Genomic DNA, 57671 nt, shown 5'->3' with positions numbered 1-57671 from the left:
TTTTCGATGTAATCTATCGCTGTTATTAATGATTTTACCGCTCCTACATCTTGTGTTCCAGCTTCAAACCTTCCTGGAGCATCCAAGTACGATGATTTATCTTCAAACACATATTCAATCATATCTCCACCATACAAGAACGGCTTTAAGTTGTTCAATAATTCTTTCTTTCCATAAAGTATTCCAACTCCCATTATGCTAAGCATTTTGTGACCTGAAAATACTAAGAAATCACAACCTAATTGTTGTACGTCAACTTTATTGTGTGGAATATATTGTGCAGAATCCACGATGCATATACAATCTTTGTTAACTGATTTGACGTATTTTATCATTTTTTCAACTTCAGGCATAGTTCCCACTACGTTTGATGCTTGTGTTATTGAGAAAATCTTCGTTTTTTCAGTGATTGTTTTCTTGAATTCTTCAAAATCCAATTGCATATTTTCTTTGTTAACATACAAATATTTTAGTTTAGCCTTAGTTTTCTTGCACACTTCCTGCCAAGTTACTAAATTACTGTGGTGTTCCATTATTGATATGACTATTTCATCGTCTTCTTTTAAATTATTAAAGCCGTACGAATAAGCTAATAAGTTCAAAGATTCAGTAGTGTTTCTAGTGAACACTACTTCTGAAGAATCTGCTGCATTTATGAATTTTGCGATTTTTTCTCTTCCAGATTCGTAAACATCTGTAGATAAAACGCTCAATGTGTGTGCTCCTCTGTGAGGATTTGCATTTTCATACTTGTAAAATTCACTTACGCTATCTATGACTTGAATCGGTTTTTGGCTGGTAGCTGCATTGTCCAAATAAACTATCGGATTTTTGTATTCTTTATCCAAATACAAAAAGTCCTTTCTTATATCTTCTACTTGTTTTTTATCTAACATCCAATTCCCTCTTTGCCATTTTTTCTCTGATGAATGAAAGAAGTTTATTTTCCAAGTTTTCGTCATCTAATCTGCTTAATGATTCGCTAAATTTGGATTCAACTATCATACTTTCAGCTACATCTCTGGATATAGCACGGTTCATTATATAAAATAGCATATCAGCATCTATCTTACCTGCACTTGCTGCGTGATTTCCTATTACATCGTCTTCTCCTGCTAAAAGTATAGGAACTGACAAGCTTTTTGCATCATCTGATAACAATACCGCGTATTCTTCTTCAGTTCCTGTGGATCCCATGGATCCTTTTTTGAAATCAAGAGTTGACTTGAAGTTTTTATAAGATGATTCTTTTAATGCACCATTTACGATACATGAAGATTTGGATTCTTTGCCGAAATGATTGATTTCATAAAGCATATTCAATGAATTATCTCCATGTGTGAAGTAAATACTGTTGATATCCAAGTTAGAATGTTTGCCATTCAAATTAGCTTTAGTATTGACATAATTGTCCTTGCTTCCTAATTCGTATTGGCTTAGGATGACGTTACTTTCTTCATCTAAGTTTAATATAACTGACTCCAATGCTGTAGTGTTCTTTTCTGTTTGAATAACAAAAACTTCCACATTGCTGTTTTCTTTAGCATTGATTTCAATTACTGAACTTCTGAATTTCTTATTGTCGTCATTGTCTCTGTAATCAAGTACAACTCGGAGGCTTGAGTTCTTTTCGGCTACAATTTTGTGAGTATCCAACAAAATATCATATTCTCTGTCAGTTACCAAATCGATAACTCCGAAATCTTTTACTTGATTTTCTTCTGTTCTATATTTTTTGAATAGATTTCCCGATTTTTCGTTCATATCCAAAGCTTCTTGGCACACACCAAAATCTTTGTTGTCTAATGATTCTACTGGATCTGAGTCTATTCTGTATTCTTTTATATCTATATCTGGAAGATTAATTTCTGTATCGTTAACTTTCAAATATTTGAAAGTTTTAAATCCCAGTTTATTGCCTTTAATTTGTTCCATATACAACTCCTATCCTATGCTTCCTTCTAATTCAAGATTAATTAAATTATTCATCTCAACCGCATATTCCATAGGTAATTCCTTAGCTATTGGTTCCGCAAATCCACGAACTACCATTGATTTTGCTTCTTCTTCTGGAATACCTCTTGTCATCAAATAGAAAATAACTTGATCATCTATTCTACCGATAGATGCTTCATGTCCCAAATCGACATGTTTGTTTCCTATTTTAACAACTGGAATTGTATCTGATCTACTTTCATTATCTAACATTAACGATTCACAACTTACTGATGATTTTGAATCGTAAGCATTTTCTTTTATGTCTACTAAACCTCTGTAAACACTGATTCCACCTGATTTAGAGATAGACTTGCTGTTTACATAGCTTGTAGTGTGAGGGGCTGCGTGAATCATAACAGCACCTGTGTCTAAGTTTTGGTCACGTCCTGCAAATGAAATACCAGTGTATTCACTGCTTGCACCTTCTCCCTTCAAGACACTTGAAGGATAAAGCATGGATACTGCTGATCCAAATGAACCAGAAACCCATTCAACCTTACCATTTTTTTCAATGATTGCTCTTTTTGAGTTCAAATTGTACATGTTACGTGACCAGTTTTCGATTGTAGAAAATCTAAGAGTAGCATTTTCTCCAACGAAGATTTCCACTGCACCAGCATGTACATTTAGTGCGTTATATTTTGGAGCTGAGCAACCTTCGATGAAGTGACAATAACTGTCATCTTCTACGATAATCATTGTATGTTCGAATTGACCTGCTCCTGGAGCGTTCAATCTGAAATAACTTTGAAGTGGGATTTTAACATCTACTCCTTTTGGAACATAAACAAATGATCCACCTGACCACACTGCATAGTGAAGTGCTGCGTATTTGTTTAATCTTGGTGTGATTGATTTTGCAAAGTATTGTTTTACAATATCTTCGTGTTCTTTAAGAGCTGTATCAAAATCTGTATAAATAACCCCTTGATCTACCAAAGATTGTTGAATGTTGTGATACACAACCTCACTATCGTATTGTGCACCAACACCGCTAAGCATCATTTCTTTTTCAGCTTCTTGAATACCTAACTTATCGAAAGTATCTCTGATTTCATCAGGAACTGTATTCCAGTCGCTTGATCTGTCAGCATCAGGTCTAATGTATGTTGTGACCTTATTCATATCAACGACACTCAAATCCGGTCCCCATTCAGGATCTTCTGAATTGTAAAATATTTCAAGAGCTTCCAATCTTTTTTCGAGCATCCATTGAGGCTCATTTTTTTCTTCTGAAATCTGTCTTACAATTTCAGGAGTCAAGCCCTCTTCAGTTTTTCTTCTAAAAGTAAATTTATTCTTGATGTCATAGATACCTCTATCCATTTCATCGACTTGAGTCTTCTTTTTAGGTGCCATTATTTCACCTCTTCTCTAATCCAATTGAATCCTTTTTCTTCAATTTGATCTAAAAGTTCGCTAGAACCTTCTTTTACAATAGTGCCATCCATGATTACATGAACGAAATCTGGCTTAATTTCTTTTAAGATTTCCTTGTGATGTGTGATTACAATAACTGAATTATTGTCATGTAAGAATTCCTTTACACCTTTTGATACAGTTCTAACAGCATCAACATCAAGACCAGAATCTGTTTCATCAAGGATTGCTAGTTTTGGTTGTAGCATTAACATTTGTAGAATTTCGTTCTTCTTTTTTTCACCACCGGAAAAACCGACATTCAAATATCTGGAAGAATATCCATGATCATACTCAAGTATATCCATATTATCTTCCAGTTCTTCTCTGAATTCTAAGAATCCTATATTTTCATCAGTTGTTGCTATTTTTGCAGATCTGATGAAGTTTTCTACACTAATGCCTGAAACTTCCATTGGATTTTGGAAAGACATAAAAATACCTTTTTTGGCTCTTTTATCTGTTGATAAATCCATAATACTTTCACCATCAAGTAAAATATCACCTGAAGTAGTTTCGTATTGTGGATTGTTCAAAATAACATTGGCTAAAGTTGATTTACCAGAACCATTTGGTCCCATAATAACGTGAACTTCACCATAGTTTATATTTAAATTTATGTTTTTTAATATTTCTTTATCTCCTACCCTTGCGGATAAGTCTTTAATAGTTAATAAATTTTTTGACATAATAACCTCCTTACAGTTATGTAATAAATATATATATAAGAGATCCTTATGTCCTACTATATTATACACGAAAAAAGCAAAATAGTTAAGCCTTTAAACAAAAACCTACTATTTTACTATGCAATTTCGTCTTCGTCTATAAATTCCGAATAAACTTCCTTGAAATTCATCGAACTGTCGAATTTTTCGCTAGACAAATTCCAATTCACAATCTCATGTAATTCTACGAATTCATGATCGTTCAAATCCTCTTGAATTAAATCTACATATTCCAAACATTTGTCTTTTAATTCATCAATGCTTTCCATTTCTATAAGAACAATATCTTCTTCATATATAGACACATCTGTCTTGTATTTCAAAATCATTTTTACAGAATAAATTTGCTTCAAATCTTTCTCCTCCTCAACACTCCCATATTTTATACTAATTAATTCATTGTGTAAATAGCAAAATCGAAAAATTTAGATTTTTTAGGCGTTTTTTAAGAATTTATTTGTTCTTGCTAATTTAAAAGCGATAGTTCTCACTACCGCTTTCAAATTTATATATTTCAAATCTCACGCAAATTAAGGAAGGAAAAAACGTGATAACTTATTTTTGTTGTAAAGTACTAAATTCAATATCTAAATCTTTCGTACTACCATCTCTATAAACTGTAATCTTGCCTTTTTGTTTTGGTCTAACTTCAAGCAATGCCTTCTTCAATGAACTCATCGTGTTTATCGCTTTGCCGTTTACTTTTGTAATGATATCCCCTCTAGTTACACCAGCTTTTTGTGCAGAAGATCCCTTGACAACTTCCACAACATAAATTCCTTTGTCTATGGATAATTTTTGACCAGTAGCTTGTTGAAACGTCTTTACATCAACTCCACTAATTCCCAACTTAACTCCTTCAAAAGAGCCCCCAGAAACTATATTATCGACAATGGTTTTTGCTACATTAATAGGAATTGTAAATCCGATTCCTTCTGCAGAAGCTTTTGCAGTATTTATACCAATTAGTTTTCCTTCTTGGTCGAAAAGTCCACCACCACTATTTCCTGAGTTTATAGCCGCATCTGTTTGCATCAAACCATCCATTTGTAGTCCATTTTGCAATGTGATTGTTCTGTCTTTTCCTGAAATATAACCACTGGTCAATGTTGATTGCAAATCCAATCCCAATGGATTACCAATAGCAATCGCCTTGTCTCCAATTTGAACCTTGTCGCTATCTCCCATTTCAACTGGTTTTAATCCAGTCATATCAGTTTTAATTACTGCAAGGTCTAGCGTTGTGTCATACCACAATAATTTTGCAGATGATTTCTTGCCATTTGTAAGTAAGACTTCGATTTTTTCTGCTTTACCATCTTGTACAACGTGTGCGTTAGTTAAAATATATCCATCTTTGCTAACAACAACACCACTTCCAACACCTTCTACAACTCTGCCTTGGAAAAACATATTTTCTTGAACACCTACAGTTGTAATACCAACTACAGAATCCAAAGATTTCTTGGCTACGGCATTTTCGGTAGACACACTATTGTTTTTTATAGAAATAGTACTACTTTCAACTTGACCATTTTTGTTAATAGTCTCAGTAATACCAGTCATATTTTTTGCTACGAAATAGCTCATAACCAAAGAATATATTAGTAAAAATATTGTGAGAGCTTTTAACCAACCAATTTTTGGTTTATTCTTAGCTATTTCTTCTTTTATCATATTTTCGACTTTTCTTTCGCTCAAGCCGTCCCTTCTTTTTTTAATGTAATCGTTGTATTCAGAGTATGGGTCTCTGTCCATATCTACACCTCCATATTTGATACTTATACTTTATCAAGCAAATGTGTTTTAACTGTGAGTAAAACAGCGTAAAAGTTTACGAAAAATCAAACTTTATATTTGACTTTCTGTAACCATTAAAAAATCCCCGTATTAATTTCTCTCGGAAATTAAATACGAGGATTCAATTTATTTGTTAGGGTTTGGCGTATTGATAGATAAACCTTCTAATTGTTCGACAGAATCCATAAACACTTCACTAATAGTTGGGTGAGCGTAAATCATTGCTGATAAACCTTCAACTCCAACGTTATTGTTCATCGCAATTGCTGCGAAGTGAATTAATGTGGATGCATCGTGGCCAATTATATGGCAACCTAAAATCTTAGATAAATCTTTTGTAGCAACTATCTTTACAAAACCTTCTGTAGCATTCAAACTCAATGCTTTACCATTTGCTTGATACATAAATTTGCTTGTTACATAATCTATGTTTTGTTCTTTTGCTTTTTCTTCTGTTAAACCAACAGAAGCTATTTCAGGAACAGTAAATACAACTGCTGGAACTACATCCATGTTGATGTTTTTTTCCTTACCTGCAAATTCTCTCACAAGATTTTTACCTTGATTACTTGCAACGTGAGCTAATTGAGTGTTCTTGTACACACAATCGCCAATGGAATAAATACCTTCGACATTTGTTTGAAGATTTTCATCGACAACAATAGCATTCTTTTCAGTTTTAATATCTGTGTTTTCAATTCCTAGATTATCTATATTGCTGCTTCTTCCACTTGCTACAAGAACGTAATCTGCATAAGTTTCTTGGAATTTATCTTTGCCAACTTTTTGACTAATGATTTTAAGTTTTCCGTCTTCTTCAACTATTTTCTTAGCATATACTCCTGTTACAAACTTCAAAGTATCGCTTTTTAGAATAGATTTTAGACGTTTTTGGATCTCGCCATCTTCAGTTTTCAACAGTTTGTTACCAACTACAGTAACTTCTGTTCCGAATTGTGAATAGATTGATGCAAATTCCATTCCTATTACGCCAGTTCCAATAACAACCATTGATTTTGGAATTTCTTCTAATTCCAAAAGTCCAGTTGATGTCAAAACTTTAGGATGGTCAATACCTTCAATATTTGTTGGCTTATAGTCTTTGGATCCAGTAGCTATGATAATTTTATCAGCTGTAAGTTCTTTGGTTTCTCCTTCCAAAGTCTTCACAATAACTGTTTTATTATCCTTAAAGCTAGCTTCTCCTCTAATAAAAGTTAAATTATCGTAAGTTTTGAAAAGGTATTCAACACCACTTCTAAGTCTTTCGATAATTTCCGTTTTCCTTTGTTTAATTTTATCGGCTAATAATTTATGGTCATTAACTTCAATTCCAAAAGTTTCTGATTCTTTAATTTCTTTGTACAAATCAGCAATTTTCCATAAAGTTTTAGTAGGTATACATCCTCTGTTCAAGCATGTACCACCTACTTCAGCTTTTTCGATTAAAGTTACATTTAAACCGAGCTGGCATGCCCTGATGGCTGTTTCATAGCCACCAGGTCCAGCGCCGATAATAATGATATCTTTAGTCATTATTCTCCTTTTTTGTAAGTCAATATTAACTTCTTAGCAGCTTCTGTTTCATCAGGTCTTCTAACAACAGTTGAAATAGGTGCTTCTAATAATATATCTTTGTTTTCTCTTGCTTCTTGTGCAATTTGTTTCATTGCAGCTACGAATTCGTCAAGAGTTTGTTTTGGTTCAGTTTCAGTAGGTTCTACCATTAATGCTTCATGAACGATTAATGGGAAGTATACTGTTGGTGGATGGAATCCCATATCTAACAGTCTCTTAGCTACATCCAATGTCTTAACTTGACCATCGCAATCATCCTTTAATCCGCCTAATACGAATTCGTGTTTACAGATGAAGTCGTGTGGTAAGTTGTAATCGTCTTTTAATTGAGCTTGTAGATAGTTTGCATTCAATACTGCTGTAGTAGATGCACATTTCAATCCGTCACTACCCATAGTTAGGATATAAGTCAACGCTCTCATTAAAATTCCGAAGTGACCTTGGAAGTCTTTCATTCTACCAATAGAATGTTCCATGCTATAATCTAAGAAATATTTATCTCCATCTTTTTCAACAATTGGTTTTGGTAAATAATCTCTTAAGAATTTCTTAACACCTACAGGACCTGCACCTGGACCTCCACCACCGTGTGGTGTAGAGAATGTTTTGTGAACATTGAAGTGGATTGCATCGAATCCCATGTCCCCTGGTCTTGCGTGTCCTAAAATGGCATTAGCATTAGCTCCATCATAGTATAGTAATCCGCCAGCTTCGTGAACTATTTCAGCGATTTCTTTGATTTTAGTTTCAAATAAACCTAAAGTGTTAGGGTTAGTTAACATCAAACCAGCAGTTTTTTCGTTTACAACTTTTCTTAAGTCTTCAACGTCAACTACACCTTTTTCGTTTGATTTAACTTCTACTACTTTGTATCCTGCCATTGCAGCTGTTGCTGGGTTAGTACCGTGAGCTGAGTCCGGAACTATGATTTCATTCTTTTCAGAATTACCATTAACTTCGTGGTATTTCTTGAAAATTGTAATAGCAGTGATTTCACCATGAGCACCTGCTGCTGGTTGTAATGTCATATAATCCATTGCAGAGATTTCGCATAGTGATTTTTGTAAAGTATACATCGCTTCCAATGCACCTTGAACTTGGTAGTCATCTTGTTTTGGGTGAAGACGTGCAAGTTTTGGGTTCGCTATGATTTCTTCATTTATTTTAGGGTTGTACTTCATTGTACAAGATCCTAATGGATACATACCTGTATCTACGCCGAAGTTTAGAGTTGAAAGATTAGTATAGTGACGAACTACGTCAACTTCACTAACTTCTGGTAAATCTAATTCTTCATTTGATAAAAATTCTTCAGGAATTAAGTTATCTTTTTCTTCTACGTCTAATTCAGGAAGTTTATATCCAGTTCTACCTGGTTGTGATAATTCAAATATTAACTTGTTATAAGCCATATTATAATACCTCCTTAACTGCTGCTACAAAATTGTCCATTTCTTCTTTTGTTCTCTTTTCTGTTACAGCAATAATTAAACCATTGCCACATCCATCTGTAGCTTCTTTAATGCTAATTCCAGCTAAGAATCCTTTATCAAATAATGCTTTCTTAACTTCTTCAGTGTCTTTGTCAAAACCGATAGTGAATTCATCAAAGAATGGTTTTTCACTAAGAACTTTAACTTTGTCTATTTTCTTTAATTCTTCAAATAGATAGTGAGCTTTTTGTAATGATTGAGTTGCTACTTCTTTAATACCAGTTTTACCTAAAAGTGATAAATAAATACTTGCTGCAAGTAAGTTAACACCTTGGTTTGAACAGATATTTGAAGTTGCTCTATCACGTTTAATGTGTTGTTCTCTTGCTGAAAGTGTTAAAACAAATGATCTCTTACCGTCTTCGTCAGTAGTTTGTCCTACAACACGGCCAGGGAATTTTCTAACAAATTCATCAGTAAAACACATATATCCTAAATAAGGTCCACCATATTGTAAGTTTACTCCGAATTGTTGAGCTTCACCTACAACAACGTCAACATTATATTCAGCTGGTTTTTTTAACAAACCTAAACTCATAGGATCTGCTGACATTATCAAGTAGTTTTTCTTGATAGAGTGAGTTAACTCTTCATATTTTTTAACATCTTCGATATATCCGTAATAGTTTGGAGATTGAACGATAACTGTACCTACTTCGTCAGTCATCATTTTTTCCAATTCGTCCATATCTGTTAGTAAATCTTTCATTGGGATAAATTCTACTTCAACTTTCCTATCGTGACAATAAGTCAACAATATTTCTTTTGCTGAAGGACTAACTGTATTAGCGCATAGAATTTTTGATTTTTTGGACTTTTGGATAGTCATCAAAGCTGCTTCTGTGATAGCTGTTCCACCATCGTATAAAGAAGCGTTTGATATTGGCATACCAGTAAGGTTAGCCATCATTGTTTGATATTCAAAAATATAGGAAAGAGTACCTTGGCTTATTTCTGGTTGGTATGGTGTATATGAAGTGTAGAATTCACTTCTGCTTGCCATTGCTGGAATAACAGAAGGAACGTATCTATCATAAGCTCCACCACCTAAGAAACAAACCTTATCATCAGTAGATGTGTTCTTAGCAAAAATTTCGTCGAAATATCTTCTAACTTCAACTTCACTTTTTGCTTTTGGTATGTTAAGTTCTCCTTTGAATTGAACATTTTCAGGAATATCTGAATATAGTTCATCAGTAGAGGAAATGCCAATTGTTTTTAGCATTTCCTCAATTTCTTGATCAGTAATTGAGATGTATGGATACATTATAATTCTCCTAAGAATTTTTCGTATTCATCAGCAGTCATTAATTTTGATTCATCGAAGTCTTCGAATTTAACCTTAGCAATCCAGCTTTCATATGGAGCTTTGTTGATGTTGCCTGGTTCATCATCTAATTCTTCATTAGCTTCTACGATTGTACAAGCAAATGGAGTGTAAACTTCTGATGCTGCTTTTACAGATTCAACACTTGCTACAGATTCTTCTGCATCAATTTCATCATCAACATCTGGTAATTCAACGTATACGATGTCTCCTAAACTGTCTTGTGCGTAATCTGCAAGACCAATTTCATAAACGTCTCCGTCTACTTTAATCCATTCATGATCTTTTGTGTAAAATAAATCTTTTGCTACTTCTGCCATTTTCTTTTCCCCCTATTTTCTATCCAAAAATTTTCTTTTAACAACTGTTGCTTTAGCTGGTTTATTTCTGATAATAACATCAACTTCATCACCTAATGCTACAGCTGATTTATCTACAAATGCGTTTGCTAAACATACGCCCAATGTTGGTGAAAGGTATCCTGTAGTTACTTTACCGATAGTTTTACCATCCTTTTGAACTTCAGCACCTTGTCTTGCAATACGTTTGCTTTGCATTTCGATACCAATAAGTTTCTTGTCGATTCCAGCATCAACTTTTTCTTGAGTTTTAGCTTTACCAACGAAGTCGTCTTTGTCCATTTTAACTGCAAATTTCAATCCAACTTCTAATGGAGATACTTCATCTGCAAGTTCATTTCCATATAAAGGCATTGCTGCTTCAAATCTCAATGTATCTCTACATCCAAGACCACATGGTTTAACACCTAAGTCTTTTCCTTTTTCTAATAATTCATTCCATAAGTCTACAATTGCTTCTGCAGTTGCATAAACTTCGAATCCATCTTCACCAGTATAACCAGTTCTAGAAATTAATACATCATATTCTTTGTATTTAATGTCTTTTACAAAATGATAGTATTCAATTTTTGAAAGATCAAATTCAACTAATCTTTGTAATAATTCTTCAGCCTTAGGACCTTGAATAGCGATTTCTGCAACAGAGTCACTGATGTTTTTTAGTTCAACATCGAACTTATCTACATATTTAGAGATATGTTTAAAGTCTTTTTCAGTGTTGGCTGCGTTAGGAACCATTAAAAAGTCTTCATCGTTGTTTTTGTAAACTAATAAGTCATCAACCATTCCACCATCTTCATGTAATAATAAAGAATATTGGATTTGACCATCAGCACATTTAGTGTAATCATTAGTGCAGACATAGTTGATGAATTTTAAAGCGTCTTTGCCTTTAACAGTAAATTCACCCATGTGGCTTACATCAAATAAACCAACGTTGTTTCTTACTGCTTCGTGTTCTTGTTGCAATCCTTCATAATCAACTGGTAAATAAAAACCAGCGAAGTCAACAACTTTTCCACCTAATTTTTTGTGTTCCTCATATAGAGGAGTTTTTTTTGTACTCATAAGCATCTCCTTTTACTTATAATCCTTTTCATAACTATTGTACCATAAAAGTTATTAGTATTTGTAACAAAATTTATTAATTCTGATAATAAATAAGCCTGAATTTATAGAAAATTTTTATAAATCATAATAAATTTACACAAATTCAGGCTTTGATTTTTTCTAGAATAATCCTACTACTGTACCGTCATCTAAAACATCGCATTTTTCTGCTGAAGGTACCTTTGGTAAACCTGGCATTGTCATTACAGAACCTAATAGTGCAACAACAAATCCAGCACCTCTTGAGATTTTGAAATCACTTACTGTAATTGTAAATCCAGTTGGAGCTCCGATTAATTTTTTATTATCAGAGAATGAGTATTGAGTCTTAGCCATACATACTGGATAATTGTCTAATCCTAATTCTTTGATTTGTTTTAATTTCTTCTTAGCTTTTGCACTAAATTCTACGCCGTCAGCTCTGTAGATTTCTTTTGCAATTTTTTCGATTTTTTCTTTGATTGGTAATTCAAGGTCATATAAGAATTCAAATTCGTTTTCTTCTTTTGTATTTTCAACAACGTATTCTGCTAATTCTTTTGCGCCTTCGCCACCTTCTGCCCATACATCACAGAAAATAGCTCTTGTTCCGTCTGCTTCAACCAATTCAGTTAATTTCTTAATTTCAGCATCAGTATCATTTGCGAATCTGTTGATTGCCACTACTACTGGAACTTTGTATTTCTTCATGTTTTCAATGTGACGTTTAAGGTTAGCATATCCTTTTTCCAAAGCTTCTACATTTTCAACTTTGTAATCTTCTGCTTCCCCGTGATGTTTTAAAGCTTTGATAGTAGCTACGATACATACCATGTTTGGATGTAAGTCGTTTCTACATTTGATATCGAAGAATTTTTCTGCTCCTAAGTCAGCACCGAAACCTGCTTCTGTAACAACATAATCTCCAAGCTTTAATCCTAATTTTGTAGCTATTACAGAGTTACATCCGTGTGCAATGTTGGCGAATGGTCCACCATGAATAATTGCTGGAGTGTGTTCTAATGTTTGAACTAAGTTTGGCTTGATAGCTTCTTTCATGATTAATGCTACAGCACCATCAGCTTTAACGTCTTTTGCGTAAACTGGTTTACCTTCTTTATCAAAAGCTATAAGAATGTTTCCAACTCTTTCTTTTAAGTCTTTCAAATCTTTTGCAAGACATAAAATAGCCATGATTTCACTTGCGACAGTTATTTCGAAACCATCTTGACGCATAACTCCATTACCCTTAGTTCCAACACCAATGATTATATCTCTTAATTCACGTTCGTTCATATCCATACATCTCTTAATTAAGATTTGCTTTGGATCGATGTTTAACGCATTACCTTGGTGAATGTGGTTATCCATCATTGCGCAAATTAAGTTGTTTGCAGTAGTGATTGCGTGGAAGTCACCTGTGAAGTGCATGTTGATTTCATCCATTGGTACTACTTGTGCATATCCACCACCAGCTGCTCCACCTTTCATACCAAAGTTTGGTCCTAAAGATGGTTCTCTTAAAACTGAAATAGCATTTTTGCCTATTTTGTTAAGTCCCATTGCCAAACCAACATTCATAGTTGTTTTACCTTCTCCTGTTGGAGTTGGGTTAATACTTGTCATCAAAATTAATTTACCATCTTTTTTGTCTTTGTTTTTTTCAAAAAGATTTAAATCTAATTTTGCCTTATATCTACCATATTGTTCGTAATCTTCTTCTGTTAATCCCATTTTTTCAGCGATAACACTGATTTTTTCTAATTTCGCTTTTTGAGCAATTTCTACATCTGTAGCCATAATCATTACCTCCAAATTTATTTATTAGCTATTATCCTAATAACCACTAAGCTATTTATACCCAACTTTATTCAATAATAACACTAAAAAACGCTTTTTTTTATTTTTTGATAATTATTATTAATTTAACACATTTTCAAATAAAAAAATAGAACCAATCAAATTAATGATTGGCTCTGAAGTTTATTATTTAATTTTCGCTGCGATTTCTTTTGCCATTTGTCTTAGACCTTGATCGTCTTCATCTTTCATGCGACCTTTTGCTTCTACAACAGTTTCTGTTGTTTCGAATTTTCCTTCTTCAACAAATTCTTTTAGATTTTTTACAGCGCCACCGCTCCATCCATAAGATCCAAATACAGAAACTACATGATTTTTCAATTTTTGCATTTTCAATACGTTCAATAAATTGCTCATCACAGGATATACAGTGTTGTTGTATGTGCAAGAACCTAATACTAATGATTTCTTTTCCCAGCAATTAGAAATTATATATGATTCATGAGTTTTACTTACATCAAATACTTCAATGTTTCTAACACCTTCAGCTGCTAAGTATCTAGCCAATTGGTCTGCCATCAATTCAGTGTTGCCATACATTGATGCATAAGCTATTACAACTCCTTCATTTACTTCATAAGTTGCCCATTTTGTATAATCTTCAACGATTTTTGAAGGTTGTTTTCTCCAAATACAACCATGAACAGGACATATTGTTTCGATTTCCAAAGAAGATAGTTTGTTAATAGCACGTACAGCCATTTGTGAGTATTTTCCAACGATATTTGTGTAATATCTTCTAAATTCTGTTCTTCTAACTTCGTAATCTAATTCATCATCAAATATTGCCCCATCATTAGTTCCGAATCCCCCAAAAATATCTTGTGAGAATAAAATTTTATTTTCAGCATCGTAACTAACCATTGATTCTGGCCAGTGAACCATAGCTGTTAAATAGAATGTTAATTTTCTATCTCCTAAATCTAATTCATCACCTTCTCCAACTTCGATAAAATGGTCAGAATCAATTTCAAAATAATCATTTAACATTGATCTTGTTTTCTTATTTCCAACGATTTTTAAATCTGGATAAAGGTCTAAAATTTGCGGAATTGAACCTGAATGATCTGGTTCTATGTGATGAATTACCAAATAATCTAATTTTCTATCTTTTAAAATAGCTTTAACATTATCGACAAATTCATCACTTTTGCTGACTTTTACAGTGTCCATCAAGCAAGTTTTTTCGCCTGTAAGTAAGTAAGAATTGTAAGCTACTCCATAAGGCAATGGCCACATGTTTTCAAAATATTCTGTTTGTCTGTCATTTACACCCAAGTAATATAAATTTTCTTGGATTTTAATTGGTTCTGTTCCCATATTTCCTCCTATAAATTAACAATTATAAATCATTTTCACCGTAAGTATCTAAAAAGTTATACTTTTCTCCATTATACTCATACCCAAGAATTCTGGATACATCAACATTTTCACTGGATTTAAATATTGAATTTTCTACATTAGTAAATCCTCTATCCGACAATTCTTCAATCAATAGTTTGATTTGTTTTCTCATAGATCCTTCTGTTTTCTTAGTTACAGAACAAGCACAATCTAAGGCTTTTAACCCTGAGTAATTCAACCAACTTTTTACAGATTCTTCTCTAATTAAATACATTGGTCTGATAAGTTCAATCCCTTCAAAGTTATTAGAGTGAAGCTTTGGCATCATAGTTTTATAATTTCCAGAACACAAAACATTCAATAAAATTGTTTCAATCACATCATCAAAATGATGTCCCAACGCCATTTTATTGCACCCAAGCTCTTTTGCTTTGGAATAAAGCGCACCTCTTCTCATTCTCGCACACATGTAGCACGGATTGTTCGATGAAATCTTCTCGCTAACACTAAATACATCAGTATCATACATGTGATAAGGAATGTTAAGTTTCTCAAAATTTTCTTTTTCAAGTCTAGTGTTTTCTTCGCTATAACCTGGATTCATCGCTATAAATTCAAGGTCAAAATTATTCATTCCGTGTTTTTGAAGTTCTTGAAATAATTTCGCAAGAAGCAAACTATCCTTGCCACCACTCATACACACGGCTATTTTGTCTCCATCTTGAATCAAATCATATTCTTTTATGGCCTTTATAAACTTCGACCAAATGTGTTTTCTATATTTTTTTATAATTGCTCTTTCAACTTCTTGTACAGTTCTTTGCATATATCTCCATTTTTTCTAAATCTACTATGTTACTAGGGCTATATCTTTCAGCTACTTCTAAACTCACAGCTTCTCCAACATCAAGTCCCAAACTCCTCAAATAATCTTCAACAGTACTTAGTGCTTTTCTTGGAGTATTATTCTCCTTACTCAAATGCGCTAATTGAATAACTTCGTGATTTCCTCTTAGAATATCTCCCAATAAGTACGCACACGAATCATTGGACAAATGTCCGTGATCTGACAATATTCTTTGTTTTAATGCTGGAGGATAACTCCCGTACTTTAGCATATCAACATCATGATTTGCTTCAATAAAAAAAAGATTCGAATCTTTAATTTCTTCATACACGCTATCTTCGATAATTCCAGTATCAGTAACTAAAGAAATTTTCTTGTCGTCCTTGCTAATCACATAACCACAACTATTTGCGCTATCGTGACTAGTTTTAATCGGTAAAACATCCAAATCTTTGAAATTAATATGTCTATTATTTTCGAAGATATAAATATTCTTATCATTTATCTTTCCAATCTTGCTATCCATTGCATACCAAGTTTCAGTATTTGCGATAATTGGCAAATCGTATCTTCTGCTCAACACGCCAATTCCTTTAATGTGGTCTGCGTGTTCATGAGTCACAAAGATTGCATCTAATTTACTTGGGTCTACATTTATATATTTAAGTAGGTTTTCAATAGTTTTACCACTAAAACCTGCATCGATTAATATTTTGGAGTGTTCTGTCTCTATATATTCGCTATTTCCACTTGAACCGCTAGATAACGAACAAAATTTAAAACTCATTCAAAATCCTCCTTATTTACTATTATAATTGATATTGAGTTTTTTTTAAAGTAAAAAAGATAGTTGGCAAATTTTACCAACTATCTTGAAGTTTTTATTTTATTTTTCGTAAATATTTTTTGTATTAAAAGATTTCTTATTCTTAAACAAACTTAATTCTGTAACTGGAACAGTTGATAATTCACCAACTCCTACCACAAATGTTAAAAATATGAACGAAGTTTGTGTCCAAAATATTGTAACATCCACCATACTGTGAATCATAACCATGATTATCATTGCTATAATCATTTTGGTGTATTTTTTTGAATACAGGCTTTTGATTTCTTTGAACAATTGACAGATAATTGGAACCAACAATCCTGCTCCTATCAATCCAAAATTAACCAAAATATCCAAATACAAATTGTGTGAGTGGACAATTGCACGATTTCTTATTGTAGCGTAAATATTGTGTATTCCTAGTGGCCCAACTCCTATTACAAAATTCTTCTTGAAAGCTTCAATAGCACTAATCCAAATAGATTTTCTAAGTCCCATATCAAAACCAATTTTGTCTATTCTTGGAATCAAATCCATTCTTCCAGCGGCAACAATTCCAACAAAACCCAATGCAAATAAAGAAATAATCGCAATAGTATACTTTCTTTTTTTCATCATAATTGTAAGAGCAAACACCGCTATGAAACTAGCAAACATCGCTCCTCTTGAATCTGTGATTAATAAAGTTAAAACGCTTAAAATCCCAACCACAAAAGAAAATAATCTTTCAAATGATTCTGTCGAAAAATATTTGTACGCACTGATTATCCCAACCAAAGAACAAACCATAGCATAATAATTTGCATTGAAAAAGAATGTTCCAACAGTAGTTCTATTCTCACTGATGTATTTCATAAATTGTGCGTAGTTGAATGAATTGTTCTTCAAAATTATCGAATACTGAGTCAATGTTATCAAAAAACAAAACGATGCAAACAACATTATAATTATCATACAATCTTCCATAAATTGTTCTGTCATATTTTTCCTGATAAAGAGCACAAATACGAAAAGCACAAACATTCCGACTGTCGCAAGTATTCCATAAGTATTGTTGAACACAATGCTCACTACTAACGAATAAACAGTGAAGATCAATCCAAACACAGACAGATTAGTCTTGTCAAAAATTTCCTTGAATTTATTTTGATAAACAAAATAAAACATATCCACTATCAAAACGCCGATACCAATATAAAACGGCATAAACATTGCAATAGCGGTCAACAGAATAAATTTTTGATCTGTAGTGTAATCTAATATTCTATTGTAAAAACTTTTCATATTTCACCTCTCATTCGTATCATTACTTATATAATATCAAAAATTCGTTATAATATACGTTTTTTGACAAATCGTAACTATTGACGATGACAAGATATTTTATCAAAAATTTGTGAATTTTGCAATATTTACAATAAAAAATGAGAGATAACCAAAAGCTATCTCTCAAAAATCTAAAATTTATTTATTGCCGATTGTTTCTACCATAACTGCTTTGATAGTGTGCATTCTGTTTTCAGCTTCATCAAATACTTTTGAATATTTGCTGTAGAATACTTCATCAGTTACTTCCATTTCTGACAAGCCAAATTTTTCGTGGATTTCACGACCAACTTTAGTTTCTAAGTTGTGGAAAGATGGTAAGCAGTGTAAGAAGATTACGTTAGGATTTTCAGTCATTTCGATTTTCTTCATATCTACTTGGTAATCTTTAAGTAAGTTGATTCTTTCTTCGAATTGATCTTCTTCACCCATTGATACCCAAACGTCAGTGTAGATTACATCTGCACCTTTTAGGCTATTGAAATCATCTGTAACTGTGATTTTAGCACCAGATTCTTTGGCAATTTCTTGGATAGAGTTCATCATTTCGTTTGATGGATGTAATTCTTTTGGTGCAAGATTTACAAATTCCATACCTAATTTAGCAGCTCCTATCATTAAAGAGTTTGCCATGTTGTTTCTACCATCACCAACATAAACGAATTTAACTTGGTCTAAGTTTTTGTGGATGTTTTCTTTTACAGTTAAAAAGTCTGCTAAGATTTGTGTTGGATGATAAATATCAGTTAAACCATTCCAAACTGGAACTGAAGAATATTTTGCTAATTCTTCTACAGTTGCATGGTCAAATCCTCTAAATTCGATACCATCGTAGAATCTTGATAATACTAAAGCAGAGTCTCTTACAGATTCTTTCTTACCGAATTGGCTATCATTCATACCTAAGAATGTTACATTACCGCCTTCATCATAACAAGCAGTTTCAAATGAACATCTTGTTCTAGTAGAAGTTTTTTCAAATAACAAAACAATGTTTTTGCCTTTTAAAGTTTCTCCTACAATACCCATTCTTTTCTTTTCTTTTAATGCAGCACTTACATTTAGTAAATGTTCGATTTCTTCTTTAGTGAAATCTTTTAAAGTTAAAAAATCTCTTCCTTTTAACATGATTACATCTCCCTTTCAAATGGCATACTCATACATCTTGGACCCCCACGTCCTCTAGATAATTCGCCTGATTTTATTGTTCTTATATTTACATCAGCTTCTTGTAGCAAGCTGTTTGTAACATTGTTTCTGTCGTAAACAATAACAGTATTTGGCGCTATGGCTAAAGTGTTTGAACCGTCATTCCATTGTTCACGCATTTGATCGATTGGGTTTGTTCCACCGCATCTTATAATCTTTACATTATCAACGTGTAAATTTGTAGATAAAATTTCTTCTAATGAACCTTTTTGAACTTCTCTTTGTAAAGTATTATCTTCAAGATACAACTTTTCAACATACAATGGTCCTTCGATTAGTGGATGAACCGTAAAAATTCCCTTATCAATCATTGTAAACACAGTGTCCAAGTGCATAAATTCTCTTTTGTTAGGAATTTTGAAAGATAAAACAAATTTAAAATCTGATTTTTCTAATAAATTCTTAGCGAATTTGTCCACACTTTCTTTTTGTGTTCTTTGAGAAATACCAACAGCTACACATTCGCTGTTCAAAATTAAAATATCTCCGCCTTCGATAGAAGTGTCTTCTGTTCTATCGTAGATCTTTTCAATATCGTTGAATCTAGAATTATAAGTGAAAATGTATTTTGCATAAAGCGTTTCCCTATTTCTAGTTTCTGACCACATTCTGTTGATACTTACACAATTTCCTACAAAAGAAAATGGATCTCTTGTGAAATACAAGTTAGGCATTGGATTAACAGCTAAAAGTCTTCCGCTTTCGTCGTTAATACCGATTTCATCTAATCTAACTCCTGCCATAGTTTTAAGTATCAATTCTTTCTCATCTGAAATATTTGTAAGTAAATCTCTTAGTAAATTGATTTCATCTGCGGATTTATTTCCCGATTCTTCTAGGAAGTCTTCAATAAATTGTTTTCTAACGTCATCTTGTTTAATAGATTCTGCAGCCAAATCTTCTAGGTATAATACTTCAATACCTTCATTACGCATAGTTTCACAGAAAAAATCATGTTCTCTGATAGCATTTTCCAAGTAAGGAAGTTCGTCAAACAATAACTCTTCCATAAAATCAGGAGTCAAATTGTTTAATTCTTCTCCCGGTCTGTGAACTATTACAGATTTTAACTTATCAATCTCAGAGTAAATATTTGGTTTCAATATGTTGCCTCCTTAACTGATTTCCACATAAAATTATAACACATTTACAATAAAAATTAACACAAAAATATCGAAATTTTTTTAATATTAAAATACTTTTTGAAATATGTTAAAATTTTATATAAAATGAGGTGAGAAATGATTATTAGACACGCAAATAAAACTGATTTAATTGATATAATGGTAATAATAGAAAAAGCCAAAATATATATGAAAGAAAACAAAATAAATCAATGGAGCGAAAATTATCCCAATGAAGATGATTTTTTAACTGATTTGAAAGAAAATAGATTATACGTAGCAGACATCGATGGAAAAGTTATAGGAATGGCTGTGTTGGTCTTGGATGGAGATGCAGATTATAAATACATTGATGGAAAATGGCTATCTGATGGAAAATACGGAGTAATTCATAGAATAGCAGTAAATCCAGACTACAAATCGCAAAATGTAGCCAAAAATTTATTGGATTTCTTTGAAGATAAATTAAAAGAACTAAACTACGATTCAATTAGAGTGGACACTCACAAAGACAACAAATCCATGCTAAGATTTATTGAGAAAAATGGATTTCAAAAATGTGGCATAGTTTATATAAGAAAAACAGATGAAAGAATTGCATTCGAAAAACTATTGAAATAAATAAAAAATAGCAAACCATTTACGTGAGGATTGTCCCTAAGTAGGTTTGCTATTTTTTTATTTTCAAATAAAGATGTAAATCTTTTATTCTTTATAAATGAAATTCATAAATTAAAGCATCTTCGTCAGGTTCTTCGTAATAATTTTCAACCATATCCGTTTTTTTAAAGTTCATATCATCAAAAACTTTTTGCATTTTAAAATTAGATTTTCTAGTCTCAGCTTTTATTCTTTTGAGCTCATTGCTTGAAGCTATTTTAATTGATTCTTTTAACAATTCATGTGCTATTCCTTGATTTCTGTGTTCAGGATGAGTTGCAATGCTAAATATTTTAAGAAAATCCTTCTCAGAACACCAATTATAAAGGCATATTAATCCAATTATATTTCCATTTTCTTCATAACAAAGGTAAATCGTTCTTTTATCATTTAAAACATCAATTATTTGTTCTCTTGACCAAGCATCAGATGAAAAACACAAATTCTCAAAATATACTATCTCATCAATCCTGTCAATTCCTATTTGTACAATCAATTTTATCACTCTCTTATAGTAGCCCTAAGTAGGTTTGCTGTTTCTTATTATATGTTCAATTTTAAGTATCAATTTCTGCAAAAAACAAAGTATTAGTTTTTGTATCATATACTGCAAGTGTAAAATTTAAAGATGAACGTTTTAAAATATTTTGACTCTTGTCTTCTTGTCTGTCAATTAACATATAATAACCTTCAGAAATTTTTGGAAAAAGCGATCTGGAATTATTATCCGTCACATAAGATGATGTTTTTTCATCTCCATACATCAAAGTTTTCGTTGTTTTATCCAACGGAAATTTCTTCCAGTTACTATCCGATTTTATCTGATTCAATGTATCGTTGCTGTCAAATTCAAACGTTATAAATCTTGTTCCATCTCCCATTGCTCCATGATCATCGTATTTCATGATTTGATTTGCTTCAACTAATTTTAAGTTAAGTTCATCAGACACTCTTGATTTGTCACTTTGCGCACAACTTACCATCAATAAAGAAATGATAATCGCAAATAACAAATATCCAATTTTTTTCATAATAATCTCCTTTCAAAATTATTATACAACAAACCTAATGCACAAAAATCTACAAAATTTTAAAGATTTGCACTAAAAAAGCACTTCTATTAAAAATTCTATAATTTTTTCTATTAAAAGTGCTATTTGAATATTATTCTTTTTTGAATGTTGTAGCTTACAATGAACATCAAAGCTTCAGTTATGATTTTTGCCACAAAAACTTTAATTCCTAAACCTGACAAAATTTTCAACACAATAGTATTCAAAGCTAGTATGAACACTACTAACGTCACGTATTTGATGTATTTTTTTAGGATTTTATCTTTATTTTTGAATACGTATTTGTTATTCACATAAAAGTTAAACGTGCTTGACACTGCCCTTGCTATTATATTGGACAGCACCAAACTTTGTACGTCTAATTTGTAAACTAACAATAAAAAAGTAAAATAATCCACCAAAAAACTCAAATAACTTGACGCAGAAAATTTCAGTATGCTTTTGTAGATTTTGACTGAATCTTTTAGTGCATTAAAATGACTTGTTTCATTATTTTCTATATAAATAGTTTCGATAGGAACTTGCATTATGCTTTCAGAATCAAATTCGTAAAGCATATTCATTTCATATTCGTATCTTTCGCCTTCGATTCTTATCATTTTATCAAGTTGAGATGTATTAAAAGCTCTGAGTCCCGTTTGCGTGTCCTTGATGTATTTCGATGAACTAGAATAAAATACAAATCTTGTGATTGTATTGCCAAGGAGAGATTTAAGAGGTATTCCTCTTTTCAAATCTCTAACTCCCAGTATCAACTTATCCTTGTTTTTCTCAGAGCAATCTATTAATTTCAGAATATCTTCAACCAAGTGTTGTCCATCTGCATCACTTGTAACCACAGTCCCTGACGCTTGTTGTGCTTTCAAATATTTGAATGCAGTTTTAAGTGCAGCCCCTTTTCCCATATTTGTTTGATGCTCAAGAAGAACTATATTATTAAGTTTTGAAAAATCATATTCGCACGGACCGTCTTTAACCACAATTATATTGAGGTGGTTTTTGTTTAAATTTTCCACCAATTTTGTTAGTTTTTCATCTGGTTTGTACGCTGGTATTACAACGTAATTCATAATTCTCCTATCGTTTTTTATTCGCCATCTTCTGGTTCATAATGAACTATGGATACAAATTTGCCATTTTTATCTTGAATTTTTCTGATTCTTTTATTAAATTCTAACCTAGTAAGCCACACTATTTTATCGCAACCCAAGCATTTTAATTTAATATCTGCTCCAGTTCTTAAAATCTCCCATTTATTTTCACCACATGGGTGACCTTTTTTTAGTGTTACAATATCATTTACTTTATATTTCATCTTCATCACCTGCTACAAAATAACAATTCAAATCCATTGATTTTGATTTGGCTTTTTCTATGAATTTTTTGATGATTTCTCTTTGATACAAGTATTGAGATTCTGGTTTACAACTACCCCAAATCGTAATAGTCATGGAGTTTTTATCCATTTTTGTAACGCCTATTAGTTCTGGTTTTTTTACAATATCTGAATACTCATCTATCAATTCATTAGAAATTTCATCTATGATTTCAGTATATTGATCCAAACTGTATTTGACTGGAACTTCCATTTTAACTTCTATTCTTTGGTTTTCTTTGGATAAATTACTCACAGTGTTGATTTGACCGTTACTAATCAAATGAATAGCTCCGTCAAATCCTCTTATTTTTGTAACTCTAAGTCCCAATTCTTGAACGTTACCTTCAATTCCATTAATAATCACATGGTCTGTGACTTTGAATTGATTTTCAAGAATTAATGCGAGACCACTGATTACATCTCTTATAATAAATTGTGCACCAAAACCAATTGCAACCCCACCAATACCAGCAGTAGCCAATATCTTATCTGTTTTTACTCCAAACAAATCTAGTACATGGACTACACAGAAAAAATAAATTATATATTTGATGGTATTGTTCAACAATTTAGTAACTGTGATTTGTCTGCCTTCAACAGATTTTCCCTTTTTCATTAATAACTTATCGAAGCTTTTAGTTAAAATGCTTACGACGATTTGCGTAAGCACGATAATTAGCAGGGATAATAAAATCTTGGCCAACAAATTTAGTTGACCAGCAGAATTATAAAATATTTGGTTGAACTTTTCAATATTAAATAACATGAATTATTCTTTTACCTCATTTACAAAAATTACTCCATCTACTTTAAGATACGACCATATCTTAGCGATTGGAAGTTCTTTTTTCAATGCAATCATCTCATCTTTTTTATCTGGATCCAACATAATAGCTAATCCACAACTTTCAGAAATTTCCCTTGGAGTAGGGATAGTTTTAATATCGTATCCCATACTCACAAGTTTACTTTCTGTCATCATTGTAAAATTAACTGATGTAAAAGTTAGTAATATTTTTTCCATTATCTTATAATTACATTTCTGTCTGCTTTTGATAAAGTATCGTAAATTACATACATGTTAGTAACTTCGCCGATCAAAAGTTTTTCTTTTCTATCGTAGAAGTCCAAACAAGCGCCACAAGTCATAATCTTAGCACCCTTTTCTTCGATTCTCTTTAAATCGTCGATAACTTCTGAGCCTTCAGTTGTCAAATGAATTCCGTAGTTGAAGAATAATAATGTACTTGGTACTTCGTCAGCTTCTGCTACAGAATAAATGTATGATTTAATAAGTGATTTGCCTAATTTTTCATCTCCATCACCCATTTTATCGCTTGAGAATGCTAAAACTAAATTACCGTTAGTTTCTTCAACCTTCTTTTCTGCTCCCTTTTCTTTTACAATAGTAGTTTCAAAGCCATAATCTGTTTCTACATAACTGAATTCGAAACCTTGACCATTTGCGTATTTTTGTAAATTTTCAACACAGTACATGTCGTCAACTTGTGTCTTAACTGTACCTTCTTCTAATTCATCAAATACATTTTTTGTCATAATAATTGGTCTTGGACACACTTGTCCTCTTGCATCTACAATTTCCATAATTACCTAATCCTTTCTATTCTGTTATTAAATACTAAATAAAAATCATCTTCTCCTGTTATTGATTTAAGATCCGATGCTTTATATTCCACTAGTTTGGAATCCTCAAACATAAAATACCCATTTTGGTTATATAATATGCAGTTTTTATCATTAGAATATATTTTAAGTGAATCATCTATTTTAGATTGGTTCAATAAATTCAAATCCTTATCGTAAATTAAAAGTTCCCCAGTTTTTGTAATTACATATACGTTTTTATCTGAAATCCCAACATCTTTTGTACCGTCGAATGATTTTGATTTTGTAATTTTAGCTTTGTCAAAAACTTTGATGTATCCATCAAACACTACGATTAATTTGCCCTCAACATATTTCATTCTAAAAATCGGCTTATCTATGAATATATTTTTGTAAACGAGTCCCTTGTCATCGTACATGTAAATCTTAGAAAAAATTCTTCCGTCACGCTTTCCTATCGTGCTAAAAGCATAATTTGATTTATCCGACGCTATCAAGCTAGATACTTCGTCTTTCATATCAAAGCTTTCCAAAATTTTCATATTATTAACAATTGAAAATTCATTTTGTGTATCGACAATAATATGGTCTTTGTTTGCAAAAATATAAGAAATATCAGACTTAAAAGATAGCTTCGAATTCACCTTTCCTTTTGTATTATATTGCAACAAATCCTTTTTATCAATCAAATAAAGAAATTTGCCATCAAAATAATAAGGCTTTTTGTCGTCGTAATCTTGTTTTAGAATTAAGTTTTCATTTTGGTACATCAAAATCTTGTTATCGTAGTGAGTTACTACGTAATTCTTCTTCAATACGGTGCTATTTCCAGTGTTAATATTGTATACATTTTTCTTAGAAAACATCATTACTACCAAGATGCATACTAAAAGAGCAACTATAGCTAGAAGAATATAGTTTAAGTTTTCCTTTATTTTATTCATTTTTTTCTCCAAAAACTTCAAGAACTTTCATTCTGGTATCGTATAATTGTTCATCTTTTACTAAAACAGTGACGATATCTCCTGTTTTCAGTACACTATCTCCATTTGGAACGTATTTTTCACCATTTGAATCCACTTCTGCAATTAAAGCATCTTTTGGAAATTCAATATCTTTGATTTTTTTATTGGAAACACAATTTTCATATCCAAGTTTAATATCAAACATAGTGAATTTGTCATTAACGCCTTTACCGACAACTCTTTTGTTCAACATTCTCTTCAATAAAATATCGTAAATTGGTTCGAAATTTAATGCCATGCATATAAAATATGCCATGATTGAGCAAAATGCCAACCCCAATAAATGAGTCATATTTCCATTCAATTCTAATACCAATACAACACTCAAAAGAGGGCTTCTAACAACAGCTGTCAAAACACAAACCATAGAAAGCACTACAAAATTTGACAAATAAACATCTTGTACAACGCCGAAAGCACTCATCAAATTAAAATAAAATAATCCAGTAATTCCACCTAGAACCAAAACCGGCAAGAAAATTCCACCTTGAGTTCCAGTTGCATAAGATGTCGCTGTCATAAACATTTTGAATAACAAAAGTATTATTAAAAGCAAAAACGAATGGTAATTATGTGCTGCCATATTTTCTATAAAAGAATGTCCGCCACCTAAAATATCTTTGTAGAATAATCCAACTACAGATACAAATACAAAAAATATTGCTATTTTCAAATCTTGTTCAAGCTTAATCTTCGCAAATATATCTTGGAAAAAAGTGATTGAATAATTAAATAGTTTCCCAACGGCACAGCAAAGTATAATCATCGGAATAATCAATAAATAGTATTTTGTTGGCAGTGCATAGGCCATTCCAAACGAAAAAACTGGTTTGATTTTGAATATTCCAACAGCTATGACATCAGCAACCACCGCTGCTGCAAAACTTATTGCAACTACTTTTTTCGAAAAAGATTTATGAAGTTCTTCCAATATGAAAACAAGACCTGAAATTGGTGCTGAAAAAGCAGCTGAAAGACCTGCCGCAGCTCCTGCAGTTAAATACAATTTCTCATTCGTTTTGCTTTTTCCAAATTTTTCTGATAGCCACTTAGCACTACTAGCTCCCAATTGAATTGAAGGGCCTTCTCTTCCCAAAGAAAGTCCCACTAATGAGGCAATTGCTCCTCCTACAATTTTGGAAACCGTAACTCTGAAACTGTTTTGATTAAAAGCTCCGATAAGTTCTCCCTGAACTTGAGGAATACCACTACCACCAGAAAGTGGAGCCCATTTAAGTAATTTGCTAACCACAATTCCTAGGACAAATGATACTGCGATAATTAAAATAGCTCTTGGAAAGCTGTTGTTAGAATAAATGGCATTTCTAACCACTTCTAATTTACTTAGCAAATATCTGTAAAAGACAGCTAGTCCACCTGAAAATACTCCAATGGATAAACTTCCTAAGAAAAGCGACATAGAAGAGCCTATTTTAAACTTTTTTTTCATCAAATAATCACGCTTTCTAAAAATTCTCTAAATCTGTCGATATTATATGTAACTGAAATGTACGTTTCAATTCCCTCTCCTTCAATCAAATTATTTTCTTCATCAATTTTTAAATTTGTTTGTGCATAAATAAAATGATCTTTTTTGGAGTATGCGTACAACAAGAACAAATCTTCAATTAGTTTTTCTGATGATTCATCAAACATTTCATTTAAAATATCAGTATAATCATTTTTGTTAAATGTCTCATTCGTAATCATAAACACACTTTTACCATTTAATACATTCAAATCGCTGTTGTCTGATTTGACGTATTTATCGTACATGAAAATATCACCTAATGATTCAAGAGTATCAGTGTTTTCTGTAAAGAATTCTGACAAATATTTCATGTTAGAGAAATTAAGCAAATCAATATTTTTAAAATCACCTAAAAATCTTGATAATACGACATCATTTTCACTCATAAAATCTTTCAAAAATACAACTTCTACATCCCAATCCAAATTATCCATCAAATCTAGAACGTTATTATTTACATCAGATTCTATTGTGATTAAAGATATTTCAAAAATTTCTATATTATTCAAAATTACGAGTAAATCCATAGCTTGTGTACTAGATTCAAAATTCACCCACAATTTTTTATAGTCTTTTTTATTAAAATTTTCCATATTTTACATTTATCTCCATAATTTCTATATAATTAACATATATACTGTAATTAGTGGATAACCACTTATGTGTATTTTATTATATCAAAACACATAATATTTTAAAAATTAAATGGAGGAAAATATGGATTACAATTTAATTAACACAGAATTATCTCAATTGTTGAGAGAAACTTATCGTAAAACAGACGCTTTATTGGCACCAATTTCAGATAAATACGGATTAACTATTATGAAAGTTAAAACTTTATTTGAATTAGGCAAAAATGATGATTTGACTATCGGTGATATTGGGGTTTTAGTAGGTATGGCTGGTGGAAACATCTCTAACTTGTGTAAAGCACTAGAAAAAGAAGGATATGTTTCAAGAAAAAGATCTGAAAAAGACGAAAGAATTGTTACTGTTCGTTTGACAGAAAAAGGAAAGAAAATCATCAACAATATCGTTGAAGAAATTTCTGAAAAATACAAAAAACAAATTAAATTAACTAACGAAGAATACAATAGTATTATCAAAAGTTTGAATTTATTAAACGAAAAATTAAATGTTGAATTAATGTAGTGGCACAATATGAAAGAAAACAAGCAAAATAAGAAGAAGATAATAATTTATTATCTTATAGCTATAGTTCTTTATGCTGTGGTTGCCGGCTTGCTTTTCCCTACTTTTTCAAAAACAAAAGAAGAAGAAGTACCTTACAATAAATTTATCGAAATGCTCGATAAAGGAGAAGTTAAAGAGGTAAAAATATTAGACACTCATATCAATTTCAAATCAAAAGATAAAAACAACGTAATTTACAAAGCAGGTTTGATTAGAGACGAAAAATTAGTTGATCGTCTATTGGAAAGCAAAGTCCAATTTTCAAGCGACATTCCTAGTAAATATGCACCACTTTTATCAATTTTCTTGCAATTTGTTTTGCCATTTATAATAATATTTGGATTCTTGCAATTAGCAATGAGCCAAGCTACTAAAAAAATGGGAGGCAATGCATTACAATTTGGTAAGAGCAACGCAAAAATTTACGTTGAAAGTCAAACTGGCAAGAAATTTACAGATGTTGCCGGTCAAGAAGAAGCCAAGGATGCTTTGTTGGAAGTTGTTGACTTCTTGCACGATCCAAAAAGATACAACGAAATTGGTGCAGTGTTGCCAAAGGGTGTTTTATTAGTAGGTCCTCCTGGAACTGGTAAGACTTTGCTTGCACAAGCTGTTGCTGGTGAGGCAAAAGTTCCATTCTTTTCAATGAGTGGTTCAGAATTCGTTGAAATGTTTGTAGGATTAGGAGCTAGTAAAGTTCGTGATTTGTTCAAACAAGCTGCAGAAAAAGCTCCTTGTATCGTATTCATCGACGAAATCGATGCTATCGGTAAGAGACGTGATACTGCTGGAATTTCTGGTAACGACGAAAGAGAACAAACTCTTAACCAATTATTAAATGAAATGGACGGTTTCTGCGGAAATTCAGGAGTTGTTATACTAGCTGCTACTAATAGACCTGAAATTTTAGACCCAGCACTTACTAGACCTGGTAGATTTGACAGACAAATTCCAGTTGAGCTTCCAGATTTACAAGGACGTATCGATATTCTTAAAGTTCACGCACGTAAAATCAAAATCGAAAAAGATTTGGATTACAAGGCAGTCGCTTTGATGACAGCAGGTACAAGTGGTGCTCAATTGGCAAATATAGTAAATGAAGCTGCACTAAGAGCTGTTAGAATGGGAAGAAATATCGTAACACAAGAAGATTTGATAGAATCTGTTGAAGTTGTAATAGCTGGTCAACAAAGAAAAGGCACAGTTATAACTCCAAAAGAAAAAGAACTTATAGCTTATCACGAAGTTGGACACGCATTAGTTGCTGCAATGCAATCACATTCCGCCCCAGTTACTAAGATTACAATTATTCCTAGAACAAGCGGTGCGTTGGGCTACACAATGCAAGTAGATCAAGAAGAAAAATTCCTCATGAACAAAGAAGAACTATTTAACATGATAGTTACATTAACAGGAGGAAGAAGTGCGGAAGAAGTTGTGTTTAACACAAGAACTACTGGAGCTTCAAATGATATAGAAAAAGCTACAAAAATCGCTCGTGCGATGGTCACTCAGTATGGTATGACTGACGAATTCGACATGATGAGTTTGGAAACTACAAACTCAAAATATCTTGGCGGTGGCAATACTTTAGCTGCAAGCGATCATAAAGCAGGTCAAATAGATAATAAAGTAGAATCTATAATAAAAGCTGCTCACGAAAAAGCTAGAAATATTTTAACTGAAAACATCGATAAACTTCACGAGATTTCAAAATTCTTACTAGAAAAAGAAACTATCACTGGAGAAGAATTCATGGAAATTCTTAATCTTGAAGATGAAAAGAAACCTGAAATAGATGAAAACACAGTGAAAAAAGAAGAAGTCGATGATACTACAGTTAGCGATTTATAAAAACAAAAACATTCTCTATTTTGAGCTTTACTCAATATTAGAGAATGTTTTTTGATTTATTATTTCATTTTATTGTTGAAATGAGATTTTAAGATGAAATAAAATGCCGCAAATAAAACCGCTCCTGCTGCAAAAATCACCCAAGTGATTTCCCATCTGTTCGTATACAAACTAACTGCAAGATATACTGCTGTGATTATTAGCCAGAAGGCTGTAATATATCCGCTCATCTTTTCTCTCAATTTTTTATTTTTCATAGTGTAATCTTCTACTTGAAGTAACATGTTATAACTTGATATCACAGAAAGCTTTTTGATTAAAATATTAGTAGCTGCTGATACAATAATTAACAACAATATTACAGACGATAATTGCAATACTTCGCTTTCTGATATAGATACAAGTATGACAGGAATCACACATAATATATACATTATTATCGCAGCGGCTATTGCTTTATTATCTTTTTGTTCTCTTTCTTCCTTTTTCTTTTCAACTAATCCTTTTACGCCATATGATAAATTAAATGATTCTTTTGAAATAAAGTCATATTTTTCAATTAAATTCGCCTTCACTATCAATTTATATACACCAAAAGCAATTATAAGAAATAATACAACAATTCCTCCTATGACGAAAAAATCTTCGCTCTTAACATTTGTTGTTAACGCTATGATTTGAGATACCAAAACTGCAACAGGAGATATTATGAATAAGCTTATGCTCTCAGCAATGTTATTTGAATATTCTTCATATGCACTCATAAAATCATTAGCATCTTCTACACTGATCGTCTTCTTAGCCTCCAACTCTTCGACAGTATCATCAGAATATTCAATATCATCTATTTCATCTTTTAATAAATAGTCTGTTTTTACTCCAAAAACATCACTCAATTGAATAATCTTATTAATATCTGGAATTGAGTTTCCCATTTCCCATTTCGATACAGATTGTCTGCTAACGCCTAATTTTTCTGCCAATTCTTCTTGTGTTAGATTATTCTTTTTTCTAAGAAGAATTATCTTGTCACTTAATATCATTTCAAACCTCCTTGAATTTTGTTAATTTAATTTTATGAAATCTTGCAGTTGATTGCTACAAACTTTGATTTGAAATTACGCAACTACCGGTTGCATTTATGATATTTCCGTCATTTTTGAAAAAAACTAGCCCAAACGAGCTAGTTTTATAAGTTTTATAAAGTTTCTATTTTTTCTGTAATATTTTCCAAATAATTTGTTTCGACTTCACTTATCTTTCCAGTTTCAGTTAATTTTGAAATCTCTGGATTAATTGGAAGTTTGCAAACTGTATCGATATTTTCTTCTTCGGCAATTTTATCAACAGTGCTTGTTCCGAAAACTTCGATGTGTTTTCCACAGTCAGGGCATTCCAAGTAGCTCATATTTTCAACTAATCCTATGACCTTCTTACCCATCATTTTCGCCATGTGCAATGCTTTTTTTACAATTATTTCAACAAGCCCTGATGGAGACATCGCTACAACAATTCCTTTGATCGGAATTGATTGAAATACTGTCAATGGAACATCACCAGTTCCTGGTGGCATATCCACAAACAAATAATCTAAATCTCCCCAATTTACATCTTGATAAAATTGTTTAACAACGCCCGCGATTACTGGCCCTCTCCAAATTACTGCATCATCGTCTTTTGGAAGCATCAAATTCATTGAGATAACTTTGATTCCATTAGATGTCGTAACTGGGTTGATGTGACCCTCAGCGTCAGCTGTCGCCTTTTCAGTTAATCCAAAATATTTCGGAATAGATGGTCCAGTAATATCACCATCCATGATACCAACTTTATATCCTTTTTTTGCCATTTCGTTTGCCAATAGACATGTGACAAGGCTTTTTCCTACCCCGCCTTTACCACTTACTATTCCGACGATGTTTTTTATATTACTTCCTGTATTTGATTCGATCAAAAAATTAGGAACTTTTCTCTCTGTCATAATTTCACCCCATTAAAAATTATACCTAAATATTCTCACATAATTTATTAATGTGTCAAGTTTTTGAAGAAATTCTTAATTTTATCGAATAAATTCATTCTTTTATTATCATTATTATCTTGAGATGTAGAACTGCTAGATTTTGAATTAATAACTCTACTCTCATTTGTAGATACTGATTTTCGTTTTTCAGCATTCTCTTTTGCAATTTCTATCAATACTTCTTGAGCATTCTTATTCTCAGTATTTTCAACTTTTGAGTATGATTTATCAGGATTTAATTTCCTGATTTTAGTATCATCAGAAAACATTATATCCATGAAATTCAATATTCTGCGCTTAATAAAATCATCGTAAATTGGAACAGCAACTTCCACTCTTTTTCTAATATTTCTAGTCATGAAATCTGCTGATGAAATGTATACTTTGCAATTTTCAGCCTTACCAAATTGATAAATTCTATGATGTTCCAAAAACCTTCCTACTACTTGATAAACATTGATATTCTCAGTTTTATCTTTTATACCTGGCACCAAACAACAAATTCCTCTCACCATCAAATCAATCTTTACTCCTTTGCAAGAAGCCTTAGAAAGTTTATCTATTAATTTTCTGTCCGAAATTGAATTCATTTTTATTCTAATATAACCATCATCTGAAAACTTAGCCTTTTCAATTTGTTCATCGATTAATTTGTCAAGTCCAACCTGCATAGAATGAGGACTAACCATCAAATGCTTGTACTCACCATTCAAATTTCCTAACAAAAAATTATCGAAAAGCGCCTTAGCATCTGCACCAATTTCATGTCTAGTTGTCATATACGAAAAATCCGTGTATAGTTTCGCTGTTTTTTCGTTATAATTTCCTGTTCCAATTTGTGTGATATACGAAATCTTGTCATCTTTAATTTTAGTAATCAAACAAACCTTAGAATGACACTTGTAATGGTCAAATCCGTAAATAATTCTACAACCAGCATTTTCTAACCTAGATGACCACAAAATATTATTTTCTTCGTCAAATCTCGCTCTCAATTCCATAAGAACCACAACCTCTTTGCCGTTTTCAGCAGCTTTTATCAAGGCTTTAGTGATTTCAGAATTCTTTGCCAACCTGTAAATTGTAATCTTGATGGAAACTACTGACTCATCTTCAGCAGCCTCATTCAAAAGTCTTATAAATGGATCGATGGATTCATAAGGAAATGATAGAAACAAATCCTTTTCGTAAACTTGCTCTATGACAGATTTTTCTTTTGATATCATAGAAGAATCTTGTGGAGAAAATTCTTCATACGTATATTTTTGAATTACATCCTTTGGCATATCGTATACCAAATCAAACAAAAATCCACATCTCATCGGACTTTTTGTCACAAACATACGATGTTGTGTCAAATTCAAGTTTTTCAACAAAAAATCCTTAGTATCATCATTAGGAAATTCGTTAATTTCGAGTCTTACAGGTCTCAATCTTTTTCTGAGTTTTATCATCTTTTTCATATAAGATCTGTAATCATCGTCAAATTCTAAGTCTTCATCATCATAATCGATGTCTGCATTTCTGGTTACAGACAAAATGTATTTCGACTGACATTCATAATTATCGAATATTTCCTGGCCGAATTCCCTTATGATATCCTCAATTAGTACAACTCTAGTGTCAGATAATTTTACATATCTTTTAATTTTATCTGGAACTTGAATCAATCCCATAAATTGTTTTTTGCCCTTAGACTGAGAAGTCAATTGAAACAACACTACAATTGCCAAATTAGGAATTTGAGGGAATGGATGAACCCTGTCTACTATCTGAAAGCTCAATATAGGAGCAATGGTAGAATTAAAATAATAATACAATATCCTTTTTTCTCTATCATTGAGTTCATCTATTTTACATATATTTACATTTTCTTTTTGTAAATCTTGTTTTAAATCTTCATAAACAGAATCTTTTTTCTCATACAGCTTTTTAGATTCATCCATAATACAATCTAATTGCTCTTGTGCATTCATCAAAGTCTTATTGTCAATAACTTTCTTTTTCATATCGTTGATATCAGTAAGACTACCCACTCTAACCATGAAAAACTCTTCAAAATTAGTATCAAATATTGAGAAAAACTTCAACCTTTCAAATAATTCCACATTCTTTTCTGATGCTTCCTCAAGAACTCTTTCGTTAAATTTCAACCACGATAGTTCCCTATTTTGCGTAAACGAAATATCGTACATTTTATCCCCTTCCTAAAATTTTATGATAAACAAAACCTTCCCTAACTCCAGTCATGCTAATTCTAATAATATCGGCATAAAAATATTTAGAAATTCTATACAAAATAATCATTCCTGGAATTAATGTATGAACCCTATCCGCCTTTACCTTTAAAATAAGTTTCATTTTTTCTCTATCAGGCATACTCATGAGTGTATTAATCAATTTTTTTAGTCCATCCATAGTAATAATCACATTACCAGACTCTTTGTCATAAATTTCATTGTATAATTTGAGACAAGCACGGGCAGTTCCTCCCACCGCACACACTATATCGTGTTGTACTCTGTTGAGATTATTAGAAGCAAGCATCAATTTGATATCATCTTCTAATAGTTTCTTCTCATCATTTGTCATGAACAAATTTTTAGAAAAATTATCGAATGCTACAAGTGAACCAATATTTAAGCTTGAAGTTCTAACGACTTTTCCTTGTTCGAAAACTACGATTTCGCTACTTCCTCCCCCTATATCGGTAAGAACTCCACTTTTTGAATCAATTCCCGCACCTAAAAAAGACAACTTTGCTTCTTCTTCTCCACTTATTAACTCAATATCCATTCCAACTTCTGTTCTTACCCTCTCAATTATCTCTCGTCTATTAGAAGAATTTCTAATTGACGCCGTAGCAATTGCAAAGGTTTTTGAAATATCTTCGAAATTTGATATTAAATTCTTGAATTCATTTAATGTATTGATTAGTTTTTGAATGCCGTGCTCATTCATGACTCCTTTTTCAATGAACGATGCTAAAGATGCTGTGGACTTTTCATTAAAAAGATTTTTGACAGAATCTTTAATCACCTTATATACTGATAATCTTATTGTATTTGAACCTATATCTATGACTGCATAAATCATTAATAACACCTCTTTATTTAATTTTACTATATATTATCTGTTTTTCTAAGTATTTTACAATAAATTATCAAATTGTTTACGTTAATTTTACAATTTTCCCAATTATTTTTACAATCTATGTTTAGAATTGCAAAACCGAGGGTATAAATAAAACTGTAAGAGATTATGACCAATAAGGAGGTATTATATATGGGAATTTTATCATGGATTATAGTAGGAGCATTAGCAGGATGGATAGGATCTAAAATAACTGGTAATGATGCAAGCATGGGAGCAGGTGCTAACATTCTTTGCGGTATTGTCGGAGCTACAATCGGTGGCTGGATAATGAGTATTATCGGAAAAAGCGGAGTAAATGGATTTAATATTTACAGCATCCTAGTTGCAATTTTAGGTTCAGTAATATTATTATCTATTATTAATGCTATTAAAAAGAGAAAATAAATTGAATTTTATGTAGTATGTCAACTAAGGCATACTACTTTTTTTGTTTCCTTTAATACGGTAATTATTGTACTTATCTGTTTGATATTTGAAAATTCTTGTATCATTGTTAACTATGTAAAAATTTGACAAATGTTAATTATCATATTATAATTTAACAATACGATATCTGGAGAGTTGTCCGAGTTGGCCGAAGGAGCATGATTGGAAATCATGTAAACATTAACGTGTTTCAAGGGTTCGAATCCCTTACTCTCCGCCATGCACTAGATGGGGAATTAGCGATGCCCTGTAACCTGCAATCGCTACAGCAGGATCGAATTCCCGAGCGCGGGATTAAAAGTGTTGGTATGAACTTAAAAAGTGGTGTTGAGAAGTGGGTCTCACGCAACAGGAACCTGTGAACCTGGTCAGGATCGGAAGGTAGCAGCCATAAGCAGTTATTTCTGTGTGATGTGAGGGTGCCTATTTTGAGCTAACTATTAAGAATCGCCTCCGCTTTTTCTAACAAACTCGGGTGTGCTTACATATTTACCAGATTTATCTGTTAATTTTTTTTCATTTTTTTAATACAATTCACTTTTTAATTTTCTTGTTTAATTTTCAAATTTTGAATACTTACTTTTTAAATTCCCATTTATTTTCTCATATTCCAGATTAAATTCTTATCATTTTACACAAAAAAACTACATTTATTCTTCAATAGAATTTTAGGAAAATAAAAAACACCACTTTCGTGATGTTTTTTATCTCTTATAAATAAATCTTGACTTATTTTATAATGAACCTTCTTTACCATTTGTTTCATAATGCAAGCTCATATTTTTTACGTGTTTATGAAGCATAATGATAGCGATAATGTTTGGTATAACCATTAATGAGTTTGTTAAGTCTGCTGTGTTCCATACTAAGTCTACTTCTTGTAAAGAACCTGCAATGATACATAACAATACTAAAATTCTGTATGGCCACAAACCTTTATGACCGAATAAGAATCTAATGTTTGTTTCACCAAAGTAGTACCAACCAACTATTGTTGTAAATGCGAAGAATCCTAATGCAACTGCAAGTAGAACTGTACCACCTGTACCAAATGCTCTTGTGAAAGCTTCTTGAGTAACCAATGCTCCGTTTAAGCCTTTATCTGTCCAAGCACCTGTTACTAAAATCATTAAAGCAGTTACTGTACAAATAACGATTGTATCGATGAATACACCAACCATAGCTGTGTAACCTTGTAATACAGGGTGAGCTACGTGAGCTGTAGCGTGAGCGTGTGGTGTAGAACCCATACCAGCTTCATTAGAGAATAATCCTCTACCAACACCTTTTGCTGCTGCTGCTTTGATTGTGATACCTAATGCACCACCAAGAGCTGCTTCAGGGTTAAATGCTGCTTGGAATATAAGTTTAAATGCTGGTCCAATTTGATCATGGAACTTAACCATCATTATTATTGCTGCAACTATATAAATCAATGCCATGATAGGAACTACTAATTGAGCAAAGTTTGCAATTCTCTTAATACCACCAATGAATACTCCACCGGCTAATACTGCAACTACTATACCAACAACGATTGGATTAAGGTGTCCACCTGCTCCTTCTACTGCTGCTACAACACTTGTTGCGATTGAGTTTGATTGAACTATGTTTCCTACAAATCCTAACGCAATTACTATTAAAATTGCAAATGCTACTGACATTACTTTTGCTAATCCAGGATGAGTTGGTCCAATACCATTTTTAATGTAGTAAGCAGGACCTCCGACGAAGTTACCTTCATCGTCCTTTTCTCTAAATTTTTGTGCCAAAGTTGCTTCGGCATAGATTGTAGCCATACCTAATATTGCTGCAAGCCACATCCAGAATATTGCACCTGGACCACCTGCCATGATTGCTGTTGCAACCCCTGCAACGTTTCCAGTACCTACTTGTGCTGCTATAGCTACCGCTAAAGCTTGGAAAGAAGATACTCCTTCATCTTCAGATTTCTTTTCTTTTGAGAAAACTCCTCCAAAAGTTTGTTTAAATGCTGCGCCTAATTTTCTAAATTGAACGCCTTTTGAATAGATTGTGTAGAATATACCGCAACCTAAAAGTGCAATCAATAAAATGTTGTTACTTAGAAAACTGTTGATGGCCACTATGGTATCGTTTAATGCTTTTTGATCCATAAAATTTCCTCCTTAAATTTTTTGAGATACTTGAAAACCTTTATTGTGATTATACTATGATACAACAAATCTTCTCTCAAATTTGCCTCTGTCAAGCATTTAAAATCTTATATCCTGGATTATTAAATAAATTAATGCTAATGCTTGACTAAGTAAATCTAACCAAATCACTTATGAAAATCTTTTCATATCTCTTACTATTATTATACTATGTTTTTAGTAAAATGCAATAACTTTACTAAAATTTTTATTATTTTACAGACATTTATTGTTTTATTGTAAACTAACTGCTATATTATGCTAACAACTTAATTGTTACATTTTTGTTATAATTATTTCTTAACATTAACTAAACGCTTAATAGTGATTTTTTTGACCTTTTATGATATTATTATTTATAGAGTTCTTACTCAAAAGAAATTTAAGGAGTGAATTTACATGTATGATTTAATTATTATTGGTGCTGGCCCTGCTGGTTTATCAGCTGGTTTATACGCTGCACGTGCTAAAATGAACACATTGATAGTTGAAAAAGAAAAAACTGGTGGTCAAATCACTACTACTGATTCTATTGAAAACTATCCAGGTGGAATTGTTGGAGAATCTGGCCCAAGCTTAATCAAAAAAATGGCTGACCAAATCGACAACTTCGGTCTTGAAATTAGAAGAGCAGATGTTGTTGACGTTGATTTTTCTGACAAAGTTAAAAAACTTACATTAAAAAACGGAGATGTATTAGAAGCAAAATCTGTTATTATAGCTACTGGTGCTGCTCCAAGAAAATTAGGATGCCCTGGTGAAAAAGAATTCACTGGTAAAGGTGTATCTTACTGTGCAACTTGTGATGCAGATTTCTTTACTGACTTAGAAGTATTTGTTGTTGGTAGTGGTAACTCTGCAGTTGAAGAAGCTACTTACTTAACAAAATTTGCTAGAAAAGTTACTCTTTTAGTTAGAGGCGATCACTTGAAATGTGATAAAACTGCTGAAGACGAAGCAAAGAAATGTGACAACTTATCTATGAGATTCAACACTTCTATTAAAGAAATAAAAGGTGAAGGAATCTTGGAATCAATCGTTATGGTTGATAAAGAATCAGGTAACGAAGAAGAATACCACTGTGACGAAGATGACGGAACAATGGGCGTATTCGTATTCGTAGGTACAATCCCTTACTCTGATGTATTCAAAGGTAAAATCGAATTAGATGATTACGGATATGTTTTAGCTGACCAAGAAATGCACACTAACGTTGAAGGCGTTTATGTAGCTGGTGATGTAAGACAAAAAACTCTACGTCAAGTAGTTACAGCTGCTGCAGACGGCGCTATCGCTGCTACTCAAGCTGAAAAATACGTAGATAAATTCTAAATTTCATTTATTGAGATTTTCTATAAAAGAATTGCAGATTTCCACTGTGAAATTTGCAATTTTTTTTTATTATGATATTATAATGATGTCAACGAACGATAGGCGTTCGATTGTGGTAATTTCATTCTTCTTATTAGAATGAAAAATATATTTTAAAATAAAGAAAGGATGTATTATGGGTTTTTTAGAAAATAAAAAAGTTATAATCATTGGAGACCGTGACGGAATTCCAGGTCTTGCAATTGAAACATGTGTAAACACAGTAGAAAATGCAGAAGTAATTTTCTCAAGTACTGAATGCTTTGTCTGAACTAGTGCAGGAGCTATGGACTTAGAAAACCAAAAGAGAGTTAAAGACTTCGCTGAACAATACGGAGCTGAAAACGTAGTGGTTCTTCTAGGTGCCGCAGAAGCTGAAGCTGCAGGTCTTGCAGCTGAAACAGTAACAGCAGGTGACCCAACATTCGCAGGCCCATTAGCAGGCGTTGAACTTGGATTGTTAGTTTACCATGTTGTTGAAGAAGAATGTAAAGAACAATTCGATGCTGACGTTTATGATGAACAAGTTGGTATGATGGAAATGGTTCTTGACGTTGATGAAATCGCTGAAGAAATGAACGATATCAGAAGCGATTATTGTAAATTTTTATAAAATCTAACATTTCACTTAAAGTGAATATTCTTCTTATTATTATTTAAAAAGAAAACAGCCTTTAATTAGGCTGTTTTTTTGTTGGATATTCGATTTTTACAATAAATTATTTTGTTATTATTTTATCTGATTAATAGTAAATTTTTATAAATAAACTCATTAAAAAGTCAGCGATATAAATCGCCGACTAATTTAATCTTCAAATTCAATATTATTTCTTTGTGCTGCTTCCATTCTTTGTTTTTTAGCTTTTCCTGTTGCACTTCTAATAATCATCCATGCTAATAGAACCATTCCGATATATCCATTAACAACGTATACTATGTTTACTAAAGAGTCAAATTTCAAAGTTAATCCAATAACTGCCCCAACAATACCAGCTATTAAAGTAAATAATTTGTATTTCTTCGTGCCTTCATCAAAGAATCTTCCTGTTACTGTCCACAACAATGGAACTGATGTTGTAAATATACCTAACATTATAAATATTGAGAATATTGTTGCAAGAATTGGATTAATTTTTCCTGCTAATACTAAAACCGGAATTTGTGAGTCGTACAAATCAGGAATTGATAATATGATTGCAATACTCATAATGAATATCGCAACTGAAAATCCTGTAGATCCAATAAAAACTCCAGCTTCTGCATCTTTTAAGCTCTTTGCCTTGTTTCCTACTTCTGCCAAGAACGCAACTAACCATATCATATTAAACCCTACATATGATCCAGCTGCTAGGAAAAAGTTCTTACTAGCTACTTTAATTTCTCCACTGTTAACTAATTTTTCAATAAGATCAAGACTTGATTGTAAATTACCCATATTCATGAATATAGAAATTAACCCTATTACTATTGCCATTATCGCAATAACAGGTCCAATCTTACCGATAACATCTACAATCTTACCTAATCCAAGCATTACGACTAAAATAACAACCGCAGCCATAATAGCTCCACCTACATATTTCGGTGCATTAAAGTGTTGAACAGCGGTCGCTTGTGCACCAGCAATCATTACTGTATAAGATAAAAAAATAAAAAATACCGCATAGTAATCTACGACAGTTCCTATCTTATTTCCACACATCAATTTGTAAATTTGGTTTGGTTTTTCAAATTTTGAATAATAACCGTCGTTTAAGAATGATAATCCTGCAAACGTAAACAGCCCAAAACAAATCATAATTCCTATAAGTCCATATAGTCTATATGAAGAAAAGAATTGTAAAATTTCTTGGCCCGTTGCAAATCCAGAGCCTATAAGTAATGCAATAAAAGCTCCCGCATAGGTGATTACCTGACCTATGTTATACTTTTGTTTCATAATTTACCTCCTATTGATTTTTCTTCTGATTGACATTATTTAATGTGTATCGTTTTCCAAAAAATGCAAAGAGTTAAATATTATTAACTTAAAATTTTTACATTAAAACAATAAACAATAAAAAAAACAAGGATCAAATCCTTTTTAGTAATTATAACATATTAATTCTAACTTTGTAAATATTTTCCTACATTTTTTCTAAATTTTTTGTTCAATTAGTCAAAAAATCCCGAATTAAAAATCCGGGATTTTCCTCATAGTTCTCTACGATAAATTAGATTTTATTACATTTACAATTCTTTCAAAATCTTTTTCAAAAACACACCTTAAATCCATGAAGAATGTATCATCGTGAACAGTTCCAATAATATGTTCATCAGATATTCTAAGTCTACGTTCAAATTCTGATACTTTCATTTCTGGTTTAACGGCAATAGAATACGAATTTAGTTTGTCTAATGGGTATGCCCCACCTCCAACTTCGCTTTGAGATTCCACAATTTCCATATTCAAGTCCACTTCTTTTTCTATCATAGATTTAAGTTTTTCTGCTTTTCTAAGAATTTCTTCTTTTGGCATGGATATCATCTTCAAAGTTGGGATATTTGCAATTGCCTTTTCATCATCTAAGTAGAATTTTAGAGTTTCCTCTAAAGCTCCTAATGTAAATTTATCAACTCTGAAAGCTCTTAATAATTGATTTTTCTTGATTTTAGATATCAATTCTTTCTTTCCAACAATAATTCCCGCTTGAGGTCCACCTAAAATCTTGTCGCCAGAGAATGATACCAAATCAATTCCTTCATTTATACAATCCTTCACAGTTCTTTCATAACTAAGGCCAAACTTTGACAAATCTATCAACGAACCTGAACCCAAATCTTCTATTAAATGTATGCCTTTCTCATCACACAAATCTCTCAATTCATCTCCACTTACACTTTCGCTAAATCCTACTACAGAGTAGTTGGACGTGTGGACTTTCATTATAAGAGCAGTTTCTTCATTAATATTATCTTCATAATCGTATAAATGTGTTTTGTTAGTTGAACCAACCTCTACTAATTTTGCACCAGATTTTTCCATAATTGAAGATATTCTAAAAGATCCCCCGACTTCAACAAGTTCTCCTCTACTTATAATAGCTTGTTTGTTTTGAGCTAAAGTATTTAAGGCAAGAAAAACAGCAGCCGCATTATTATTTACAACTACAGCATCCTCTGCTTTTGTGATTCTTTTTAAAAGTTCTACAGCATGAACATATCTGGAGCCTCTTTTGCCTTCATCTAAGTCGTACTCCAAGTTAGAATAATTCCCAGCGATTTTACACAAGTTATCTACAACTTTTTCATTTAATAGTGATCTACCAAGATTTGTATGTAAAATAACTCCTGTTGCATTTATTACTGGTTTCAATGATGGAGAAAAATTTTTGTCCATCAGTTCAAATGCCTTATCGATAACATCTTTGTTGTAAAAATCAAACTCTTCTTTATTTAATATTCTATTTCTAAAAAATTCTATGGATTCTCTCACAGAATCTTTAATTAAACTTTCAGGATATTCTTCATAAGCTTTTAAAATTTCTTCCGATTCTAAAATTTCTGAAACTTGAGGAAGTTTCTTGAACATTTCTTGTAAATTAGCTCCCATTTTTTTGTCCTCCATTTTCTTCTATATAATATAACTGTATTTGACATTAACTTATGAGTAAATTATAATATAAGTGCAGAGAATTGTCTATCATATAGCGATTGGAAGATCGTAATCGCTTTTTAAATCAGAATAGAATTCGAATTTTTTATTTACGTTTTAATGTTTTGGTTTTAACAAATTAAATTTCATTTGATAAAGTAATTTGTGATTTTTTATGAGCGGTTATTATGATTTCCTATATATGATTACATTTGAGTGATTTTGTTATATAATAATATTGAGCTAGAAAATAGCTTATAACGAATCAAAAGACAGGTAGGGTAAAAGATGTTATTAATCACAAACAATGAATTTTTTAAAGATGCTATCAAAAGGAATGATGTAACAGTTGAATACATTGATATCGACTACATCGGAATTTTGAAAAAAGCTCGCGATTTAATTCATCAAAATTATCGCCTAGTCACTCATCCACTTTATGGATCAGTAAAACCAAACGAAACTGTTTTTAGATCTGTTATTTTGGAAAAGGGTGACAAATTTGATACTGATTCTTTGATGATGATTGAAGAATCTATCAACACTGCAACTAAGTTTATGAATATTTCTAAACCAAAGCGTTGGCCGCCTGAAATCTTAGATGATTTCAGAGTTGTAGATTTCGACATCATTAGTCAGACTTTGGATAGAATATTAATATAAAAATTTTAGGAGGCATTTGAAATGTTAGAATTAGACAAGAAAACTTTTGAACCAGAAGTATTAGAAGCTGAAGGATTAGTATTCGTAGACTTCTGGAGTGACGGATGTGAACCATGTAAGGCACTTATGCCAGGCGTTCATGAATTAGCTGAAAAATACGGTGACAAAATTAAATTCTGTTCACTAAACATTACTTCAGCTAGAAGAGTTGCTATCAAACAACAAGTATTAGGATTACCAACTATGTTAATGTACAAAGACGGTCAAAAAATTGATGAAATCAATAAAGATGACGCTAATTTGGAAAACATAGAAGCAATGATCCAAAAACACTACAACTAATCTAAAGCTAGATTAAAGTAGAAGTAAATTAGTTAAAAACTCATTAGGGGTCACTCCCCTATTGAGTTTAAATAAAAAATTATTATAGGAGGTTAAGATATGCGTCTTGAATTAGGTAAGATTTTTATTAAAGACATCATCTTTGATGAAGGTGAGTCAAGAATCGAAGACCACATTTTGTATCTTAATAAGAAAGAATTAGCAGATGTATCAGGTGTAGCTGATGATGAACACTTAGAATCAATTGATTTTGATATCGCTCATCCAGGCGAAAGCACTCGTATAACACCAGTTAAGGATGTTAACGAACCAAGAGTTAAAGTTGAAGGTGGAGAAATATTCCCAGGAATATTAAACAAAGTTGATCCTGTTGGTTCAGGTAAAACTATCGCTCTTAAAGACATGGCCGTTGTTACAACAGGTAAAATCGTTGGATTCCAAGAAGGTATCATCGATATGTCAGGTTTAGGTGCTGAATATACTCCATTCTCTAAGACAGTTAACTTAGTAGTAACTATCGAACCAGTTGAAGGTGTTAAACAACACAATCACGAAGCTGGCGTTAGAATGGCTGGTTTAAGAATCACTGATTTCATCGGTAGATTAGCAAAAGATTTAGAAGCAGATGAATGGGAAACATTCGAAACTCTTCCAATCTTAGAACAAGTTAAACAATATCCAGAATTACCAAAAGTTGTATATGTTTACATGTTACAAACTCAAGGTTTATTACACGACACTTATGTTTATGGAGTTGACGCTAAGAAAATTATTCCAACTTTCTTATACCCAACTGAAATCATGGACGGAGCAATTTGTTCAGGTAACTGTGTAAGTGCTTGTGACAAAAACCCAACTTACGTTCACTTAAACAATGGTGTAATCAGAGAATTATACAAAGAACACGGTAAATCAATCAACTTCTTAGGAGTTGTAATTACTAACGAAAATGTATACTTGATGGATAAGATCAGACACTCTGACATGACTGCAAAACTTTGTGAATTCTTAGGAGCTGACGCTGCTATCGTATCACAAGAAGGTTTCGGTAACCCAGATACTGACTTAATCATGAACTGTAAGAAGATTGAAGGTAAAGGAATCCAAACTGTTATCATCACTGATGAATATGCAGGACGTGACGGTGCTTCTCAATCATTAGCAGATGCTGACCCAGCTGCAAACGCAGTAGTAACTGGTGGTAATGCTAACCAATTCATCACTTTACCAAAGATGGACAAAGTAATTGGTCATATCCAATTCGTTGACACTATCGCAGGTGGATCTGATGGAGCATTAAAAGATGACGGTACAATCGAAGTAGAAATCCAAGCAATTACTGGTGCTACTAACGAAACTGGATTCAACACTTTAACAGCAAAAACTTATTAATATTTATTAATATAAAAAAGATTTATTCAAAAAAATATAAATTTAAGAAAGGAAAGTTATGGGATTTTTAGAAAATAAAAAAGTTATCATAATTGGAGACCGTGATGGAATTCCAGGTCTTGCAATTGAAACATGTGTAAACACAGTTCCTAACACAGAAGTAATTTTCTCATCTACAGAATGTTTCGTCTGAACTAGTGCAGGAGCTATGGACTTAGAAAACCAAAAGAGAGTTAAAGACTTCGCTGAACAATACGGAGCTGAAAACGTAGTGGTTCTTCTAGGTGCCGCAGAAGCTGAAGCTGCAGGTCTTGCAGCTGAAACAGTAACAGCAGGTGACCCAACATTCGCAGGCCCATTAGCAGGCGTTGAACTTGGATTGTTAGTTTACCATGTTGTTGAAGAAGAATGTAAAGAACAATTCGATGCTGACGTTTATGATGAACAAGTTGGTATGATGGAAATGGTTCTTGACGTTGATGAAATCGCTGAAGAAATGAACGATATCAGAAGCGATTATTGTAAATTTTTATAAAGAAAGGAAGTAAGCTTAATGGATAAAATTAAAGTTGTTCATTATATAAACCAATTCTTCGCTGGTATTGGTGGAGAAGAAAAAGCTGATATAAAACCATTTATAGCAGAAGAATTACCTCCTATCTCTTCTCAATTAGCTAAAGCATTGGGAGAAGATTTTGAAGTAGTTAGAACTGTAGTATGTGGTGACTCATATTTCGGTGAAAATATGGAATCTGCTCAAAAAGAAGTATTGGAAATGATTAAAGAAGCTAACCCAGACTTCGTAGTAACTGGTCCTGCATTCAACGCTGGTAGATACGGTGTTGCTGCTGGTACTATGGCTAAAGCAGTTAAAGATGAATTAAATATTCCTGTATTAACAGGTATGTATCCTGAAAACCCAGGTGCAGATATGTACAAAAAGGACGTTTATATCGTAGAAACTAAAAATAGTGCCGCTGGTATGAGAGACGCTATGAAGAAAATCGGTAAATTAGGTCCTAAGGTTGCTAAGGGAGAAGAAATTGGCGCTCCTAAAGAAGAAGGATATATTGAAAGAGGAGTTCGTGTTAACTTCTTTGCAGACAAAATCGGTTCTCAAAGAGCTGTTGAAATGCTTATTAAGAAAATTAATGGCGAAGAATTCGAAACAGAATATCCAATGCCTGCATTCGACAGAGTTGAACCTGGTAAAGCTATCAAAGATTTATCAAAAGCAAGAATCGCTCTTGTAACTTCTGGTGGTACAGTTCCAAAAGGAAACCCAGATCACATCGAATCATCTTCAGCAACTAAATACGGTTCATATGATTTCTCAGGAATCAATGATTTGACAGCTGAAAACTCTGAAACAGCTCACGGTGGATACGACCCAGTATACGCTAACGAAGATGGCGACAGAGTATTACCAATCGATGTTATGAGAGAATTAGAAAAAGAAGGCGTTATTGGTTCATTACACGAAACTTGGTATGCAACTGTAGGTAATGGTACTGCCGTTGCTAATGCTGATGCTTTCGGTACTGAAATTGGTGAAAAATTATTAGCTGACAACGTAGACGCAGTTGTTCTTACTAGTACCTGAGGTACTTGTACACGTTGCGGTGCAACGATGGTAAAAGCAATTGAACGTACAGGACTTCCTGTTGTTCATATTTGTACAGTTACTCCTATCTCATTAACAGTAGGTGCTAACAGAATTGTCCCAGCTATTGCTATTCCTCACCCATTAGGAAACCCAGCATTAACTAAAGAAGAAGAATATAGTCTTCGTAAAAAGATTGTTATGAAAGCATTAAACGCTTTAACTACAGAGGTAGAAGATCAAACAGTTTTTGAAGACTAATTCAAATATAAATAAATAATAAAGGAGAATAGTTAACAGATGAATTTTCCAGTATTAAAGGGAGCTGGCTATGTATTAGTCAACACTCCTGATATGATTATCCAAAACGGATCAACATGTCAAACTGAAAGAGTAGTAAACCCAGATTCTGAATTCTTAAAAGAAGTTGGAAAACACATTAGAAGTTTTGATGAGGTAGTAAAATATCTTCCTAACCAAGTTTATATAGGAAATGTATCTCCTCAAGAACTTGAAAATTACGAAATGCCATTTACAGACCATTCTTACGAAGAAGGTAAGGCTGATGGTAAAATGGGTAAAATCGTAAAACAAGACGTATTCATTGCCCTATTGCAAATGAGTGATGCATTCGACTTAGTAAAACTTTCTGAAGAATTCGTAAACGAAATCAAACCAGTTATCGAAAAAGAATATCCTATTTTAGAACCATATTTCGGTCACCTAAAAGGATCTGATATTTCAAATGCTCAAGAATTATTCGACACTCACATGGCAGAAGCTTTATACCATGACGGAAAAGTTTGTGGTTATATCAAAGCAGCTCATGATATCGACGTAAACTTAAGCGCTCACACAATGTTCGAAAACTTAGTAGTAAAAGCTTCAGGTGTTCTAGCAGCTGTTGAATTAGTTACTAAGAACGACATTAATAGAGATGATATAGATTATGTAATCGAATGTTCAGAAGAAGCCTGCGGAGACGTTAACCAAAGAGGTGGCGGTAACTTCGCAAAATCTATCGCTGAAATCGTAGGATTACAAAATGCAACAGGTTCTGATACAAGAGGATTCTGTGCAGCTCCTATTCACTCATTAATCGAAGCAAGTGCTTTAGTTAAATCTGGTGTTTATAAGAATGTTATGGTAGTAGCAGGTGGTTCAACTGCTAAATTAGGTATGAACGCTAAAGACCACGTTAAAAAGGGCTTCCCAGTTCTTGAAGACGTAGTTGGTGGATTTGCAATTTTAATCTCAGAAAATGATGGTGTTCACCCAGTATTAAGAACTGACATCGTAGGACGTCACACAGTTAAGACTGGTTCTTCACCACAAGCAGTTATCTCAAGCTTAGTATCTCATTCATTAGAAGAAAATGGATTAAAGATTACTGATGTAGATAAATACTCTGTAGAAATGCAAAACCCAGATATCACTAAACCTGCCGGAGCTGGAAATGTTCCTGAAGCTAACTATAAGATGATCGCTGCCCTTGCTGTTAAACAAGGAGACTTAGACAGAAAAGAATTAGCTAATTTCATTAAAGAAAAAGGCTTAGTAGGTTGGGCTCCAACACAAGGACACATCCCATCAGGTATTCCTTATGCAGGACATGCTATTAAAGACTTAACTGAAGGAGATTACAACAGAGTAATGTTCGTTGGTAAAGGTAGTTTGTTCCTAGGTAGAATGACTAACTTATTTGATGGTGTATCTATCGTTATGGAAAGAAATGATGGTAAAATGGAAGATGAATCATCAGTTTCATCTGAATCAGAAAAGGATCAAATTAAGAAAGTAATCGCAGAATCCATGAGAAAACTAGCTGAAAATCTTTTAGCAGAATAGAGGTGTAGACATGGATAATAAAAAAATTTCCGAAGTATTTCTTGAAATATCTGAAGCTATCGAAAGCGGAAAATTTGGTAAGAAAGTAAAAATCGGTCTTACTACTTTAGGTAGTGAACACGGTGTTGAAAACATGAAAAAAGCTATTGAATTAGCTGATTCTGATCTTTTTGAAGTAGTTGTTATCGGCGAAAAAGTTGATGATGAACATGAAACTTATGAAGTTGATAACGATGAAGATATGTACAAGAAGATGGAAGAATTACTAGACAGTGGCGAAATTCAAGCATGTGTAACTCTTCACTACAACTTCCCTATCGGTGTTTCAACAGTTGGTAGAGTAATCACTCCTGGTACTGGCAAAGAAATGTTCTTAGCTACTACTACAGGAACTAGTGATACAGAAAGAACAAAAGCTATGGTAAGAAATACAGTTGCAGGTGTTATCGCAGCTAAATCTTGTGGTATCGCAAAACCAACAGTTGGTATTTTAAATATCGATGGTGCAAGACAAGTAGAAAAAGCTTTGAAACACTTCAAAGACAACGGATTCGATATCGAATTTGCTGAAAGCCAAAGAGCTGATGGTGGTATCGTAATGAGAGGTAATGACCTTCTTATGGGAAGCTGTGATGTAATGGTAACTGATTCATTAACAGGTAACTTATTAATGAAGATGTTCGGATCATTCACATCAGGTGGTAACTACGAAACTACTGGTTTTGGATATGGTCCTGGTATCGGTGAAGGCTACGAAAGAAACATATTTATAGTATCTCGTGCTTCAGGTGCTCCTGTAGTTGCAAATGCTTTAAAATATGCTTACCAAACAGTAGCTGGTGGAATTGATAACAATAAAAAATCTATCTATAAACAAGCTGAAAAAGCTGACTTCAAAGGCATCTTAGATTCTTTAACTAAGAAAGAAGCTCCAAAGGAATCTTCTGAAGAAGTTAAAATGCCAGACAAAGAAGTTGTATCTGCAACAATCTCAGGAATTGACATTCTTGAAATTGAAGATGCTGTTCAAGCTTTATGGAAAGAAAATATATACGCTGAAAGCGGTATGGGCTGTACTGGTCCAATCGTTCAAGTGTCTGATGCAAACTTAGATAAAGCATCACAAATACTAAAACAAAATGGTTATATAGAATAATTCTATAGGCTTTTAAAAAGATGTGTGATTTTTCACACATCTTTTTTTTTGAGCTATTTTTAGAGTTTTTCCAAATTATTTTTTCCCTACTTTTTCCACAATAAAAAAACCTTAGACTAAAAGTTTAATCAAACTAATAATCTAAGGTTATCTTTAATCAAATTATTCTATTATATTTCTCCATCTCCAACCATATGTTTCACTTGCATTACATACAATAACGAATGCTAATGGATCTATTTCTTGGATGTATTTTTTTAACATAATAAAATCTCTGTTGCTTACAACTGTTTGAACAATTTCTTTTTCCATTCCGGAATAAGCACCCTTTGCTGTGTAAATATTAGCAGATCTTGTAAGATTGTCTACTAAGAATTTGCTTACTTCATCAGGCTTTGAAGTAGTAATGGTGCAAAGTTTTGATGTGTTCATACCATTAATTGTAAAATCTATTATTAAACCGTTAAGTACAGTACCTACAAGTGAGTATATAGCTATTTCTGTTCCGTAGGCATACCATGCTGATAATGTGATAAGGAAATCCACCATCAAACATCCTTTACCCAACTCAATTCCCAAGTATTTATTCAATATCTTAGCGAATATGTCAGATCCACCTGTTGATGCGTAATTATTAAGTACAATCCCCACACCTGTCCCATAAATCATTACTGCTGCTATTAATTGAATCATTTTTCCTTCAAATAATGGTTTTTCCATAGGAAATACAATATCTAAAATCCAAACCAGTAAACTAAGTCCCAAAGAACAAATTATAGTTTTAAGTCCAAAAGCCTTTCCAAGCATTATAAATCCTACTATAAATAAAACCGTATTTATGATAATCAGAATTGGACCCGTAGAAATAGGAACGAAATTGCCTATTACAATTGCCATACCGGCTGCCCCACCTAATGACAATTTATTTGGTGCCAAGAAGAAATGAATTCCCAGTGCAATAAGAATGACGCCAACTGCCATCATAATCACGCTTTTTCTTTTATTTCTCTTTTCTAAAGCGTCTAAATCAATCATATTATCCCCCTAGTATTTTTATGCAATAATATTATAACAATTGAATATACAATTTACAACGATATATTCATTGCTTTCTAATAAATATTTTAATATTTCAAATTACAAGATATCTATAAATCTTTCTATTGGTAGTCCACGAGCCTTGTCCTTAATATCCAAGGAAAGTTTCAGTAGTTCAGTCGTTTTTAAACTAGCATACTTTGCTGACTCAAATATTGATTTGTTTTCTGAATATTGACTTATGAATAATGCTGAGAACAAATCCCCTGTTCCCGCATAAGATGTGTCGATGTATTCATAATATATTTTATCTGATACAAAATTCTCATCCATACAGAAAACAAAATGTTCATTATTTTCTTCTACACTTGTAATGACGGCGTATTTTGCACCCATTTGAATAAGTTTTTCTGCCACATCATTAATCGGTTCATTCTTCTTACAAGTGATCATTCTAGCTTCTGTTTCGTTTGGAATAATTACTGTAGCTATATCTATGAGTTTTCTGAAATTTTCAATATTATCATCGTCCAATCCATTATAAAGTTTTCCATTATCTGCCATAATTGGATCAACAATAACATCTGGTGAGTTTTTTTGTTTTTTTATGAAGTCTTTAATTATGTCTACTTGTTTTAAGCTATATAAAAATCCTGTAGCTATTAAATCAAAACTAAAATCCAATTCTTCCCATACTTTTGTAGCTTGTTTCATGTATTCTGTCGTATCTAATATAGCAAATTTGCCATAATCCAAAGTGTTACTCACAACAGCTGTTGGCAAATTAAAAACGCTTTTACCCTTGTTGCTTAGCACAGGAATCATACAACTAAGAGCGACTCTCCCATATCCTGGCATATCGTTGATTAGTAATATATCTTTCATGTTTTCTCCTCCATCTAATTATAACACTAAAACTACATTTGTATATCAAATAAATCTTAATGTTTTTGTAGATTTTTAAGCTCTTAAAAGCTCAATATTTCTCAATTTTTTGTGATATAATAACAGTTGGAAATAAGGAGGGGCTTATGTTCAATTTTAATATAGAAGAGCACAAATTTAAATATATACATTTTATAGGAATCGGTGGAATATCAATGAGTGGTATCGCTGAATTGTTAAACCATTACGGATACAAAGTTTCTGGAAGTGATAGAGAAGAATCCGACGAAACTAATAGACTAAAAAGTCTAGGAGTTGAAATATTTATCGGACAAAAAAGAGAAAATATCAAAAATCCTGACTTAATTGTATACACTGATGCAATCTTAGACGACAACGAAGAATTAGTTGCTGCAAGAGAACTTGGAGTAGATGTTGTAAGCAGGGGTGTCTTCCTTGGAGCACTAATGAGAAATTACAAATACTCCATAGGAGTTAGTGGATCTCATGGCAAATCAACTACAACTTCAATGATAGCGAAAATATTAATTGATGCAAAAGTTGATCCGTCTATACTTTTAGGTGGAAAACTTGACGAAATCCAAGGCAATGTTCACTGTGGAAATAGTGAATACATGCTTACTGAAGCTTGTGAATACAAAGCAAATATTCTCAATTACTATCCTTCAATGGCTATTATTTTGAATATCGACGAAGATCACTTAGATTACTATAAAGATTTAAATCATATCGTTGCAACATTCATTGGCTACATGAAAAACTTAGACGAAAATTCCAAAGCGATTATAAATATAGACGATCCAAACTGCGAACCTCTGTTATCTCATATTAAAGGTGAAATCATAACTTTTGGTATAGAAAGTGAAAAAGCTGATTACAACGTTCACGATATAACTTTTAATGAAAATGGCAATCCTACTTTTGTAATTTCATCTGAAAAGTTCGACAAAGATGAAGAATTCTCACTTTCTATAATTGGACGTCATAACATATACGATGCAGTGGCTGCGATTATCGCATGTTACGAATTCCACATCGATATCGACACTATAAGAAAAAATATGAAGGAATACCAAAATCTTCATAGAAGAATGGAAACTGTAGGATTTTACAAGGGTTGTGAAATAAAGACCGATTATGGTCATCACCCTACCGAAATCAAAAATACATTGAAAGCATTAGATGAGCACAAAAAGGGTAAATTCTACTGCGTATTCCAACCCCACACTTACTCAAGAACTAAGATGCTATTGGATGATTTTTCCAATGCATTCTACGATTGTGATGAAGTTATAGTAACTGAAATATACGCTGCAAGAGAAAAATTCGACAACAGCATTCATTCCACAGATTTGGTCGAAAAACTAGTTAAAAATGGTGTGAATGCAAAATACTACAAAACTTTTGAAGAAGCACGTGATTATCTTCGTTCTAAAGTTTCTGAGAATGACATGGTATTGACTACTGGTTGTGGAAACCCTGATGTACTTGCGAAGATGATAGTGGAATAATATGTGTACAACAATTATTGTAGACTATCCAAAAGGCTCTGTTATGGCACGTACGCTTGATTTTGAAGTGCCTTTGGAATACAACATGATTTATATTCCAAGAGGATTTCATTATGCTGATGATTTGTATCACAAACCTCTGCGTTCAAAATATAAAATGATGGGAATGTGTTTTAGAAATCTGTACCCTATCAAAGATGGTGTAAATGAACACGGACTGTGCGGTTGTACGAATATGTTTATCGCAAATAATTTGTTCAGCAATCATCCAGTTGAAGGAAAAATAAATACAAATTCACTAGATTTTATGAATTTTGCACTTGGAAATTACAAAACAGTTGAAGAATTGTTAAATGATTTGGACAATATTCACCTAGCTAACAAAGATGTTGATGGAAATTCTGTGATATGCCCTGATTTCCACTTTATGTTTGTCGACAGAACAGGTGATTCGACGGTTTTAGAATACAAAAACCACAAATTAGTCCCATGTGGAGATAATCCTAAAGTAATGACTAATTCACCAAAATATTCTTCACACGTTAAAAAATATGAAAAATCCGTCGGTGATTTGTCCAAGTTTAATCAGATAAAAGATTTGACAGGAGCCTATGATCCTGTGAGTAGATTCATCAGAGCAAAATACATCCTGTCAACTCACAAGAAATCTAATAATGTAAATGAAGCATACTCATCAGCATTTAGTATCTTAGAGCCTCTAAAAATCACTGAGGGCTTCTTTAAGAACGATTCACATGATTACTATACATTTACTAGGTATATAAGTGCTTTCGACACACAGACCGCTTCTATGGCTGTTAGAACACATTCTAATACCCAAACTTATTTGATAGATTTTGATGATATACCAGACGAAAATGAAATATACTCATACTATTTTGAAAACAAATTAGAATTTAAGAGAATTCAAAAAGGATAGGCACAGCTGCCTATCCTTTTGGTTTATAAAGAAACAAACTATCATAGTTTGAATATATTGTTTATAATAAATATGGGTCGTTTTCTGGATCTGATAAAGTTTTTGGATCTTCTACATTTGTATCTCTACCTTCTTCAGGTAAGTCTTTTGCTGATTTTGGATCAGCTGGCTTAGTAGGTTTTTGTAAATCTTTGTATCTTTCTTGATCCTTTTCCCATTCTTCTCTTGATTTAGATTCCAATGGAGTCAAGTCAACATCATTTATATCAATTCCCAAAGCTTCTGCCACACCTTTTCCGTAGTCTGGATCAGCTTGGTAACAATGGTTGATGTGTCTGTACTTGATTTGAAGCGTTGAATCTTCCATATTTCTAGCAGTATTTTCAAATAATACTAATTGTTGTTCAGGTGTCATCGCTCTAAAAAGCATTCCTGGTTGTGTGAAGTAATCATGGTCGTCTTCTCTGAAGTCATATCTTTGAGAATCTCCACCTTTGTCAGCAGGAAGTTCAAATTCACGATGATCTTTCCATGCTCCATAACTGTTTGGAGTGATTGATATTTCAGAGCCTTTATTTCCATCTACTCTCATTCTTCCATCGCGGTGATAATCGTGAGGATTTTCAACTCCTAATGGACTGTTTACAGGAATTTGATGATGATTTACACCAAGTCTATAATTTTGTGCATCATTATAGAAGAAAAGTCTTGCTTGTAGCATTCTATCTGGTGAAAATCCTATTCCTGGAATATTATTTGATGGACTAAATCCAGCTTGTTCTACATCTTGGTAATAATTTTCAGGATTTTTATTAAGTACAAACTCCCCAACAGGAATCAATGGAAAATCTTTCTTATACCATACTTTAGTCAAATCAAAAGGATTATATTCAAGTTCATCTGCTTGTTTTTCAGTCATTATTTGAACATACATCTTCCATTTTGGATAGTCTTTCTTTTCAATGGCTTCAAACAAATCTGTTCCATTTGAGTCTGGATCTTTTGCATTAACCATATCTGCTTCTTGGTCTGTCAAGTTTTGGATACCTTGTTGACTTCTAAAATGGAATTTCACCCACACCCTCTCATCGTCAGCATTTATAAAACTGTAAGCGTGAGAGCTGAATCCATGCATAAATCTAAACGAAGACGGAATTCCTCTATCACTCATAGTTATAGTCACTTGATGCAAAGCTTCTGGAAGTGAAGTCCAAAAATCCCAATTTGTATTCGCGGATTTCCTGTTTGTTTTTGGGTCTCTTTTAACAGCGTGATTCAAATCTATGAAATTCATTGGGTCTCTTAAAAAGAATACAGGGGTATTATTGCCAACTACATCCCAGTTTCCATCTTCAGTGTAAAATCTAAGTGCAAATCCACGGATATCTCTGTCAGCGTCTGTAGCTCCTCTTTCTCCAGCTACAGTGGAAAATCTTGCAAACATTTTTGTTTTCTTTCCTACTTCACTGAAAATCTTCGCCTTAGTGTATTTTGTTATATCATCTGTTACAGTGAATTCTCCCCAGGCTCCCCAACCTTTGGCATGCATTCTTCTTTCCGGAATTACTTCTCTATTAAAATGTGTTTGTTTTTCAAAAAGCCAAATATCTTGCATAGATATGTGTCCTCTTTTTCCAGAAGTCATTGAATCGTAGTTGTTATCAACTGGTTGACCTGATGCTCTTTTAAGATGAGGATTTTTTACTTCATCGTTTTCTGATGGCAAATTTTCACCTAGACCGTTTTTTACGGAAGGTCCTTTTTGCATGTAAGCTACAGAATCCTTATCCATTTTCATGTTTTTTTCTTTCTTTTTATCTTTCATAAATTCCTCCTATTGATACCTTCAATCAAAATAAGTATGCCTTCATCTCTTTATTAATACCCAATTAATACTTTATGCTAAACTTCATTTGAACAAAATATTTGTATTTTCAACTAAAATCACAAAAAATAGAAGCTATTTTGTAATTAACAAAATGCTTCTATTTTTAATCAATTATGCATTATATTTTTCAAGATCTAAATCGTGTTGCATAGCTGCTACCATAACACCAGTAGATCCACCTGCGTGAACGTTAGTTGAAGTACGAGCCATATCTGCAACACCTTGGATAGGGCTTAATACTAAAATCATTTCAACTGGTAATCCCATTGTAGCAAAAATAGCTGTTGCTTGAATAGTTCCTGTTCCTGGTACTCCTACTGTTCCCATTGATGCGAACAAGCATGAACCAACCATGATAAGGTATTGAGTAGCTGAGAACGGAATATTAAGAGCGTTGATTGTGAACATGGCTAATAAAATTGGCCAAACAGCTGCACATCCTGGCATACCAAATGTAGTACCAATTGATGCTGCAAATGATGCAATTTCTGTTGGAGTTCCCATGTCTTCTTGTTCTTTAATATTTGCTGGCAAAGATCCGATTGAGCTTTGTGTAGTAAATGCTATCAACCATGCTGGGAAGAATTTACGTTGGAACTTGAATGGATTGATGTGTGCAATCAAGCTCATCATAGCTGATGTAGTGATGAATGTGTGGAACAAACATGCTACATAAACCATTAATAATAAGAATAATAATGATTTAACAAATGATAAATCCAATGTAGCTACTTGGTTAGCTAATAAAGATAGAACTGCGTATGGAGTGAATTCGATGATTTCTCCAATAATTTTGTTCATTACTTTGTTACCAGCTTCTACAAAATCCATGAATGGTTTAATTTCTTCTTTATTATTGTATCTAAGTACAACAATACCGATAATAATTGCAAAAATTACAATTGGGACGATTTTATTGTGACTCA

At 32.6% G+C, this 57671-nt stretch carries 54 protein-coding genes, 1 tRNA gene and 1 other RNA gene (2 of these 56 running past the window's edge); 17 read left to right on the top strand and 39 right to left on the bottom strand.

The annotated features are described in order from the left end of the window. From ABDJ34_RS07740 to ABDJ34_RS07655, 18 genes are all read right to left on the bottom strand, one after another. Positions 1–896 carry the 5' portion of a SufS family cysteine desulfurase gene (locus ABDJ34_RS07740; protein ID WP_412701942.1) on the bottom strand. It extends 355 nt beyond the left edge of the window, so 896 of the gene's 1251 nt are visible here — the first part of the coding sequence; it begins with the start codon at positions 894–896; the stop codon falls past the left edge of the window. Further along, positions 886–1935: a SufB/SufD family protein gene (locus ABDJ34_RS07735; protein ID WP_227905523.1), complete on the bottom strand. Its 1050-nt coding sequence runs from the start codon at positions 1933–1935 to the stop codon at positions 886–888. The genes ABDJ34_RS07740 and ABDJ34_RS07735 overlap by 11 nt, the downstream gene beginning before the upstream one ends. A 9-nt stretch (positions 1936–1944) precedes the next feature. Further along, entirely contained in the window at positions 1945–3357 is a 1413-nt protein-coding gene (gene sufB, locus ABDJ34_RS07730) for a Fe-S cluster assembly protein SufB (protein ID WP_412701941.1), read from the bottom strand. Next, entirely contained in the window at positions 3357–4106 is a 750-nt protein-coding gene (sufC, locus tag ABDJ34_RS07725) for a Fe-S cluster assembly ATPase SufC (RefSeq protein WP_412701940.1), read from the bottom strand. Before sufC ends, sufB begins: the two co-directional genes overlap by 1 nt. A 116-nt stretch (positions 4107–4222) precedes the next feature. Next, complete coding sequence (locus ABDJ34_RS07720; protein ID WP_154272994.1) at positions 4223–4498, bottom strand: hypothetical protein; 276 nt, start codon at positions 4496–4498, stop codon at positions 4223–4225. Between the two features lie 202 nt (positions 4499–4700). Beyond that, positions 4701–5903 (bottom strand): S1C family serine protease, encoded by a 1203-nt coding sequence (locus ABDJ34_RS07715; RefSeq protein WP_412701939.1) that lies wholly within the window; start codon positions 5901–5903, stop codon positions 4701–4703. Positions 5904–6071: 168 nt separating this feature from the next. Next, on the bottom strand, positions 6072–7481 hold the full coding sequence (lpdA, locus tag ABDJ34_RS07710) for a dihydrolipoyl dehydrogenase (RefSeq protein ID WP_412701938.1): 1410 nt from the start codon (positions 7479–7481) through the stop codon (positions 6072–6074). Further along, positions 7481–8935, bottom strand: a complete 1455-nt coding sequence (gene gcvPB, locus ABDJ34_RS07705) for an aminomethyl-transferring glycine dehydrogenase subunit GcvPB (protein WP_412701937.1) — start codon at positions 8933–8935, stop codon at positions 7481–7483. The genes lpdA and gcvPB overlap by 1 nt, the downstream gene beginning before the upstream one ends. A gap of 1 nt (position 8936) precedes the next feature. Continuing rightward, complete coding sequence (gcvPA, locus tag ABDJ34_RS07700; RefSeq protein ID WP_094223289.1) at positions 8937–10283, bottom strand: aminomethyl-transferring glycine dehydrogenase subunit GcvPA; 1347 nt, start codon at positions 10281–10283, stop codon at positions 8937–8939. Then, positions 10283–10663, bottom strand: coding sequence for a glycine cleavage system protein GcvH (gcvH, locus tag ABDJ34_RS07695; RefSeq protein WP_094224483.1), 381 nt, complete (start codon positions 10661–10663; stop codon positions 10283–10285). Before gcvH ends, gcvPA begins: the two co-directional genes overlap by 1 nt. A gap of 12 nt (positions 10664–10675) precedes the next feature. Then, on the bottom strand, positions 10676–11776 hold the full coding sequence (gene gcvT / locus ABDJ34_RS07690) for a glycine cleavage system aminomethyltransferase GcvT (RefSeq protein ID WP_094209537.1): 1101 nt from the start codon (positions 11774–11776) through the stop codon (positions 10676–10678). Positions 11777–11932: 156 nt separating this feature from the next. Next, a complete protein-coding gene (locus ABDJ34_RS07685; RefSeq protein WP_316523881.1) occupies positions 11933–13597 on the bottom strand; it encodes a formate--tetrahydrofolate ligase in 1665 nt (554 codons plus the stop codon). 180 nt (positions 13598–13777) lie between these two features. Next, positions 13778–14971 (bottom strand): FprA family A-type flavoprotein, encoded by a 1194-nt coding sequence (locus tag ABDJ34_RS07680; protein WP_412701936.1) that lies wholly within the window; start codon positions 14969–14971, stop codon positions 13778–13780. Positions 14972–14993: 22 nt separating this feature from the next. Further along, positions 14994–15821 carry a tRNA 2-thiocytidine biosynthesis TtcA family protein gene (locus tag ABDJ34_RS07675; protein ID WP_412701935.1) on the bottom strand — a complete coding sequence of 276 codons (828 nt, stop codon included), beginning with the start codon at positions 15819–15821 and terminating at the stop codon, positions 14994–14996. Next, entirely contained in the window at positions 15796–16629 is an 834-nt protein-coding gene (locus ABDJ34_RS07670; protein ID WP_412701934.1) for an MBL fold metallo-hydrolase, read from the bottom strand. The genes ABDJ34_RS07675 and ABDJ34_RS07670 overlap by 26 nt, the downstream gene beginning before the upstream one ends. A gap of 99 nt (positions 16630–16728) precedes the next feature. After that, on the bottom strand, positions 16729–17955 hold the full coding sequence (locus tag ABDJ34_RS07665) for an O-antigen ligase family protein (protein WP_412701933.1): 1227 nt from the start codon (positions 17953–17955) through the stop codon (positions 16729–16731). Positions 17956–18135: 180 nt separating this feature from the next. Further along, complete coding sequence (gene argF / locus ABDJ34_RS07660) at positions 18136–19125, bottom strand: ornithine carbamoyltransferase (RefSeq protein ID WP_094223285.1); 990 nt, start codon at positions 19123–19125, stop codon at positions 18136–18138. A 2-nt stretch (positions 19126–19127) separates the two neighbouring features. Continuing rightward, on the bottom strand, positions 19128–20309 hold the full coding sequence (locus ABDJ34_RS07655; protein WP_094203393.1) for an arginine deiminase: 1182 nt from the start codon (positions 20307–20309) through the stop codon (positions 19128–19130). Positions 20310–20447: 138 nt separating this feature from the next. Between ABDJ34_RS07655 and ABDJ34_RS07650 the strand changes: the two genes are divergently transcribed. Beyond that, positions 20448–20951: a GNAT family N-acetyltransferase gene (locus tag ABDJ34_RS07650; protein ID WP_412701932.1), complete on the top strand. Its 504-nt coding sequence runs from the start codon at positions 20448–20450 to the stop codon at positions 20949–20951. A gap of 91 nt (positions 20952–21042) precedes the next feature. Here the strand turns inward: ABDJ34_RS07650 and ABDJ34_RS07645 are convergent, their stop codons facing one another. From ABDJ34_RS07645 to ABDJ34_RS07600, 10 genes are all read right to left on the bottom strand, one after another. Next, a complete protein-coding gene (locus ABDJ34_RS07645) occupies positions 21043–21495 on the bottom strand; it encodes a GNAT family N-acetyltransferase (protein WP_412701931.1) in 453 nt (150 codons plus the stop codon). 52 nt (positions 21496–21547) lie between these two features. Beyond that, positions 21548–22021: a hypothetical protein gene (locus tag ABDJ34_RS07640; RefSeq protein WP_412701930.1), complete on the bottom strand. Its 474-nt coding sequence runs from the start codon at positions 22019–22021 to the stop codon at positions 21548–21550. 122 nt (positions 22022–22143) lie between these two features. Further along, positions 22144–23133, bottom strand: coding sequence for a GtrA family protein (locus ABDJ34_RS07635; RefSeq protein ID WP_412701929.1), 990 nt, complete (start codon positions 23131–23133; stop codon positions 22144–22146). 17 nt (positions 23134–23150) lie between these two features. After that, positions 23151–23378, bottom strand: a complete 228-nt coding sequence (locus ABDJ34_RS07630; protein WP_392433915.1) for a DUF951 domain-containing protein — start codon at positions 23376–23378, stop codon at positions 23151–23153. Next, a complete protein-coding gene (locus ABDJ34_RS07625; RefSeq protein WP_412701928.1) occupies positions 23368–24207 on the bottom strand; it encodes a mechanosensitive ion channel family protein in 840 nt (279 codons plus the stop codon). Before ABDJ34_RS07625 ends, ABDJ34_RS07630 begins: the two co-directional genes overlap by 11 nt. A gap of 3 nt (positions 24208–24210) precedes the next feature. Beyond that, the gene (locus tag ABDJ34_RS07620) at positions 24211–24465 is read right to left on the bottom strand and encodes a DUF3343 domain-containing protein (RefSeq protein ID WP_002835422.1); all 255 of its coding nucleotides are present in this window, start codon (positions 24463–24465) and stop codon (positions 24211–24213) included. After that, positions 24465–25046: a sulfurtransferase-like selenium metabolism protein YedF gene (gene yedF / locus ABDJ34_RS07615; RefSeq protein ID WP_094205400.1), complete on the bottom strand. Its 582-nt coding sequence runs from the start codon at positions 25044–25046 to the stop codon at positions 24465–24467. Before yedF ends, ABDJ34_RS07620 begins: the two co-directional genes overlap by 1 nt. A 2-nt stretch (positions 25047–25048) precedes the next feature. Then, positions 25049–26011 (bottom strand): hypothetical protein, encoded by a 963-nt coding sequence (locus ABDJ34_RS07610; protein WP_412701927.1) that lies wholly within the window; start codon positions 26009–26011, stop codon positions 25049–25051. Then, a complete protein-coding gene (locus tag ABDJ34_RS07605; protein WP_412701926.1) occupies positions 26004–27542 on the bottom strand; it encodes a chloride channel protein in 1539 nt (512 codons plus the stop codon). The genes ABDJ34_RS07610 and ABDJ34_RS07605 overlap by 8 nt, the downstream gene beginning before the upstream one ends. Beyond that, a complete protein-coding gene (locus tag ABDJ34_RS07600) occupies positions 27542–28216 on the bottom strand; it encodes a hypothetical protein (protein ID WP_412701925.1) in 675 nt (224 codons plus the stop codon). Before ABDJ34_RS07600 ends, ABDJ34_RS07605 begins: the two co-directional genes overlap by 1 nt. Before the next feature lie 124 nt (positions 28217–28340). Here ABDJ34_RS07600 and ABDJ34_RS07595 point away from each other — a divergent pair, with 124 nt between their 5' ends. Beyond that, positions 28341–28778, top strand: a complete 438-nt coding sequence (locus tag ABDJ34_RS07595; RefSeq protein WP_035109253.1) for a MarR family winged helix-turn-helix transcriptional regulator — start codon at positions 28341–28343, stop codon at positions 28776–28778. 9 nt (positions 28779–28787) lie between these two features. Next, positions 28788–30674 carry an ATP-dependent zinc metalloprotease FtsH gene (gene ftsH, locus ABDJ34_RS07590; protein WP_412701924.1) on the top strand — a complete coding sequence of 629 codons (1887 nt, stop codon included), beginning with the start codon at positions 28788–28790 and terminating at the stop codon, positions 30672–30674. A gap of 59 nt (positions 30675–30733) precedes the next feature. On the opposite strand, the gene ABDJ34_RS07585 is transcribed toward ftsH, so the two are convergent. The 4 genes from ABDJ34_RS07585 to ABDJ34_RS07570 form a co-directional block, all read right to left on the bottom strand. Beyond that, on the bottom strand, positions 30734–31717 hold the full coding sequence (locus ABDJ34_RS07585; RefSeq protein ID WP_412701923.1) for a helix-turn-helix domain-containing protein: 984 nt from the start codon (positions 31715–31717) through the stop codon (positions 30734–30736). A 155-nt stretch (positions 31718–31872) separates the two neighbouring features. Continuing rightward, on the bottom strand, positions 31873–32655 hold the full coding sequence (locus ABDJ34_RS07580) for an Mrp/NBP35 family ATP-binding protein (RefSeq protein ID WP_002835430.1): 783 nt from the start codon (positions 32653–32655) through the stop codon (positions 31873–31875). Positions 32656–32702: 47 nt separating this feature from the next. After that, positions 32703–34892 (bottom strand): RNA degradosome polyphosphate kinase, encoded by a 2190-nt coding sequence (locus ABDJ34_RS07575; protein WP_412701922.1) that lies wholly within the window; start codon positions 34890–34892, stop codon positions 32703–32705. Between the two features lies 1 nt (position 34893). Then, on the bottom strand, positions 34894–35793 hold the full coding sequence (locus tag ABDJ34_RS07570) for a Ppx/GppA phosphatase family protein (RefSeq protein WP_412701921.1): 900 nt from the start codon (positions 35791–35793) through the stop codon (positions 34894–34896). A gap of 189 nt (positions 35794–35982) precedes the next feature. Between ABDJ34_RS07570 and ABDJ34_RS07565 the strand changes: the two genes are divergently transcribed. The 3 genes from ABDJ34_RS07565 (at position 35983) to ffs (ending at position 36762) form a co-directional block, all read left to right on the top strand. Next, entirely contained in the window at positions 35983–36237 is a 255-nt protein-coding gene (locus ABDJ34_RS07565) for a GlsB/YeaQ/YmgE family stress response membrane protein (RefSeq protein ID WP_094206893.1), read from the top strand. Positions 36238–36408: 171 nt separating this feature from the next. Further along, positions 36409–36499, top strand: a tRNA-Ser gene (locus ABDJ34_RS07560). Beyond that, positions 36499–36762, top strand: an RNA gene (ffs, locus tag ABDJ34_RS07555) — signal recognition particle sRNA large type. Before ABDJ34_RS07560 ends, ffs begins: the two co-directional genes overlap by 1 nt. A 251-nt stretch (positions 36763–37013) precedes the next feature. On the opposite strand, the gene ABDJ34_RS07550 is transcribed toward ffs, so the two are convergent. Next, positions 37014–38414 carry an alanine/glycine:cation symporter family protein gene (locus tag ABDJ34_RS07550; RefSeq protein ID WP_412701920.1) on the bottom strand — a complete coding sequence of 467 codons (1401 nt, stop codon included), beginning with the start codon at positions 38412–38414 and terminating at the stop codon, positions 37014–37016. Between the two features lie 438 nt (positions 38415–38852). On the opposite strand from ABDJ34_RS07550, the gene trxB reads away from it, so the two are divergent. Together trxB and grdA (ABDJ34_RS07540) are read left to right on the top strand one after the other, a co-directional pair. Beyond that, positions 38853–39785 (top strand): thioredoxin-disulfide reductase, encoded by a 933-nt coding sequence (trxB, locus tag ABDJ34_RS07545; protein WP_412701919.1) that lies wholly within the window; start codon positions 38853–38855, stop codon positions 39783–39785. Between the two features lie 175 nt (positions 39786–39960). Then, positions 39961–40437 (top strand): glycine/sarcosine/betaine reductase complex selenoprotein A, encoded by a 477-nt coding sequence (gene grdA / locus ABDJ34_RS07540; protein WP_412701918.1) that lies wholly within the window; start codon positions 39961–39963, stop codon positions 40435–40437. Between the two features lie 192 nt (positions 40438–40629). Here grdA (ABDJ34_RS07540) and ABDJ34_RS07535 read toward each other — a convergent pair whose 3' ends face one another. Together ABDJ34_RS07535 and selA are read right to left on the bottom strand one after the other, a co-directional pair. Beyond that, entirely contained in the window at positions 40630–41763 is a 1134-nt protein-coding gene (locus tag ABDJ34_RS07535) for a YkvI family membrane protein (protein ID WP_412701917.1), read from the bottom strand. Positions 41764–42027: 264 nt separating this feature from the next. After that, on the bottom strand, positions 42028–43416 hold the full coding sequence (gene selA / locus ABDJ34_RS07530; protein ID WP_412701916.1) for an L-seryl-tRNA(Sec) selenium transferase: 1389 nt from the start codon (positions 43414–43416) through the stop codon (positions 42028–42030). Positions 43417–43746: 330 nt separating this feature from the next. On the opposite strand from selA, the gene ABDJ34_RS07525 reads away from it, so the two are divergent. The 7 genes from ABDJ34_RS07525 (at position 43747) to grdD (ending at position 50462) form a co-directional block, all read left to right on the top strand. Continuing rightward, complete coding sequence (locus ABDJ34_RS07525) at positions 43747–44121, top strand: GrdX family protein (RefSeq protein ID WP_094205388.1); 375 nt, start codon at positions 43747–43749, stop codon at positions 44119–44121. Positions 44122–44142: 21 nt separating this feature from the next. Then, complete coding sequence (gene trxA / locus ABDJ34_RS07520) at positions 44143–44463, top strand: thioredoxin TrxA (protein WP_002835444.1); 321 nt, start codon at positions 44143–44145, stop codon at positions 44461–44463. Between the two features lie 99 nt (positions 44464–44562). After that, a complete protein-coding gene (locus tag ABDJ34_RS07515; protein ID WP_412701915.1) occupies positions 44563–45855 on the top strand; it encodes a glycine/sarcosine/betaine reductase component B subunit in 1293 nt (430 codons plus the stop codon). Positions 45856–45913: 58 nt separating this feature from the next. Beyond that, positions 45914–46390 (top strand): glycine/sarcosine/betaine reductase complex selenoprotein A, encoded by a 477-nt coding sequence (gene grdA, locus ABDJ34_RS07510; protein WP_080545251.1) that lies wholly within the window; start codon positions 45914–45916, stop codon positions 46388–46390. Positions 46391–46408: 18 nt separating this feature from the next. Continuing rightward, complete coding sequence (gene grdB, locus ABDJ34_RS07505) at positions 46409–47719, top strand: glycine reductase complex selenoprotein B (protein WP_412701914.1); 1311 nt, start codon at positions 46409–46411, stop codon at positions 47717–47719. Between the two features lie 39 nt (positions 47720–47758). Further along, the gene (grdC, locus tag ABDJ34_RS07500; RefSeq protein WP_412701913.1) at positions 47759–49306 is read left to right on the top strand and encodes a glycine/sarcosine/betaine reductase complex component C subunit beta; all 1548 of its coding nucleotides are present in this window, start codon (positions 47759–47761) and stop codon (positions 49304–49306) included. A 10-nt stretch (positions 49307–49316) separates the two neighbouring features. Continuing rightward, the gene (gene grdD / locus ABDJ34_RS07495; RefSeq protein ID WP_412701912.1) at positions 49317–50462 is read left to right on the top strand and encodes a glycine/sarcosine/betaine reductase complex component C subunit alpha; all 1146 of its coding nucleotides are present in this window, start codon (positions 49317–49319) and stop codon (positions 50460–50462) included. A 162-nt stretch (positions 50463–50624) separates the two neighbouring features. Here the strand turns inward: grdD and ABDJ34_RS07490 are convergent, their stop codons facing one another. Together ABDJ34_RS07490 and ABDJ34_RS07485 are read right to left on the bottom strand one after the other, a co-directional pair. After that, positions 50625–51497, bottom strand: a complete 873-nt coding sequence (locus ABDJ34_RS07490) for a YitT family protein (protein ID WP_094205383.1) — start codon at positions 51495–51497, stop codon at positions 50625–50627. A gap of 102 nt (positions 51498–51599) precedes the next feature. After that, the gene (locus ABDJ34_RS07485) at positions 51600–52385 is read right to left on the bottom strand and encodes a PfkB family carbohydrate kinase (protein WP_094205382.1); all 786 of its coding nucleotides are present in this window, start codon (positions 52383–52385) and stop codon (positions 51600–51602) included. A 146-nt stretch (positions 52386–52531) separates the two neighbouring features. Between ABDJ34_RS07485 and murC the strand changes: the two genes are divergently transcribed. Together murC and ABDJ34_RS07475 are read left to right on the top strand one after the other, a co-directional pair. Further along, complete coding sequence (gene murC / locus ABDJ34_RS07480) at positions 52532–53917, top strand: UDP-N-acetylmuramate--L-alanine ligase (protein ID WP_412701911.1); 1386 nt, start codon at positions 52532–52534, stop codon at positions 53915–53917. 1 nt (position 53918) lies between these two features. After that, positions 53919–54857 (top strand): linear amide C-N hydrolase, encoded by a 939-nt coding sequence (locus ABDJ34_RS07475; RefSeq protein ID WP_412701910.1) that lies wholly within the window; start codon positions 53919–53921, stop codon positions 54855–54857. A gap of 61 nt (positions 54858–54918) precedes the next feature. On the opposite strand, the gene ABDJ34_RS07470 is transcribed toward ABDJ34_RS07475, so the two are convergent. Further along, positions 54919–56682 (bottom strand): catalase, encoded by a 1764-nt coding sequence (locus tag ABDJ34_RS07470; protein ID WP_412701909.1) that lies wholly within the window; start codon positions 56680–56682, stop codon positions 54919–54921. A gap of 174 nt (positions 56683–56856) precedes the next feature. Further along, positions 56857–57671: the 3' portion of a dicarboxylate/amino acid:cation symporter gene (locus ABDJ34_RS07465; protein ID WP_412701908.1), read on the bottom strand. It continues 466 nt past the right edge of the window; only the last 815 of its 1281 coding nucleotides appear in the window; its start codon lies beyond the right edge, outside the window; its stop codon occupies positions 56857–56859.

It is taken from the genome of Finegoldia dalianensis (assembly GCF_046255015.1).
GTDB classification, from domain to species: domain Bacteria; phylum Bacillota; class Clostridia; order Tissierellales; family Peptoniphilaceae; genus Finegoldia; species Finegoldia magna.
The sequence above is the reverse complement of the archived record's forward strand: the minus strand, read 5'-3'. Positions and strand labels throughout refer to the sequence as shown.

Bases quoted from the DNA above. Each gene is read 5' to 3' on its own strand.
- ABDJ34_RS07600 (WP_412701925.1), bottom strand. From the start codon at position 28,216: ATGGAAAATTTTAATAAAAAAGACTATAAAAAATTGTGGGTGAATTTT.
- ABDJ34_RS07585 (WP_412701923.1), bottom strand. From the start codon at position 31,717: ATGATATTAAGTGACAAGATAATTCTTCTTAGAAAAAAGAATAATCTA.
- argF (WP_094223285.1), bottom strand. From the start codon at position 19,125: ATGTTAAAAGGAAGAGATTTTTTAACTTTAAAAGATTTCACTAAAGAA.
- trxB (WP_412701919.1), top strand. From the start codon at position 38,853: ATGTATGATTTAATTATTATTGGTGCTGGCCCTGCTGGTTTATCAGCT.
- ABDJ34_RS07620 (WP_002835422.1), bottom strand. From the start codon at position 24,465: ATGGAAAAAATATTACTAACTTTTACATCAGTTAATTTTACAATGATG.
- ABDJ34_RS07665 (WP_412701933.1), bottom strand. From the start codon at position 17,955: ATGAAAAGTTTTTACAATAGAATATTAGATTACACTACAGATCAAAAA.
- ABDJ34_RS07485 (WP_094205382.1), bottom strand. From the start codon at position 52,385: ATGAAAGATATATTACTAATCAACGATATGCCAGGATATGGGAGAGTC.
- ABDJ34_RS07680 (WP_412701936.1), bottom strand. From the start codon at position 14,971: ATGGGAACAGAACCAATTAAAATCCAAGAAAATTTATATTACTTGGGT.
- ABDJ34_RS07570 (WP_412701921.1), bottom strand. From the start codon at position 35,793: ATGATTTATGCAGTCATAGATATAGGTTCAAATACAATAAGATTATCA.
- trxA (WP_002835444.1), top strand. From the start codon at position 44,143: ATGTTAGAATTAGACAAGAAAACTTTTGAACCAGAAGTATTAGAAGCT.
- gcvPA (WP_094223289.1), bottom strand. From the start codon at position 10,283: ATGTATCCATACATCTCAATTACTGATCAAGAAATTGAGGAAATGCTA.
- ABDJ34_RS07635 (WP_412701929.1), bottom strand. From the start codon at position 23,133: ATGAATTACGTTGTAATACCAGCGTACAAACCAGATGAAAAACTAACA.
- ABDJ34_RS07610 (WP_412701927.1), bottom strand. From the start codon at position 26,011: ATGAATAAAATAAAGGAAAACTTAAACTATATTCTTCTAGCTATAGTT.
- ABDJ34_RS07670 (WP_412701934.1), bottom strand. From the start codon at position 16,629: ATGAGTTTTAAATTTTGTTCGTTATCTAGCGGTTCAAGTGGAAATAGC.
- ABDJ34_RS07650 (WP_412701932.1), top strand. From the start codon at position 20,448: ATGATTATTAGACACGCAAATAAAACTGATTTAATTGATATAATGGTA.
- selA (WP_412701916.1), bottom strand. From the start codon at position 43,416: ATGGGAGCTAATTTACAAGAAATGTTCAAGAAACTTCCTCAAGTTTCA.
- gcvPB (WP_412701937.1), bottom strand. From the start codon at position 8,935: ATGGCTTATAACAAGTTAATATTTGAATTATCACAACCAGGTAGAACT.
- gcvH (WP_094224483.1), bottom strand. From the start codon at position 10,663: ATGGCAGAAGTAGCAAAAGATTTATTTTACACAAAAGATCATGAATGG.
- ABDJ34_RS07625 (WP_412701928.1), bottom strand. From the start codon at position 24,207: ATGTTATTTAATATTGAAAAGTTCAACCAAATATTTTATAATTCTGCT.
- ABDJ34_RS07685 (WP_316523881.1), bottom strand. From the start codon at position 13,597: ATGATTATGGCTACAGATGTAGAAATTGCTCAAAAAGCGAAATTAGAA.
- ABDJ34_RS07595 (WP_035109253.1), top strand. From the start codon at position 28,341: ATGGATTACAATTTAATTAACACAGAATTATCTCAATTGTTGAGAGAA.
- ABDJ34_RS07640 (WP_412701930.1), bottom strand. From the start codon at position 22,021: ATGAAAAAAATTGGATATTTGTTATTTGCGATTATCATTTCTTTATTG.
- ABDJ34_RS07575 (WP_412701922.1), bottom strand. From the start codon at position 34,892: ATGTACGATATTTCGTTTACGCAAAATAGGGAACTATCGTGGTTGAAA.
- ABDJ34_RS07535 (WP_412701917.1), bottom strand. From the start codon at position 41,763: ATGAAACAAAAGTATAACATAGGTCAGGTAATCACCTATGCGGGAGCT.
- ABDJ34_RS07580 (WP_002835430.1), bottom strand. From the start codon at position 32,655: ATGACAGAGAGAAAAGTTCCTAATTTTTTGATCGAATCAAATACAGGA.
- grdC (WP_412701913.1), top strand. From the start codon at position 47,759: ATGAATTTTCCAGTATTAAAGGGAGCTGGCTATGTATTAGTCAACACT.
- yedF (WP_094205400.1), bottom strand. From the start codon at position 25,046: ATGGAAATTGTAGATGCAAGAGGACAAGTGTGTCCAAGACCAATTATT.
- grdD (WP_412701912.1), top strand. From the start codon at position 49,317: ATGGATAATAAAAAAATTTCCGAAGTATTTCTTGAAATATCTGAAGCT.
- ABDJ34_RS07735 (WP_227905523.1), bottom strand. From the start codon at position 1,935: ATGGAACAAATTAAAGGCAATAAACTGGGATTTAAAACTTTCAAATAT.
- murC (WP_412701911.1), top strand. From the start codon at position 52,532: ATGTTCAATTTTAATATAGAAGAGCACAAATTTAAATATATACATTTT.
- ABDJ34_RS07605 (WP_412701926.1), bottom strand. From the start codon at position 27,542: ATGAAAAAAAAGTTTAAAATAGGCTCTTCTATGTCGCTTTTCTTAGGA.
- gcvT (WP_094209537.1), bottom strand. From the start codon at position 11,776: ATGCTTATGAGTACAAAAAAAACTCCTCTATATGAGGAACACAAAAAA.
- ABDJ34_RS07490 (WP_094205383.1), bottom strand. From the start codon at position 51,497: ATGATTGATTTAGACGCTTTAGAAAAGAGAAATAAAAGAAAAAGCGTG.
- sufC (WP_412701940.1), bottom strand. From the start codon at position 4,106: ATGTCAAAAAATTTATTAACTATTAAAGACTTATCCGCAAGGGTAGGA.
- ABDJ34_RS07525 (WP_094205388.1), top strand. From the start codon at position 43,747: ATGTTATTAATCACAAACAATGAATTTTTTAAAGATGCTATCAAAAGG.
- ftsH (WP_412701924.1), top strand. From the start codon at position 28,788: ATGAAAGAAAACAAGCAAAATAAGAAGAAGATAATAATTTATTATCTT.
- ABDJ34_RS07515 (WP_412701915.1), top strand. From the start codon at position 44,563: ATGCGTCTTGAATTAGGTAAGATTTTTATTAAAGACATCATCTTTGAT.
- ABDJ34_RS07675 (WP_412701935.1), bottom strand. From the start codon at position 15,821: ATGCAAAGAACTGTACAAGAAGTTGAAAGAGCAATTATAAAAAAATAT.
- sufB (WP_412701941.1), bottom strand. From the start codon at position 3,357: ATGGCACCTAAAAAGAAGACTCAAGTCGATGAAATGGATAGAGGTATC.
- lpdA (WP_412701938.1), bottom strand. From the start codon at position 7,481: ATGACTAAAGATATCATTATTATCGGCGCTGGACCTGGTGGCTATGAA.
- ABDJ34_RS07550 (WP_412701920.1), bottom strand. From the start codon at position 38,414: ATGGATCAAAAAGCATTAAACGATACCATAGTGGCCATCAACAGTTTT.
- ABDJ34_RS07630 (WP_392433915.1), bottom strand. From the start codon at position 23,378: ATGAAATATAAAGTAAATGATATTGTAACACTAAAAAAAGGTCACCCA.
- ABDJ34_RS07470 (WP_412701909.1), bottom strand. From the start codon at position 56,682: ATGAAAGATAAAAAGAAAGAAAAAAACATGAAAATGGATAAGGATTCT.
- ABDJ34_RS07565 (WP_094206893.1), top strand. From the start codon at position 35,983: ATGGGAATTTTATCATGGATTATAGTAGGAGCATTAGCAGGATGGATA.
- ABDJ34_RS07475 (WP_412701910.1), top strand. From the start codon at position 53,919: ATGTGTACAACAATTATTGTAGACTATCCAAAAGGCTCTGTTATGGCA.
- ABDJ34_RS07715 (WP_412701939.1), bottom strand. From the start codon at position 5,903: ATGGACAGAGACCCATACTCTGAATACAACGATTACATTAAAAAAAGA.